The following is a 54854-nucleotide window of genomic DNA, read 5'->3' on the forward strand; positions in this document are numbered from 1 at the left end:
AAACGCCCGGTTACATTCCGAACCCGGAAGCTAAGCCTTACAGCGCCGATGGTACTGCAGGGGGGACCCTGTGGGAGAGTAGGACGCCGCCGAACTCCTTTTACAGCTCCGGCTCCTGGGCATCGCCCAGGAGCCGGAGCTTTTTTACGTTGAGGTAGGGTCAGGGAGCATCGTCGGTTCGTTTCCCACAGGAGGCCCCCGGGTGGAGGTCCAGGAGACACGCGTCCAGACGGACCGGGTCCTCACCATCCCCAACATCCTCAGCATGGCGCGGCTCGTCGGCGTACCGCTCTTCCTGTGGCTGATTCTGAGGCCCGAGTTCGGTGGACCCAAGAGCGACGGCTGGGCGCTGCTGGTGCTGGCGCTGAGCGGAATCAGCGACTACCTGGACGGCAAGCTCGCGCGGCGCTGGAACCAGATCAGCAGCCTCGGCCGGCTTCTGGATCCGGCGGCCGACCGGCTCTACATTCTCTCGACTTTGGTCGGCCTCACCTGGCGCGAGATTCTGCCACTCTGGTTGACCGCTGCACTTCTGGCGCGAGAGCTGGTTCTGCTGGTGATGGTGGGCGTCCTCAGACGGCACGGCTATCCGCCGCCCCAGGTGAACTTCCTGGGGAAGGCAGCCACCTTCAACCTGATGTACGCCTTCCCGCTACTCCTGCTCAGTGACGGAACTGGATGGATCTCGTCACTCGCTGCTATTTTCGGATGGGCGTTCGCAGGATGGGGTACAACCCTCTACTGGTGGGCAGGAGTTCTCTACGTGGTACAAGTCCGCCGCCTGGTTCGTGCGGACGTCATGGCCGATTGAACTCACCGATTGTGCGGTCGTAGCGGCTCGATGGCCCCTGGCGAAAAAGTGCGCGACAATCTGGACGGGTGAAGTCGGCTAGACCGTCGTCTCTTAGAGGAGGACGCTTCCGACATGAAGGCCGTCGTGATGGCCGGAGGCGAAGGCACACGCCTTCGCCCCATGACCTCGAGCATGCCCAAGCCGCTCCTGCCGGTGGCCAACCGGCCGATCATGGAGCACGTGCTGCGGCTGCTCAAAAGGCATGGGCTGAACGAGACCGTCGTAACCGTCCAGTTCCTGGCCTCCCTGGTCAAGAACTACTTCGGTGACGGTGAAGAGCTCGGAATGGAGCTCTCCTATGCCAACGAGGAGAAGCCACTCGGTACCGCCGGAAGCGTCAAGAACGCCGAAGAGGCGTTGAAGGACGATGCTTTCCTCGTCATCTCCGGCGATGCCCTGACCGACTTCGACCTCACCGAGCTGATCAATTTCCACAAGGAAAAGGGCGCCCTGGTCACGGTCTGCCTGACACGCGTGCCGAACCCGTTGGAGTTCGGCATCACGATCGTCGACGACGAGGGCAAGGTCGAGCGCTTCCTGGAGAAGCCGACCTGGGGCCAGGTCTTCTCGGACACCGTGAACACGGGCATCTATGTCATGGAGCCCGAGGTCTTCGACTACGTCGAAGCCGATGTGCCCGTCGACTGGTCCGGCGACGTCTTCCCTCAGCTGATGAAGGAGGGCAAGCCGATCTACGGCTATGTCGCGGAGGGCTACTGGGAGGACGTCGGCACGCACGAGAGCTACGTCAAGGCGCAGGCCGACGTGCTGGAGGGCAAGGTCGACGTCGAGATCGACGGCTTCGAGATCTCCCCCGGCGTATGGGTGGCGGAGGGCGCCGAGGTGCACCCCGACGCCGTACTGCGCGGCCCGCTCTACATCGGGGACTACGCCAAGGTCGAGGCGGGCGCCGAGATCCGCGAGCACACCGTCGTCGGCTCCAACGTCGTCGTCAAGAGCGGGGCCTTCCTGCACAAGGCCGTGGTGCACGACAACGTCTACGTGGGCCAGCACAGCAACCTGCGCGGCTGCGTGGTAGGCAAGAACACCGACATCATGCGGGCGGCGCGGATCGAGGACGGCGCGGTCATCGGAGACGAGTGCCTGATCGGTGAAGAATCGATCGTTCAGGGCAATGTGCGCGTGTACCCGTTCAAGACCATCGAGGCCGGCGCCTTCGTCAACACCTCGGTGATCTGGGAGTCCAGAGGCCAGGCGCACCTCTTCGGGGCCCGCGGCGTCTCCGGCATCCTGAACGTGGAGATCACCCCCGAACTCGCGGTGCGGCTCGCCGGCGCCTACGCCACGACCCTCAAGAAGGGGGCGACGGTCACCACGGCCCGCGACCACTCCCGTGGTGCCCGCGCGCTCAAGCGGGCGGTCATCTCCGCGCTGCAGGCCAGCGCCATCGACGTACGCGACCTGGAGAACGTGCCGCTGCCCGTGGCCCGGCAGCAGACCGCGCGGGGCAGCGCCGGCGGCATCATGATCCGGACCAGCCCCGGGGTGCCGGACTCCGTGGACATCATGTTCTTCGACGGGCAGGGCGCGGACCTGTCGCAGGCCAGCCAGCGCAAGCTCGACCGGGTGTTCGCGCGGCAGGAGTACCGGCGCGCGTTCCCCGGCGAGATCGGGGACCTGCACTTCCCGTCCAGCGTCTTCGACTCGTACACCGGATCGCTGCTGCGCAACGTCGACACGACCGGGGTCTCGGAGTCCGGGCTCAAGGTCGTCGTCGACGCCTCCAACGGCAGTGCCGGCCTCGTGCTGCCGAGTCTGCTCGGCAAGCTGGGTGTGGACTCGCTCACCATCAACCCCGGTCTCGACGAGTCGCGGCCCACGGAGACCGCCGAGGTGCGGCGTGCGGGGCTGGTGCGGCTCGGTGAGATCGTCGCGTCCTCGGGCGCGGCGTTCGGCGTGCGCTTCGACCCGGTCGGTGAGCGGCTGTCGCTGGTGGACGAGAAGGGGCGGATCGTGGAGGACGACCGCGCCCTGCTGGTCATGCTCGACCTGGTGGCGGCCGAGCGGCGCAGCGGGCGGGTGGCGCTTCCGGTGACCACGACGAGGATCGCCGAGCAGGTTGCCGCGTACCACGGTACGCAGGTGGAGTGGACGACGACCTCGCCGGACGACCTGACCCGGGTCGGCGGCGACGAGTCGACCATCTTCGGCGGCGACGGCAAGGGCGGTTTCATCGTCCCCGAGTTCAGCAGCGTCTTCGACGGCACGGCGGCCTTCGTGCGGCTGATCGGACTGGTGGCGCGGACGCAGCTCACCCTCAGCCAGATCGACGCGCGCATCCCGCGGGCGCACGTCCTCAAACGCGATCTGGCGACCCCGTGGGCCGTGAAGGGGCTCGTCATGCGGCGGGTCGTCGAAGCGGCCGGAGACCGCTTCGTGGACACCACCGACGGGGTGCGGGTGGTGGAGACCGACGGGCGCTGGGTCATGGTGCTGCCGGACCCGGCCGAGGCCGTCACCCACCTGTGGGCGGAGGGGCCCGACGACGCGTCCGCCCAGGCCCTGCTGGACGAGTGGGCGGCCGTCGTGGACAGCGCCGGCCGCTGAGAGCTACACCACGCGGGCGTGCCGGACACGTGTCCCGGAAGGGACCGGTCCGGCACGTCGGTGGGGCCATTCGGAGGTAGTGGGCGCGACGTGCGACGATGTGCGGCATGCCGCAGCAGCCCCCCGTTCGGAGTACACCCACGCGCCCTTCGCGGCCGGACGCGTCCATGTCGCTGCTCACCAACGTCATGGACCACAGCCTCGACGACGGCTACGCCGAGGCGGCCGCCCGCAAGCGGGCCGCGGGCGCGGGCGGTGTGCCGAAGCCCCTCCGGGCCAGGCTCGGACTGGCCGGGGGTCTGGTGCTCGCCGCCCTGGTGGTCACCGTCGGCGCCGCACAGGCGCGCGTGGCGGCGCCCGTCGTCGCCAAGGAGCGCCAGGAACTGATCGACCGGATCGACCGCGAGACCACGGCGGCCGACAAGCTCGAGAACTCCGTCGACGAGCTGCGCCGCGACGTCAGCGCGCGGCAGCGGGAGGCCCTCAGGCAGAGCGGCGGGGACCGGACCGAGGTGGTGGGCATCCTCTCGGGCGCCGTGGAGGTGCACGGACCGGGGGTGAAACTGGTCGTCGACGACGCCAAGGAAGCCACCACCGGGGGCGACGGCGACCCGCGCGAGACCTCCGGATTCTCCGACACCGGGCGGGTGCGCGACCGGGACATGCAGCGTGTGGTCAACGGGCTGTGGGAGTCCGGCGCCGAGGCGGTCTCCATCAACGGGCAGCGGCTGACGGCGCTGTCGGCCGTCAGGGCCGCGGGCGACGCGATACTGGTCGACAACAAGCCACTCGTGCCGCCGTATACGGTGCTCGCTGTGGGGGACGGCCAGAGGCTCAGCACCAGGTTCCAGGACAGCGCCGACGGGCTGTATCTGCATGCCCTGCAGCAGAACTACGGCATCCGGACCGCCATCTCCGTGGAGGGGGACCTCCGGCTGCCCGCCGCACCGAGTGTGATCGTGCGCACAGCACAGCCGCACACCGAGAAGACCGAGAAGACTGAGAAGGGCACATCGTGATCGCCGTACTGGGCCTCGTCGTGGGAGTCGTGGCCGGACTGCTGGTCCGGCCTGAGGTTCCGGCGGTCGTCGAGCCTTACCTGCCGATCGCCGTCGTCGCGGCGCTGGACGCCGTCTTCGGAGGCCTCCGGGCCATGCTCGACGGCATCTTCGACGACAAGGTCTTCGTGGTGTCCTTCCTGTCCAACGTCGTCGTCGCCGCGCTGATCGTGTTCCTGGGCGACAAGCTGGGCGTCGGGGCCCAGCTGTCCACCGGTGTCGTGGTCGTCCTCGGCATCCGGATCTTCTCCAACGCCGCGGCGATCCGCCGGCACGTGTTCCGGGCGTGAGACCGATGAGCGACAAGGACGAGACGCCGGCGAACAGGCTGCGCAAGGAACTGCCCGAAGAGGTCCCGGCGCCCGCCCCGCCCTCCGCTCCGCGGCCCCCCGCTGCCGCCGGGAACGCCCCGGAGAGCGCCCCCGAGGGCGAAGCCGCCCCCGAGGCCGAGCTGACGGGACGGCAGCGGCTGGCGAAGGGACTGTGGCCGCCGCGCGTGACCCGCGCCCAACTCATCGTCGCCCTGCTGCTGTTCGGCCTCGGCTTCGGTCTGGCCGTGCAGGTCGCCTCCAACAGCGACAGCGACAGCGCCCTGCGCGGCGCGCGTCAGGAAGATCTCGTCCGCATCCTCGATGAACTGGACGACCGCACACAACGTCTTGAAGACGAGAAGCAGGGACTCGAGAAGCAGCGCGACGAGCTGGAGAACAGCTCGGACCAGGCCGAGGAGGCCCGCAGGCAGACGGTCCAGAAGGAACGTCAACTGGGCGTCCTGGCGGGCACGGTGGCCGCTCAGGGCCCCGGCATCACCATGACCATCGAGGACACGAAGGGAACGGTCGAGGCCGACATGCTGCTGGACGCCATCCAGGAGCTGCGCGCGGCGGGCGCGGAGGCGATACAGGTCAACGACGTGCGCGTCGTCGCGAGCACGTACCTCACGGACTCGGGCAAGAGCGTGAGCGTCGACGGGAACAAGATCAACGCGCCCTATCGTTTCAAGGTCATCGGCAAGCCGGAGGACTTGGAGCCGGCGCTCAACATCCCTGGAGGCGTGGTGCAGACCCTCGAGAAGGAGCAGGCCACCGTTACCGTCGAGCGGTCGGACAAGATCGTCGTGGACGCCTTGCGAGCTGCGAAGCAGCCTGACTACGCTCGGTCGTCCGCCCAGTGAACCGGCGGTGCATGGGGGCCGTCCGGCAGGGGCATGAGGTTGCGGGGGGTCGGCGCACCGAAGGGGTGGCGCGTGGTGGAAACTGTCTGGTGGATACGGACGTTGTGAAGTTGTCCGGGTCGGCCGGCGTATGCAGTCAGGGTTCGTCCTGCCCCACGGGCGGGTCTGTTTCGGTCAAGGGGAATCGCCCGTGAAGTTGTTTGCGAAGTTGTTCGGCAAGAGCGCGCGAGAGGGCGGCGACAACGCGACCGCCCGCCATCGCGCACAGTCCGATGCGGAGGGCCAGCGCCCGCTGTTCCGGGACCAGGTCGCTGGTCCGGGCGGGGACATTTCCGGAGGCCAGGGCGCGGCGTCTGTTGACCCTGCGCAGTCCGGCGGCATAGGTTTCGGGCAACCGTCAACCTCAAGTACGGGTGGAGGGTTTTCCCCTATGTCGGCCCTGGTGTGTACGAGGTGCGGTAACCGCAACGCGGAGAGCAGCCGCTTCTGCTCGAACTGCGGCGCGCCGCTGCGGGCGGGCGCGGCCGCCGAGCGGCCGTCGGAGACGACGTCCACCATCTCCATCTCCGGTCTCGAGGCCTACGACGCCGAGGCCACCGGCCAGACGCCGATCCCGGCGCTGTCCCCGGAGGCGCAGGCGGCCGTGGACGCCCTGCCGCTGGGCTCGGCGCTCCTGGTCGTGCGCCGCGGGCCGAACTCGGGCAGCCGCTTCCTGCTGGACAGCGACCTGACCACGGCCGGGCGTCACCCGCAGAGCGACATCTTCCTGGACGACGTCACGGTGTCGCGTCGGCACGTGGAGTTCCGCCGCGCCGCGGACGGCTCGTTCACCGTGGCCGACGTGGGCAGCCTGAACGGCACGTACGTCAACCGCGAGCGGATCGACCAGGTCGCGCTGCACAACGGCGACGAAGTGCAGATCGGCAAGTACCGGCTGGTCTTCTACGCGAGCCAGCAGGGCTACTGACCCTCCTCCGGACTCGGTCCGGGGAGACCCCAGGGAAGGTCCATGCTTCGATCACCGAGCGGCGGTGCCGGGCACGGCGCCGCCGCCACGGACAGCGGCCTGATGAGCATCGGCACGGTGCTGAACGTGCTGCGCGAGGAGTTCCCCGAAGTCACCATCTCCAAGATCCGTTTCCTGGAGTCGGAGGGCCTCATCGAGCCCCGGCGGACCCCGTCGGGGTACCGCAAGTTCAGCGCGCAGGACGTCGAGCGCCTGGGGCACGTCCTGAGGATGCAGCGGGACCACTATCTGCCGCTCAAGGTGATCCGCGAGCACCTGGAGGCCATGGAGCGCGGCGAGGCCGTGCCGCTGCCCGCGCTCGGCAGGCAGCGGGACGGCGAGACCGTCCCGGAGGCCGCCGAGCAGCCCACGGCGGCCAGGATCGGCCGGGCGCAGCTGCTGGCGGCCGCCGGGATCGGGGAAGAGGAACTCAAGGAGTGGGAGTCCTACGGGCTCGTCGCTCCACTGCCGGACGGGGCCTACGACGCCGAGGCGGCCACCGTCGCGTCGCTCGTCGTCGAACTGGGCCGGTTCGGCATCGAGCCCCGGCACCTCAGGGCGCTGCGGGCCGCGGCCGACCGCGAGGCCGGACTCATCGACCAGGTGGTGGCCCCGCTCAAGCGCCACCGCAATCCGCAGACCAGGGCCCACGCCGAGGCCCGCACGAAAGAGCTGGCCGCGCTCACGGTCAGGCTCCACACGGCGCTCGTGCAGACCGCGCTCGGTGTGCGCCTGCCGTGAGGCGGACCCGCCGCATGCGGCAGGATCGGCCACCCGTTCCCTGCCCGACTACCCAAACGTCCCGGGCACGGCCTAGGGTTGCTGTGTGAACGAGCTCGATGTCGTAGGTGTCCGGGTCGAGATGCCCTCCAACCAACCGATCGTGCTCCTGCGTGAAGTGGGAGGCGACCGCTACCTCCCCATCTGGATCGGGCCGGGGGAGGCGACGGCGATCGCCTTCGCCCAGCAGGGCATGGCCCCCGCACGACCGCTGACCCACGACCTGTTCAAGGACGTGCTGGAGGCCGTCGGCCAGGAGCTCACCGAAGTGCGCATCACGGACCTGCGTGAGGGCGTCTTCTACGCGGAGCTGGTCTTCGCCAGCGGGGTAGAGGTGAGCGCCCGCCCGTCCGATGCCATAGCGCTGGCCCTGCGCACCGGAACGCCGATCTACGGCAGCGACGGGGTGCTCGACGACGCCGGCATCGCGATCCCCGACGAGCAGGAGGACGAGGTGGAGAAGTTCCGCGAGTTCCTCGACCAGATCTCGCCGGAGGACTTCGGCACCAGCAGCCAGTGAGGCGTGGCCGGCCCGGCGGACGCCCCGGTGCGCCACGCGGGCCGGTGCACGGCCGGTCGCGGGTCGGCCGCGGGCGATGACCGGCGGCCGGTGAGGGCGTGGTGCGGCCTGCCCGGAGCGCATTCGGCTAGCCTTTCCCCGCGGTTGGCTGCGGGAAACCACTCGTGGGGTGATTATCACTCGGCGTGCCGAGTGTGGCGGTCGTTGACGCACCCCTGGTGGCTGCCTACCGTCGAGAAGGCAGGTCAAGGACGGAGGTCGGCGTGAGAAGCAGCGGCGACGGTACGGCTGGGGGTGCCCCTGGACACGGTCCCGGGGCGAGCGGTCCGTACCCTTCCCCGAGCTCTCGGCTCCGTGCGAGCGGGGAATACCCCCATCACGGCAGCGCGGCCGACCACGTTCCGCAGCGACCGGCGGCCGTGCCGAGCAGCGGAGGGGCGACGTCCATGGCGTCCGAGGAGATCGGCTACCGCGGTCCGACGGCCTGCGTGGCCGCCGGCATCACTTACCGGCAACTGGACTACTGGGCCCGTACCGGCCTCGTCGAGCCCAGCGTGCGCCCCGCCTACGGCTCGGGGACGCAGCGGCTGTACAGCTTCCGGGACGTCGTCGTCCTGAAGATCGTCAAGCGGTTCCTGGACACCGGGGTGTCGCTGCAGAACATCCGCACCACCGTGCAGCACCTGCGGGAGCGCGGCTTCCGTGACCTGGAACGCATGACGCTGATGAGCGACGGCGCCACGGTCTACGAGTGCACCTCTCCCGACGAGGTCCACGCGTTGCTCCAAGGGGGTCAGGGCGTCTTCGGGATCGCCGTGGGCGTGGTGTGGCGGGACGTGGAGAACGCGCTGTCGCAGCTGCACGGGGAGCGCGTCGACACCGGCGAGACCCTCGTCGGGCACAATCCGGCGGACGAGCTGGCACGGCGGCGCAACCGGGCGGTGTGAGGCCGGCCCCTCGCGCCCGCGACGTTGTCAGTGGCGTAGGGCAGCATCGGACATGTGAGAACCGCGCCCACGATCCTGCATCTCGACATGGATGCCTTCTACGCCTCGGCGGAGCAGGCAGCCAAGCCGAGTCTGCGCGGGAAGGCCGTCGTCGTGGGCGGGCTCGGGCCGCGCGGGGTGGTCGCCACCGCGTCGTACGAGGCACGGGTCTTCGGGGTCCGCTCCGCCATGCCGATGGCGCAGGCCCGGCGGCTGGCGCCGAACGCGGCCTACCTCGTGCCCCGCTTCGGCCTCTACCGGGCGATCAGCGAGCAGGTGATGGGGCTGCTGCACGCGCTGTCGCCGCTGGTGGAGCCGCTGAGCCTGGACGAGGCGTTCGTGGACCTGGAGGCCGGGGACGCCGCCTGGGACGAGACGTCGGCGCGGCTGGTGGGGGAGAGGCTGCGCGCCGACATACGGGGCCTGACCGGGCTCACCGGGTCCGTGGGCCTCGCCGCCTCCAAGATGCTCGCGAAGATCGCCTCCGAGGAGGCCAAGCCCGACGGGCTGGTGGTGATCGAGCCGGGCACCGAGCGGGCCCTGCTCGAGCCTATGCCGGTGCGGATCCTGCCGGGCGTGGGACCGGCGACCGGGGACCACCTGCGGCGGGCCGGCATCACCACGGTCGGCGACATCGCCGAGGCGGGGGAGGACGAACTGGTGCGGCTGCTGGGCAAGGCCCACGGCCACGCCCTGTACGCCATGGCGCTGGCGCGCGACGACCGGCCCGTGGTGGCCGAGCGGGAGGCGAAGTCGGTGTCGGTCGAGGACACCTACGACGTCGACATCCACGACCGGATCCGGGTGGGCACGGAGGTGGGGCGGCTGGCCGACCGCTGCGTACGGCGGCTCCGCGCGGCCGGGCTGTCCGGGCGGACCATCGTGCTGAAGGTCCGGCGCTACGACTTCTCCACGCTGACCCGTTCGGAGACGCTGCGGGGGCCGACCGACGACCCCGCGGTCGTGCGGGAGGCCGCCGCGCGGTTGCTGGAGTCGGTGGACACCACGGGGGGTGTGCGGCTGCTGGGGGTGGGGGTGAGCGGCCTGGCCGACTACACGCAGGAGGACCTGTTCGCGCAGGCTGCCGGGGAGCGGGAGCGGGAGCGGGAGAGCGGGCATACGGATGAGCCCGAGGAGCTGCCGGCGGAGCGGCAGACGGCTCCGGCGGAGCGGCGGTGGCCCGCGGGGCACGACGTACGGCATGCCGAGTTCGGGCACGGGTGGGTGCAGGGGAGCGGGCTCGGACGGGTGACCGTGCGGTTCGAGACGCCCGGCTCGCAGCCCGGGCGGGTGCGGACGTTCCGGGTCGACGACCCCGACCTGGAGCCGGCCGATCCGCTGCCGCTGGTGCCACTGATATCGGAGGGACCACAGGAACAGGGGGCCGGGGAGTCGGCCTATGCCTCGTCCGAGCCCGCCAGCCTGCCGAAGTCGTGCTCGGCGTCGTCGAAGGCGGACGGCGGGGCGACGTCCAGGCCGTAGTGGTGGTAGAGCTGCAGTTCCTGCTCGGGGGAGAGGTGGCGGCCGACGCCGAAGTCGGGGGCGTCCTTGATCAGGGAGCGGTCGAAGGGGACGTGCAGGGCGCCCTCCACCAGTTCGCTGGGCTCCAGTGGGACGAAGGCGTCCCGGGAGAACAGTCCGGTGCGTATGGCGGCCCACTCCGGCATGCCGGTCGCGTCGTCGAGGTAGACCTCGTCGACGGTGCCGATCTTGGTGCCGTTGCGGTCGAACGCCTTGCGGCCGATCAGGTTGCGCGGATCGATGTCGGTCTGCACGGGCCCTCCTCCTGGTCGCGTTCGTCATCACTACGAAAGAGCACAACGCGGTGGGCGGCCACTCGAAGGCCGGGGTGTCGTGCCCGCTGGTACGCTGGCAACGGCTGCTGACCCCGTGCGGGAGAGTCCTCCGGACATCACCGGAGGCGCCGAAGGAGCAAATCCTCCCCGGAATCTCTCAGGCTCACGTACCGCACGGACGAGGTCACTCTGGAAAGCAGAGCGGGTGTCGCGACGGCCTCCGCTCTCACCGACGGTGCAAGCCGCAAGCCCTCGGGCGGCCCGGTGAAGCTCTCAGGTTGAGATGACAGAGGGGGAGGCCGTCCGGGTACCCGCGCCGTGGTGCCCCTCGAAGGTCGCGCAAGACCAGGAGGCCTCCGCAATGACCGCCCACCGCATTCCGCTCTCCGAGCTCGAGCAGGGCATCCCCTTCGAACAGCGCCACATCGGGCCCGATCAGGAAGCGCGGGCGAAGATGCTCGCCCAGGTCGGGTACGGCTCGCTGGACGAGCTCACCGCCGCCGCGGTGCCGGATGTGATCAAGAACGCCGACGCCCTCGACCTGCCGGGCGCGCGCACCGAGGCGGAGGTGCTCGCCGAGCTGCGGTCGCTCGCCGAGCGCAACCAGGTGCTCGACTCCATGATCGGGCTCGGGTACTACGGCACCTTCACCCCGCCCGTCATCCTGCGCAACGTGCTGGAGAACCCGGCCTGGTACACCGCCTACACGCCCTACCAGCCGGAGATCTCCCAGGGCCGCCTCGAGGCCCTGCTGAACTTCCAGACGATGGTCGCCGACCTCACCGGCCTGCCGACCTCCGGCGCCTCGCTGCTCGACGAGGGCACGGCGGCCGCCGAGGCCGTGGCGCTGTCCCGGCGCATGGGGAAGAACAAGAAGGGCCTCTTCCTCGTCGACGCCGACGCGCTGCCGCAGACCATCGCCGTGATCGAGACCCGCGCCGAGCCGACGGGCGTCGAGGTCGTCGTGGCCGACCTCAGCGACGGCATCCCCGCCGAGGTCGCCGCGCGCGAGATCAACGGCGTGCTCATCCAGTACCCCGGCGCCTCCGGCGCCGTACGCGACATCAAGCCGGTCATCGACCAGGCACACGAGTTGGGCGCGCTGGTCACCGTGGCCGCCGACCTGCTCGCGCTGACGCTGCTGAAGTCGCCCGGCGAACTCGGCGCGGACATCGCGGTCGGCACGACCCAGCGGTTCGGCGTGCCCATGGGCTTCGGCGGGCCGCACGCCGGCTACATGGCGGTGCACGAGAAGTTCGCCCGCAGCCTGCCCGGGCGTCTGGTGGGCGTCTCCGTCGACGCCGACGGGCACAAGGCCTACCGGCTCGCGCTGCAGACGCGTGAGCAGCACATCCGCCGGGAGAAGGCCACCAGCAACATCTGCACCGCCCAGGTGCTGCTCGCCGTGATGGCCGGCATGTACGCCGTCTACCACGGTCCCGAGGGGCTGAAGGGCATCGCCCGGCGCACCCACCGGTACGCCGCGATCCTCGCCGAGGGCCTCCGGGCCGGCGGGGTCGAGGTCGTGCACGGCGCCTACTTCGACACCCTGACCGTCCGCGTCCCGGCGAAGGCCGGCGAGGTCGTCGCCGCCGCGCGGCGAGGCGGGGTCAACCTGCACCTCGTCGACGCCGACCACGTCCTGGTCGCCTGCGACGAGACCACCACGCGGGCGCAGCTGGGCGCCGTATGGGCGGCTTTCGGCGTCGAGGGCGACGTCGGGGCGCTGGACGCGGCGGCCGGGGACGCGCTGCCGGAGGCGCTGCTGCGCACCGACGGCTACCTCAACCACCCCGTCTTCCACCAGTACCGCTCCGAGACCGCCATGCTGCGCTACCTGCGCCGCCTGGCCGACCGTGACTACGCGCTCGACCGCGGCATGATCCCGCTGGGCTCCTGCACGATGAAGCTCAACGCGACCACGGAGATGGAGCCGATCACCTGGCCCGAGTTCGGGCAGCTGCACCCCTTCGTGCCCGTGGAGCAGGCGCAGGGCTACCTCACCCTCATCCACGAGCTGGAGGAACGTCTCGCCGAGGTCACCGGCTACGACAAGGTGTCCCTCCAGCCCAACGCCGGGTCGCAGGGCGAGCTGGCCGGTCTGCTCGCCGTGCGCGGCTACCACCGCGCCAACGGCGACGAGCAGCGCACGGTCTGCCTGATCCCGTCCTCCGCGCACGGCACCAACGCCGCGAGCGCCGCGATGGCCGGCATGAAGGTCGTCGTCGTGAAGACCGCCGAGGACGGCGAGATCGACGTCGCGGACCTGCGGGCCAAGATCGAGCAGTACCGCGACGAACTGGCGGTGCTGATGATCACCTACCCGTCGACGCACGGCGTGTTCGAGGAGCACGTCGCCGACATCTGCGCCCAGGTGCACGAGGCGGGCGGGCAGGTGTACGTCGACGGCGCCAACCTCAACGCCCTGGTCGGCCTCGCCAAGCCGGGCCACTTCGGCGGTGACGTCTCCCACCTGAACCTGCACAAGACGTTCTGCATCCCGCACGGCGGCGGCGGCCCCGGCGTCGGACCGGTCGGGGTGCGCGCGCACCTGGCGCCGTACCTGCCGAACCACCCGCTGCAGCCGGAGGCCGGTCCCGAGACCGGCGTGGGCCCCGTCTCGGCGGCTCCCTGGGGGTCGGCGGGCATCCTGCCCATCTCCTGGACGTACGTCCGCCTGATGGGCGGTGAGGGGCTGAAGCGGGCCACGCAGGTGGCGGTGCTGAGCGCCAACTACGTCGCCAAGCGCCTGGAGCCGCACTACCCGGTGCTGTACACCGGCCCCGGCGGCCTGGTCGCGCACGAGTGCATCATCGACCTGCGGCCGCTGACCAAGGCGACCGGCGTGAGCGTCGACGACGTCGCCAAGCGGCTGATCGACTACGGCTTCCACGCGCCGACCATGTCGTTCCCGGTGGCCGGGACGCTGATGATCGAGCCGACCGAGTCCGAGGACCTGACCGAGCTCGACCGGTTCTGCGACGCGATGATCGCGATCCGCGCGGAGATCGAGAAGGTCGGCTCCGGCGAGTGGCCCGCCGACGACAACCCGCTGCGCAACGCGCCGCACACCGCGGCCGCGCTGACCGGCGAGTGGGAGCACGCCTACACCCGCGAGGAGGCCGTCTTCCCGGCCGGCGGCTCCGCGGCCGACAAGTACTGGCCGCCGGTGCGCCGCATCGACCAGGCCTTCGGCGACCGGAACCTGGTGTGCTCGTGCCCGCCGCCGGACGCCTACGAGGACTGACGGCGGCGTGACCGACCGCGGCCACGGCTGACCGCGGCGACGGACGCACGGTGCGAGGGCCCCGCTTCGGCGGGGCCCTCGCGCGTCACGCCGTCGCCAGCGCGACCTCGGTCGACTTGATCAGGGCCACCACGGGGGTGCCGGTCGCCAGCGCCAGGTCCTGTGCGGCGTCCTCGGTGATCGCGGAGGTCAGCTCGCCGCCCTCGACGGCGACCTCCACCGCGGCCATCGCGCGGCCGGCGGTGATGCCGGTGACCGTGCCGGGGAGCCGGTTGCGGATGGACAGCCCCTCGACCGGGCCGGTGGCGAGGGCGACCTCCGTCGACTTCACCAGCGCGTGGACGGCGGAGCCCGCCTCGAGTCCGAGTTCCTCCACGGCGTCCAGGGTGATCGCCGCGGTGAGGTCCTGTCCCCCGGCGAGGCGGACCTTGACGGTGGCCATCACCTTGCCGCGGGTGACGTCGGTGACGGTGCCGGGGAACTGGTTGCGGATGCTCAGGGTCATGGTCGCCCACCGTAGTGGGCGGGGTGCGTCAGGCCGGGTAGGCGTGCGTCTGCGTCGCCTTGACCGTCGCCCAGACCGGTGCGCCGGGGTGCAGGCCGAGTTCGGCCGCGGCCACCGTGGTGAGGTCGGCGGCCAGCGGGAGCTCGCCGGTGAGGTCCACCCGGATCTGGTCGCCGTGGGTCTCCAGGCCGGCCACCTCGCAGTGCCAGAGGTTGCGGGCGCTGGAGCCGGTGGGGCGGGCCCGGTGCAGGGTGACGGCGCCGGGCGGGAACGCCACGAAGGCCGGGCCGGACAGGACCTCGGTCGTGGTGAGGGACGGTCCGGCGTCCAGGCGGACGGTGTGGCCGTCGGCCTGCCCCCGGTAGAGGTTCAGCCCGACCAGTTGGGCGATGTAGTCCGTGCGGGGGCGACGGGCGATGTCGGACGGGGCGCCCTCCTGCACGACACGGCCGTGCTCGACGACCACCAAGCGGTCGGCCAGCACCATGGCGTCCAGCGGGTCGTGCGTGACCAGGACGGCGACGGCCTCGAAGTCGGCCAGGTGGCGGCGGAGCCGGGCGCGGACCTCCAGGCGGGTGCGGGCGTCGAGCGCGGCCAGGGGCTCGTCCAGCAGGAGCAGCCGGGGCCGGATGGCCAGGGCGCGGGCGAGGGCGACACGCTGGGCCTGGCCGCCGGACAGCCGGCGCGGCTTGACGCCGGCGTGGCCGGCGAGGCCCATGCGGTCCAGCAGCCCGGCGGCCAGGGCGCGGGCCTCCGCCTTCGTCGCGCCCTGGCAGCGGGGGCCGAAGGCCACGTTGTCGAGGGCGGTCAGGTGCGGGAAGAGCAGGTAGTCCTGGAAGACCACGCCGACCGGGCGGGCCTCGGGCGGCGTACGGTCCAGCTCTGCGCCGTCGAGGCGCAGGTGGCCGTCGGTGAGCGGGACGAGACCGGCCAGGGCGCGCAGGGCGGTGGTCTTGCCGGCGCCGTTGGGGCCGAGGAGGGCGACCACGTCGCCGGGGGCGGCGGTGAGGGTGATGTCGAGGCGGAAACCCGCGCGGTCCACGACGAGATGGGCGTCGAGGCCCGCGCCCGGGTCGTCGTCGGCAGGTTGATGCTCAGCCCTGCCCGGCGCGTCGGCCGGGGGCTGGAGCTCGGACTTGCGGGGCGCTTCGGCCGGGGGCCGGTTCCCGGCCGAAGCGGGGGCGTCCGTGGGGGGCTCGGGGGTGCCGGGGGCTGGGGAGGGCGGGTTGGTCATGACGTCGTCATCCAGCGGTCCCTCAGGCCCGCCAGGACCGCGATCGACACCGTCAGCAGCACCAGGCTGAGGGCGATCGCGGCGGCGGGGTCGTTCTGCAGGGCGAGGTAGACCGCGAGCGGCATGGTCTGGGTGCGGCCGGGGAAGTTGCCCGCGAAGGTGATCGTCGCGCCGAACTCGCCCAGGGCCCGTGCCCAGGCCAGTACGGCTCCCGCGGCGATGCCCGGGGCGACCAGCGGCAGTGTCACCCGGCGGAACGCGGTGAAGCGGGACGCGCCCAAGGTGGTGGCCGCCTCCTCGTAGCGCGGGTCGGCGGCGCGCAGGGTGCCCTCCACGCTGATGACGAGGAACGGCATCGCCACGAACGTCTCGGCGAGCACGACCCCGGCGGTCGTGAAGGGCAGGGTGACGCCGAACCAGGCGTCCAGCCACCGGCCGACCACCCCGTTGCGGCCGAGCGCGAGCAGCAGCGCGACACCGCCCACCACGGGCGGCAGGACGAGCGGCAGGGTCACCAGCGCGCGGACCAGGCCGCGTCCGGGGAAGTCGGTGCGGGCCAGCAGCCAGGCCAGCGGCACGCCGATCACCAGGCTCACCGCGGTCGCCGCCGTCGCGCACAGCAGCGACAGCCGCAGGGCCTGCCACACCGCGGCGCTGGTCAGTTGGTCCGGCAGGGTGCTCCACGGCGCCCGCACGAGCAGGGCGACCAGCGGCAGCAGCAGGAACGCCAGGCCCACGAGGGCGGGCAGCAGGAGGGGCAGCGGAACCCCGCGCCCGCTCGCCCGCCCGGTCCGGCGGCTGACGCGGGCGCCGTCGCGCCGCGGCCCGCCCTCGAGGAGGTCGGCCGCGGCGGCGGAGCCGTCGGGCGCGGTCACGGCTCGAGGAACCCGGCCCGGGTCAGCACCTTCTGGCCCGCGGCGGACTCGACCAGCTCGATGAACGCCTTGGCCGCCCGGGCGTTGGGGGCGTTCTTGAGCAGGGCGACCGGATAGTCGTTGACGGCGTCGGCCGACTCGGGGAACTCCACGCCCTCCACCTTGTCACCGGCGGCCTTCACGTCCGTCCGGTACACGACGGCGGCGTCGGCCTCCTTCAGCTCGACCTTCGTCAGGGCGGCCTTGACGTCCTGCTCGTAGGAGACCGGCGTCAGCTCCAGCCCGGCGGCGGACAGCGCCTTCTGGGCCGCGGCTCCGCAGGGCACCGTCCTGTCGCACAGCACGACCTTGAGGCCGGACTTCGTGAGGTCCTTCAGGGAGGAGATCCTGTCGGGGTTGCCCGGCAGGGTGGCGATCTCCAGCCGGTTGCGCACGAAGACAGTGGGCGTGCCGACCGCGTCCTTCCGGTCCGTCACGATCGCCATCGTCTTCGGGCTGGCGGCGGCGAAGACGTCGGCCGGGGCGCCGCCGGTGATGTTCGCGGCGAGGGTGTCGCTGCCGCCGAAGCTGAAGGTCACCTCGGTGCCGGGGTGCTCCTTCTCGAACTCCTTGCCCAGGGCGGTGAAGCTCTCCTGGAGCGAGGCCGCGGCGAAGACGGTGACCGTGCCGGACAGCTTCGGCGACGAGGACGCCGCGGACCCGGAGGCACCGGAGGAGTCCGAGCCCGAGGAGGAGCAGGCGCTCAGGAGCAGCAGGGCAGCGGCTCCCGCGCCGGCCGGCCGCAGGGTGCGGTGGGTCCGGCGGGTCCGGCGCGCGCGGTGGATCGTCACAGTGGCCACTCCTTCTGCCCGGGCATGGGGAGGACCGTCGGCCCCCTTCCCCTGCGCCGATCATACTGACGCATCTGCGAGATGTAAGTCCTCATCGGCATCGCATGAGCGATGGCATGGAGATGTATGGGGGTGCATGTGCGGTCGCGCGGATGAGCTTCACGCGCGGTCGACATGGACGTTTGTCGACTTCACTCGGGCGGTGGCCTCCATGCCGACCTCCAGCCCCAGTTCCTCGACGGCCTCGCGGGTCAGCAGGGAGACCAGCCGGTGCGGGCCGGCCTGGATCTCCACCTGGGCGGCCACGTCGCCGAGTTTGATCGCGGTGACGATGCCGGGGAAGGCGTTGCGGACCGAGGTGTACGGCGTCTCCTCCTCGCCGCCGCTGCCGGACCCGGCGAGTTCGACCGAGAACGCGGCCAGGTCCCGCCCGTCGATGAGCCGTCGTCCGCTGTCGTCGCGGTGGGTCGCCACCCGGCCGGCGTCCGCCCAGCGGCGCGCGGTGTCCGGGCTCACGCCGAGCAGTCGTGCTGCCTGGCCGATCGTGTAGGACTGCATGCGGATCACGATAGGGCGGTTCGCGGGCCGCGCGCGGACGCGGATGCCGGCCGCACGCGGGCGTGAATGCCGGCCGCACGCGGGCGTGAATGCCGGCCGCACGCGGGCGTGGGCGAGGGCAGCGTGCGGGCGCGGGGTTCGGGTGGCCGGCTCGCGCGTGGCCGGCTGCGGTCCGGCGGGTATCGCCGGCCGGACCGAGCTTCTACAGTTCCCTCCGTAAAGTTCGCCAATGAGGCCGAAACTTTCGACCTCATGGAGGGTGTGTGACGCGCATGCGGACCTTCGGCAATCCCGTCATCGGCGGCTTCCACCCCGACCCGAGCGTGTGCCGGGTCGGGGCGGACTACTACCTGGTGTGCTCCAGCTTCGAGTACTTCCCCGGCGTCCCGCTGTTCCACAGCCGCGACCTCGTCCACTGGCGGCAGATCGGCAACGTCCTCGACCGGCCGCGGCAGCTCGCCCTGCCGGACGGGACCCCGCCGTCCGCCGGGATCTACGCCCCGACCCTCCGCCACCACGACGGCCGCTTCTACATGATCACGACCAATGTCGGCAACGGCGGCACCTTCCTGGTCACCGCCGAACGGCCCGAAGGCCCCTGGTCCGACCCGGTGTGGATCGACGTGCCCGGGATCGATCCGGACCTCGCCTGGGACGACGACGGCACGTGCTGGTGCGCCGTCGCCGGAGTGGGCCTGGCGCGCATCGATCCCGGGACCGGGAAGGTGCTGGAGGAGCCGGTGAAGGTGTGGTCCGGCACGGGGATGCAGCACCCGGAGGCGCCGCACCTGTACCGCATCGGCGACTGGTGGTACCTGATGCTCGCCGAGGGCGGCACCGCGCACGGGCACAGCGTCTCCGTCGCCCGCGCCCGCTCCCCGCGCGGCCCCTACGAGCCGGCGCCGGACAACCCGGTCCTGTCGCACCGCGGCACCGATCTGCCGGTCCAGTGCACGGGCCACGCCGATCTGGTCCAGGCGCCCGACGGCAGCTGGTGGATGGTGCTGCTGGGCACGCGTCCGCGCGGGTACTTCCCGTCCTTCCACGTGCTCGGCCGGGAGACGTTCCTGGTTCCCGTGGAGTGGGCCGACGGCTGGCCGCAGGCCGGCCCGGTGCGGGAGCGGCACCCGGCTCCGGCGGCCTGGCACCCCTTCCCGCCCGAACCGGTGCGCGACGACTTCGACGCGGCGGACCTGGCGCCGTACTGGATCTCGCCGCGCAGCCGGCCGGAGGGGGCCTTCTCCCTCGGCGGGCGGCCGTCATGGCTGACCCTGAACGCCACGGGCGGCACCCTCGACCTGCCGGGCCACACCTTCGCCGGCCGCCGGCAGCAGCATCCCGACTGCCGCGTCGCGGCACGGATGGACCCGGGGACGGGCCGCGGCGGGCTCTCGGTCCGCATGGACGAGGCGCACCACTACGACCTCGAGGTCGCCGGCGGACAGGTGAGCGTCGTCGCCCGCATCGGGCCGGTCCGGCAGGAACTCGCGCGCCGTCCGGTGCCGCCGGGCCCGGTCACCCTGGGCCTGGAGTTCCGCGCCACGGTCTCCGGGCACGGCGCGGGGCCCGACACGGTCGTCCTCTCGGCCGAGGGCGGCGAACCCCTCGCCGAGCTGGACGGCCGCTACCTCTCCACCCAGGTGGCCGGCGGCTTCACCGGCCGCGTGATCGGCATGTACGCCACGGAGGGCAGCGTGGCGTTCGACTGGTTCGACTACGTCCCCCTCGCCGGCGGCTGAACCGCACGGCCGGGCGTTTCCGGAAGCCTTCGGAAACTGTCGGCCCCGCCCGTCGGCGCCTCAATGACCCCGCCTTCCGTGCGCGTCGGCCGCAGATTCACCGTGCACAAGGGGTTGCCACCGTTCAGGGGCTGTCTCTAGGGTGCGGCAACAACGCATCTTTCTGGATCATCTTCGAAACTTTCGATCCAGTGGACGGCCGTGGATGCGCCGTCCCGTACCCAAGGAGCGCATGATGGGCGACCGGGCACTGTCCCGCCGCGGCTTCCTCGCGGCCTCCGCCGCGGCCGGTCTCGGCATGACGGCACTGAGTGGTTGCGGCGGAGACTCGGACGGAGGGTCGTCGTCGGGGACGACCACCATCGAGTGGTGGAACATCTCCACCACCCAGCCGACGAAAAGCGTCTGGGCCGGCCTCGCCAAGAAGTTCGAGGCGCAGAACCCCAAGGTCAAGCTGAAGATCGTGCAGCTGGAGAACGACGCCTACAAGTCGAAGATGACGGCGCTGACCGCCTCCGGGAAGCTGCCGGACATCTTCCACACCTGGGGCGGCGGTGTGCTGCAGCAGCAGGTCGACGCCGGGCTCGTCGAGGACCTCACCGACCGGACCAAGCCATGGGTCGACGGGCTGCTGCCGGTCGCGAAGCAGCCGTACCTCCTCGACGACAAGGTGTACGGCATCCCGTTCGACATAGGCATGATCGGCTTCTGGTACAACAAGGCGCTGTTCGAGAAGGCCGGTATCAGCGAACCCCCCACCACCTGGGGCGGGTTCCTCGAGGCCGTGAGCAAGCTCAAGTCGAAGAAGATCACCCCCATCGCGCTCGCCGGCAAGGAGAAGTGGCCCGGCATGTACTACTGGGCGTACCTGGCGATGCGCACCGCCGGCGTCGACGCCCTGAGCAAGGCCGCCGACGACAAGGACTTCACCGGTGCCGGATTCGTCCAGGCGGGACAGCACCTGAAGGACCTCGTCGGACTCCAGCCGTTCCAGAAGGGGTTCCTCGGCGCCGCCTACTCCACGCCCACCGGGCAGGCCGCCACCGTCGGCAACGGCAAGGCCGCCATGGAGCTCATGGGCCAGTGGGCCCCCGTCGTGGAGGCGGACGCGGGCAAGGGCCTCGGCGCGGACCTCGGCTTCTTCCCGTTCCCGGCCGTCGAGGGCGGAAAGGGCGCCATCACCGAGGTGTTCGGCGGAGGCGGCGGGCACGCCCTGCGCAAGGGCGCCCCGCAGGCGGCCGTCGACTTCCTGAAGTTCTTCGCCTCCGAGACCACGGACCTCGAACTGGTCAAGAAGACCCACACCCTTCCGGTGGTGCCCGGAGCCGAGAAGGCGCTCTCCGACCCCAACACCAAGTCCGTACAGGCCCAGTTGAAGGCCGCCACCGGCTTCCAGCTCTACCTCGACCAGGCCTACGCGCCCGCCGTCGGCCAGGAGATCAACGACAGCGTCGCCGCGCTCATCGCCGGTTCCAAGTCGCCCGCGCAGGTCACCCAGGCGATCACCAAGACCGCGAAGGAAGAGCAGTAGCCGGCGATGACCTCCACTTTCCTTCCGGACAAGCGGACGGGGCCCGGGGTCGTCGTCCCGCCCCCGGCCGGAGCCGCGGCCCGGGGGCGGGCCCGGCGGCGGGCGCTGAACTGGTTCACCGCGGTCGGCTTCCAACTGCCCGCGCTGGTGCTGTTCGTCACGCTGGTGCTGCTGCCGATGCTCTTCGCGCTCTACGCCGCCTTCTTCCGGTGGGGCGGCTTCGGCATGCCCTCCGACTACATCGGCGGCGACAACTTCACCCGTCTGTTCGACGACCCCGTCTTCCTGGGCGACCTGTGGCGCTGCCTGGTCCTGGTCGTGCTGTCGCTCGCGATCCAGCTGCCGTTCGCGCTCGCCATGGCGGTGCTGCTCAACCAGCGGCTGCGCGGCCGGGCCGTGTACCGGATGCTGTTCTTCGCCCCGTACGTACTGTCCGAGGCCATCACCGGCGTGCTGTTCAGCATGGTCTTCGCGCCGGGCGACGGGCTCGCCGACCACGTCCTCGGCGCCGTCGGACTGGACGGTCTGGGCGGCGAGTGGTTCGCCGACCCCTCCTACGTCATGGCCACCCTGTTCCTGGTCATGACGTGGAAGTACTTCGGCTTCCACATGATGCTCTACCTGGCCGGACTCCAGTCCATCCCGGCCGAGTTGACCGAGGCGGCGCTGATCGACGGCGCCGGCCCCTGGCAGCGCTTCCGCAACGTCACCCTGCCGCTGCTCGCGCCCACCCTGCGCATCAGCGTCTTCCTCTCCGTGATCGGGGCGATCCAGCTCTTCGACCTGGTCTGGGTGATCACCCAGGGCGGGCCCGACCACCACTCCGAGACGATGGCCGTGACCATGTTCCAGTACGGCTTCAAGCGCTACCAGGTCGGCTACGCCAGCGCGGTCAGCGTGGTCATGTTCGGCATCTGCCTCGCCTTCGCCCTCGCCTACCAGCGGTTCGTGCTCCGCCGCGACCTCGAAGGGGCCACCACGACGATGAGGGGAGCCGGCAAGTGAGCCGCAAGACCGCACGCACCCTGCCCCTGCACCTGATCCTCGTCGCGGTCGGCGCGGTGATGGCCGTACCCCTGGTGTACGCCGCCCTCTCCGGCTTCAAGTCCACCGACGAGCTCTCCCGCAACCCCTTCGGACTGCCCGAACACTGGCTGACCGGCAACTACACCGGCATCCTCCGCTCCGGCGACTTCTGGCGGCTGGTCGGCAACAGCACGCTCATCGCGGTGGGCACGACCGTGCTCGTGGTCGCGGTGTCCGCGCTCGCCGCCTTCTCCTTCGCCCGGTTCGCCTTCCGGGGGCGGGAGTTGCTGTTCACCGTCTTCACGATGGGGCTGATGTTCCCCTTCGCGGTGGCCGCGCTGCCGCTGTTCCTGCTGCTGCGCTCGCTGGACCTGCTCGACAACCCGCTGGGCGTGATCCTGCCGCAGGCCGCGTTCGGGCTGCCGATGACCATCATCATCCTGCGGGCGTTCTTCCGGGAGATCCCCGGTGAGCTGGAGGAGGCGGCCACCCTCGACGGCTGCACCCCCTTCGGGTTCTTCTGGCGGGTGCTGCTGCCGATGGCGCGGCCCGCGCTCGGCACGGTCTCCGTGCTCGCGGTCGTCACCAGCTGGAACAACTTCTTCCTGCCGCTGCTGGTGTTCACCGAGAACACGTGGTGGACGCTGCCCATCGGCGTCCAGCAGTTCCAGGGCGAGTACTCCGCGGAGTACGCCCGGGTCTTCGCCTACCTCGTGCTGGCGATGGTCCCGGCCCTCGCCTTCTACTCGGTCGCCGAGCGTCAGCTCGTCGGCGGCCTCACCGCCGGCGCCACGAAGGGATGACGCGCGCCCGCGGACGTACGGCTCACCCACACCATCCGACCGTGAGGAGTCGCACCATGCGCAAGCACCGCCTGAGACTCGTCGCTGCCGTGGCCGCCGTCCTGGCCGCCGCGGGCGCCGGCACCGCGTCGCCCGCCCAGGCGCACGACAGGCCATCCACCCTCGCCGACCTGGCCGAGCGGCACGGACGCTACTTCGGCAGCGCCACCGACAACCCCGAACTCACCGACACCGCCTACACGGCGGTCCTCGGCAGCGAGTTCGACATGATCACGCCCGGCAACGGCATGAAGTGGTACGCCACCGAACCCGAGCCCGGCGTCTTCGACTGGTCCGCCGGCGACGAGATCGCGGACCTCGCCCGCCGCAACCGCCAGCGGTTGCGGGCCCACACCCTGGTCTGGCACAACCAGCTGCCGAGCTGGCTGACCGACCGCGAGTGGACGGCCGACGAGCTGAGGGCGGTCCTGAAGCGGCACATCCTCACGGAGGTGCGGCACTACCGGGGCAAGGTCTACTCCTGGGACGTCGTGAACGAGGCGTTCAACGAGGACGGCACCTACCGCGAGACCATCTGGTACAAGACCCTCGGCCCCGGCTACATCGCCGACGCGCTGCGCTGGGCCCACCAGGCCGACCCGCACGCCAAGCTCTATCTCAACGACTACAACATCGAGGCCGTCGGCCCGAAGTCCGACGCCTACTACCGGCTGGCCCAGGACCTCAGGGCCCAGGGCGTCCCGCTGCACGGCATCGGACTCCAGGCCCACCTCGCCCTCCAGTACGGCTATCCGGCCACCCTGGAGGACAACCTGCGCCGCTTCTCCCGGCTCGGCCTCGACACCGCGCTCACCGAGGTCGACGTCCGCATGCTGCTGCCGGCGGACGCGGAGAAGCTCGCCGAGCAGGCCCACTGGTACCGGGACCTGACCGCGGCCTGCCTCGCGGTGCGCCGCTGCGTGGGCATCACGGTGTGGGACTGGACCGACAAGTACTCGTGGATCCCGGCGTTCTTCCCCGGAGAGGGCGCCGCGCTGCCGTGGGACGAGGAGTTCCGGCCCAAGCCGGCGTACGCCGCGATGCGGCAGGCGCTCGGCGAAGGGTGACGGCACGGACCCGCGCCGGGGGAGGTGCCTCGCCGCTGCAGGGTGGCGGCGAGGCATTCCGGCGCGCCGCCCGAGGCCGGGCGGGTCGGCGTGGCGGGGGCTGGGCGGCTGGGTGACGTGGCCCGGTTACCGGCAGCTGGCGGGTGAAGCGGTGACCGGGGTCGACGGTGTGCGGGTGCGGTGCGGCGGTGTGCGGTTCAGGCTGCGGGCGGCGCGGGGGCGGTGCTGGAGCGGACGATGAGTTCCGTGCCCAGCTCCACCCGTGATGACTCCGGCCCCTCCGCGTGGGCCAGGCGGAGCACCGTCCGCACGGCGAGCCCGCCCATGCCGGCCAGGGGCCGGCGCACGGTGGTCAGCGGCGGGGCCGACCAGCGGACCTCCGGAAGGTCGTCGAAGCCGACCAGACTCATGTCCTCCGGCACCCGCAGGCCCCGTCGGCGCAGGGCCTCGATCGCGCCGAGCGCCATCTGCTCGCCGGCCGCGAAGACGGCGGTCGGCGGCTCGGGCAGGTCCAGGAGGGCGGTGCACCCGGTGATGCCGGACTCGGGACGGAAGTCGCCGGGGACGACGAGGGTCTCGTCCACCGTGATGCCGGCGCTCTCCAGGGCGGCGCGGTAGCCGTCGAACCGGGCGCGGGAGCACAGCAGCCGGGGCGGGCCGGCGATCAGCCCGATCCTGCGGTGGCCGAGGGCCGGCAGGTGCTCGGTGGCCGCCAGGCCGCCCGCCCGGTCGGCGGCGCCGATGGTGGGGACGTCCAGGCCGGGTGAGCCCGCCGGGTCGACGACCACCAAGGGGACGCCGAGGGCGCGCAGTTACCCGTGCAGGACCGGCTCCAGGGCCGAGGTGACGAGAATGACGCCGTCGCAGGCGCGGGCGCGCAGGTTGCGCATCCACTCGCGGGCGTCGCCGAAGCGTCCGTGGACCGCCGAGACCACGGTGCCGACCCCGGCCGCGTGCGCGGCCTCCTCCACGCCCCTGATGATCTCCACCGCCCACGGGCTGTCGAGGTCGTCGAAGACCAGGTCGAGCAGTGCGGCGCGGGTGCCCGGGGCGGCGCGCCTGCGGTAGCCGTGGCGCAGCAGCAGGTCCTCGACGAGCGCCCGGGTCCTGGGCGAGACGTCGGAGCGGCCGTGGACCACCCGGGAGACGGTCGGCACCGACACCCCGGCCTGCCGGGCGATCTCCGTGATGGTGACCTTGCCGCGGGCCTCGGTCCGTTCCCCGGCGCCGGACTCGTGCGCTGCCATCCCCACCTCCGCCGCTGCCCGCCTCGATACGTCCGGGAGCGGAGGGTGAGCGACGCCGGGCGCGCGTCAGGGCCGGTTCGCGGCGGGCGTCCGCGAGCCGGCCCCTGGGAGCTGCGGGCGGTCGGCGTACCGCCCGTTCGTGAATCAGGCGGCCGTCATCACGCGGTGCGGGGCGATGATCTGACCGTCCGGCAGGAGCTCACCGGTGTCCTCGAAGAGCAGGACGCCGTTGCACAGCAGGCTCCATCCCTGCTCCGGGTGGTGCGCCACGAGTCGGGCGGATTCCCGGTCGGCGGAGTCTGCTGAGGGGCACGGTGGCTGGTGCTGGCACATGGGTGGGATCTTTCGCTCTGTCGTGGTGTTCGAGATGGATGGTGTGTCCGTGTCGCGCCGTGAAGCCTCGTCCATGGCCGCCCCCCGTCGACAAGTCGGTCGGAACCCAGTGTTGCCCCACGGGCGTCGATCCGCAGGGATTTCGCAGCACCGCTTCTCACAGGTTCAGGACGCACCGTCCCCCGCGGGCGGTTCAGCGCGGCCGCACTGTCCCTTCGGGTGGTTTCACATGGCCGGATGGGGCTAGTCCCGACCGGTCGGAGCCGGCTGGGCGCGCGTGCGAGCACCTCGTGGCTCGAACGAGCGGAACGGGTGGCGGGGGTGGGAGTGAGGTGGCGGCGTGCCCCCGCCCCCGGAGTCCGGGAGCGGGGGCACGCGGATGGTCGGGCCGGGTGGGCTCAGGCGGTCTGGCGCAGCAGGGGCGCCGGGGTCACCCGGCGGGTCAGCGTCGGCAGCAGATCGGCGACCCGGTGCGGCTGGTGCGCCGCGATGCCGGGAGGGGCGGGCGCCAGCGGGACCAGGATGTCCGTGGCGGCGGGGTTGCCGGTGGCGCCGTCCGCGGCGCAGTCGCCGTGCAGCCACAGGGTGAGCATGTACAGGCCCGGCACGGACAGCAGGCGGGGCTGGTAGGGCTGGGTCAGCGTCTCGGCCTGCCGCAGCGCCTGTTCGGTGGAGGGGATGTAGGGACCCTCGAAGAAGTGCGAGAAGGCCCAGCCGTCGGCGGTGAGCGTGGTCTCGGCGGCGGCCACCGAGCGCTCGCCGGAGCGGATCAGGAACCGCCATCCGGCGAGCCGGGTGGTGGCGCCCGTGGCGGTGATCGCCTCCAGCACGTGGACGGGAAGCGGGAGCTCGGGAGTGACGGGTCCCTGGTGGCGCAGCAGGGACGGGGTGCGGGCCTCACGGACGGCGGTGGGGGAACCGAGCGCGGTGAGGACGGAGCGAAGTGCGGGCGTGGGAGCCGGGGGGACATGCAGCGGCATGGTGGGTCGCCTCTCATTCGGCAGGCACGGTGACGCGAGGGCGGGGGCGGACGGCGCTGTCTGCTCACGAGGCCAGGGAGGCGGGGGCCGGGGTCTGGTAACGAGGGGTGTGGGTGAGGCCTGCCGTACGTCGCCTCGACGGCGGGTTCCATGACCGCGGGTGCCAACCCTCTGCCTGTTCGCGGAGTTTATACGAGGTATGTTCAGGCGGTGTTTCGGCTAGCCCTTTGTGGTGTACCCGGCAAGGGTGCATTCGGTCGGCGATACGCGGGAATCATCCCGATTCCCGGCCGACTCCGCAGCGGTGACCTCGGAGAATGTCCGGGAGGTGGTCGGCCAATTCTCGTCGGCGTTTTTCACGAGTTCGTGAGCTGTCCGCAACTGCGTTGTGACGCATGCCCGGCGAATGTGCCGCGGGTCACTTCCTCCAGCGTAGCGGGCCACGAGCCCGCGTGGGGGCGTTATCGATCGGCTGGGCTGGGCATTATCCCACGTGACCAGGACGCCGGCGGCCGATCTTCGGCCCGCCCATTCGAGGAGGGACGCTTCGATGGGGGAGAAGGTCGTGGCAGGCGGGTTCGACCTGTCCGATCGGCAGCACTACCGGGACAAGCTCCGGCGGTGCCTGACGGGGCTCGAGCGGTTGCTGGCTCAGGAGCGCTTCGATCGGCCGAAGAACCTCATGGGTCTCGAGATCGAATTGAATCTGGTCGGCGCCGACGGCATGCCCAAAATGCTGAATGCGCAAGTACTCGAGCGCATCGCGAGCCGGGACTTCCAAACAGAACTCGCCATGTTCAACCTGGAAGTCAACATCGCCCCACACCGATTGGGCGGGCGGGTATTCGACCGGCTCGCCGAAGAACTCCGTACGTCACTGGCATATGCCGACAGAAAGGCGGGGGAGGTGGACGCCGGAATCGTGATGATCGGTATTCTGCCGACGCTCGACCGGGACGACCTGGTCTCCTCCAACCTCTCCGCGGTGGACCGCTACACCCTGCTCAACGATCAGATCGTGGCAGCCCGCGGCGAGGACTTCGCGCTCGACATCGACGGCGTGGAACACCTCAGGTGCACGTCGAAGTCCATAGCGCCGGAGGCCGCCTGCACCTCCGTGCAACTGCACCTCCAGGTCACCCCGGGCCGCTTCGCCGACGTGTGGAACGCGGCACAGGCCGTCGCCGCCGCCCAGGTCGCCATCGGCGCCAACTCCCCCTTCCTGTTCGGCCGCGAGCTGTGGCGCGAGTCCAGGCCCCCGCTGTTCCAGCAGTCCACCGACACCCGCCCGCCGGAGCTGCAGGCCCAGGGCGTACGCCCGCGCACCTGGTTCGGCGAGCGCTGGATCGGCTCCGCCCACGACCTCTTCGAGGAGAACCTGCGGTTCTTCCCGGCGCTGCTGCCGATCTGCGACGAGGAGGAGCCGCTGGAGGTCGTCGACGCGGGCGGCGTCCCCAAGCTCGCGGAACTCGTCCTGCACAACGGCACGATCTACCGCTGGAACCGCCCGGTCTACGGCATCGCCGACGGCGTCCCGCACCTGCGCGTGGAGAACCGCGTGCTGCCCGCGGGCCCCACCATCACGGACGTCATCGCCAACGCGGCCTTCTACTACGGCGTCGTCCGCGCCCTCGCCGAGGAGCCGCGTCCGGTGTGGACCCGGCTGCCCTTCGAGGCGGCCGCCGCCAACTTCGACGCCGCCTGCAAGCACGGCATCGACGCCCGCCTGGAATGGCCGCGGCGCGGCCGGTACGCCGGTACCGCCCAGGTCGACGCGGTGACCCTGGTGCGCGACGAGCTGCTGCCGCTCGCCGAGGCGGGCCTGACCGCGTGGGGCGTCGAACCCGCCGACCGCGACCTGTACCTGGGCGTGATCGAGGAGCGGTGCCGCCGGCGGGTCAACGGCGCCTCGTGGCAGGCGGCCACCTTCCACCGGGCCCTGGAGTCGGGGCTGTCGCGGGAGTCCGCGCTGGCGGCCACCACCCGGCGGTACTGCGAGCTGATGCACGTGGGGGACCCGGTGCACACCTGGCCGGTGGGCCTGCCCAAGCCCGTGCCCCTGGGCTGAGGGGCCGGGTCGTTCCCGGCCGGTGCCCTGCCTCTCGCGGCGGTCCCCTCGGCCTCCTCCTCGTCGGCGTCCGCAAACCCACGGCGATCACGAGCGGCGCCGGCGGGGGTCGCGGGCGCCCGCCTCACACTGATCGTGCATGCTGTGACGTCCCATGACGGTGGCGCTCTCCCCGGCGGTGCCGGTGGTGTGGCCATGAGGCGTGAACAGTCAATGGAGGCAGGTGTGCAGGCAGAGGCGGGCGCGGTGGCCGGTTCCTCTCCCGAGGAGCGGCCCTCGCGACGGATCTTCCGTGACGAGACGCTGCTCGTCCTGGGGCTCTCGCTGGGCGCGAGCGGTGTTTCCGCCCTGATCAGCTTTGTCGGATCGGTCACCCGGCCAGGCGGCCTGAAGGACCAGGCGGCCACGCTCAACGCCTCGGCCGCGCCGGGGCGCCCCTGGCTGGATCTGGCCTGGCAGCTGTTCGGGATCGCCACCGCTCTGGTGCCGGTCGCGCTCGTGGCGCACTTCCTGATGCGTGAGGGGCAGAGCCTGCGCACGCTCGGCTTCGACCGCACGCGGCCCTGGCCGGACCTCGGGCGCGGGGCCGCGGTCGCCGCGGTGATCGGCAGTACCGGCATCGCCTTCTACCTGGCCGCGCGCGGGCTGGGCTTCAACCTCACGGTGGTGCCGGAGGCGCTGCCCGACGTGTGGTGGAAGTACCCCGTGCTGGTCCTGTCGGCGGTGCAGAACGCCGTCCTGGAAGAGGTCATCGTCGTCGGCTATCTGCTGCGCCGGCTCGGGCGGCTGGGCTGGACGCCCGGAGCCGCGCTGATGGGCAGTGCCGTGCTGCGCGGCTCCTACCACCTCTACCAGGGCATCGGCGGCTTCGTCGGGAACATGGTGATGGGCGTGGTCTTCGTCCTGCTGTACCGGCGCTGGGGCCGGGTGGGGCCGCTGGTGGTGGCGCACTCCCTGCTCGACATCGGGGCGTTCGTCGGGTACGCGCTGCTGGCGGGAAAGGTGGGCTGGCTGCCTACGGCGTGAGCAGTGTCCCCTCGATGACCGTGACCGCGCGGCCGGTCAGCAGGGTGCGTTCGCCCCGCAGCTCGGTGCGGACGCGGCCGGGCCGGGGGGAGGCCTGCAGGCCGGTCAGGACGGAGCGGCCGAGGCGCTCGGACCAGAACGGGGCGAGGGCCGTGTGGGCGCTGCCGGTGACGGGGTCCTCGTCGATGCCGACGTTCGGGAAGAAGCAGCGCGAGACGAAGTCGTGGCCGGCGGCCGGGTCGGCGGCCGGCGCGGTGGCGATGATGCCGCGCCCGGAGTAGGCGGCCAGGGCCCTGTGGTCCGGGTCGAGGCCGCGGACCGTTCCCTCGTCGGCGAGCTCCAGCAGCAGGTCGCCCACGTTCGGGCCGGTGTCGAAGGCGGCGCGCGGTGCGGCGCCCAGCGCCTCGGCGACGCCGTCCGGGACCTCGACGGGCGTGAGCGGCGCCGTGGGGAAGTCCAGTGTGACCGAGCCGTCCGCACCGGGCGTCGTGACGAGCACGCCGCTGCGCGTGGCGAACCGCGCCGGGCCCTCGTGGGCGCCGGTGGTGCCCAGCACGTGGGCCGTCGCGAGCGTGGCGTGGCCGCACAGGGCGACCTCGGCCGCGGGAGTGAACCAGCGCAGCGCCCAGTCGGCCTCCCCGCCCCCGGGCAACCGGTGCGCGAACGCCGTCTCGGCGTGGTTCACCTCCCGGGCCACCTGCTGCATCCAGTCGTCGTCCGGGAAGGCGTCGGCGTCGAGGAGCAGGACCCCGGCGGGATTGCCGGCGAAGGGACGGTCGGTGAAGGCGTCGACGATTCGTATCCGCATGCCATGACGCTAGGGTGCGCGCCGGCCCCCGGAACACATCCAATTCCGGCTTCCTGGCCCTTGTCGGGGTACGACGCCCGGAGCGGACGGGCCGCAGGCGGTGAGGCCCGGAGCGGACAGCGGCGGGCCCCGGCCCCGACGCCGTACGGGCGTCCGGGCCGGGGCCGGGGCCGGAACCTGCGGAGTGGTCTCCGTCCGGGACGGTCAGTCCGTGCCGGACTCCATGGCGGCGCGGTCCAGCAGTTCCTCGTCCTCCGAGACCTCGCCGCGGGAGGCGATGGCCTCGGCGCCGCCCTCCGGCATGCTGCCGATCAGGCCGGTCGCGGCCGCCTGGGCGGCGCCGACGGCGGGGTGCGCGGTGCCGATCAGACCGATCCCGGCGTACTGCTCCAGCTTGGCGCGGGAGTCGGCGATGTCGAGGTTGCGCATGGTGAGCTGGCCGATCCGGTCGACCGGGCCGAACGCCGAGTCCTCGGTGCGCTCCATGGACAGCTTGTCCGGGTGGTAGCTGAACGCCGGGCCCGAGGTGTCGAGGATCGAGTAGTCCTCACCCCGCCGCAGCCGCAGCGTGACCTCACCGGTGACGGCCGCGCCGACCCAGCGCTGCAGCGACTCGCGCACCATCAGCGCCTGTGGGTCCAGCCAGCGGCCCTCGTACATCAGCCGGCCCAGACGCCGTCCCTCGGTGTGGTACTGGGCGACGGTGTCCTCGTTGTGGATCGCGTTGACCAGGCGCTCGTAGGCCGCGTGCAGCAGCGCCATGCCGGGGGCCTCGTAGATGCCGCGGCTCTTGGCCTCGATGATCCGGTTCTCGATCTGGTCCGACATGCCCAGGCCGTGCCGGCCGCCGATGGCGTTGGCCTCCATCACCAGGTCGGCGGGGGAGGCGAACTCCTTGCCGTTGATCGTCACCGGGCGGCCCTGTTCGAAGCCGATCGTCACGTCCTCGGTGGCGATCTCGACCTCGGGGTCCCAGAACCGCACGCCCATGATCGGCTCGACGGTCTCCACGCTGGTGTCCAGGTGCTCCAGCGTCTTGGCCTCGTGGGTGGCGCCCCAGATGTTGGCGTCGGTGGAGTACGCCTTCTCCGTGCTGTCCCGGTAGGGCAGGCCGTGGGCGATCAGCCACTCGGACATCTCCTTGCGGCCGCCGAGCTCGGTCACGAAGTCCGCGTCCAGCCAGGGCTTGTAGATCCGCAGGTGCGGGTTGGCCAGCAGGCCGTAGCGGTAGAACCGCTCGATGTCGTTGCCCTTGAAGGTCGACCCGTCGCCCCAGATCTGCACGTCGTCCTCGAGCATCGCGCGCACCAGGAGGGTGCCCGTGACGGCGCGGCCGAGCGGCGTGGTGTTGAAGTAGGCGCGCCCGCCCGAACGGATGTGGAACGCCCCGCAGGCGAGTGCGGCCAGGCCCTCCTCGACGAGCGCGGCGCGGCAGTCGACCAGACGCGCGACCTCGGCGCCGTAGGTCTTGGCGCGGCCCGGCACCGAGGCGATGTCGGGCTCGTCGTACTGGCCGATGTCGGCGGTGTAGGTGCACGGGACGGCGCCCTTGTCGCGCATCCACGCGACGGCGACCGAGGTGTCGAGACCGCCGGAGAAGGCGATGCCGACGCGCTCGCCGGCGGGGAGGGAGGTGAGGACCTTGGACATAGGAAGAGTATGCATGAATCCGCATGGCTATGCAAAGCCCTGTGCGGCACATGCCGTGCGAGGCGGTGCGAGGCCGTACGGCGCCGCGCGACGACCGTGCGATGTCGTGCGACGCCACGCGGCGACCGTGTGATGCCGTACGGACGGGCTGCGTGCGCGACGCGGTCGAGCGCCTACCGGGGCGTGGTCGCGATCTGGATCAGGTTGCCGCAGGTGTCGTCGAGGACGGCGGTGGTGACGGGGCCCGCCTCCATGGGCTCCTGGGTGAAGCGGACGCCGAGGCCGCGCAGGCGCCGGTACTCCGCCGTCACGTCCTCGACGGCGAACTGGGCGAGCGGGATGCCGTCCTCGACGAGCGCGTCCCGGTAGGTCCTGGCGGCCGGGTGCTCGGCGGGTTCGAGGAGGAGTTCGGTGCCGTCGGGCTCGTCGGGCGAGACCACGGTCAGCCACCGGTGCTTGCCGCCCAGCGGGACGTCGTGCTTCTTCGTGAAGCCGAGGATCTCGGTGTAGAAGTGCTCGGCCTTGTCCTGGTCGTCGACGAAGACGCTGGTCAGATGGATCCTCATGGGGTGCTCTCCTCCGGTCCGGACGTGTCGGGCGCGAGCCATCGCTCGGTGATCTGCCGCAGTGGGGCCGTGTTCAGGTCGTGGAACTTGCAGCGGCCCTCCCGCCTGGTCTCGACGAGCCCGGCGGCCTCCAGCACGGCGAGGTGCTGGGAGACCGCCTGGCGTGAGATGCCGAGCCGGTGCTTCATGCTCAGCCGGGAGCAGATCTCGAACAGGGTCTGTCCGGACTTCTCCGTGAGCTCGTCGAGGATCGTGCGGCGGGTGGCATCGGCCAGGGCTTTGAACAGGTCGTCGGCCACCACCCGAGAATAGGCAAGTGGTCACTTGCCTATCAAGCACCGACGCGCGCCCGGCGTTCCGGGCCGACGGTGGATAGGCTCCCGGCATGCACCTCCGTGTGGACGTCGTCAGGGAAGCGAGCCAGGAGATCGTCGACGCCTTAGGCCGGCTGTTGCCGCAGTTGTCGTCGACGGCGAAGCCCCTCGACCGGGAAGCGGTCGACCGGATGGTGCGCTGCGACGCCAACACCGTGCTCGTGGCCCGCACCCCCGAGGCGATCGTCGGGACTCTGACGCTGGTGCTGCTGCCCCTGCCTTCCGGACTGCGGGCCCGCATCGAAGACGTGGTCGTCGACGGTGCGGCGCGAGGCCGTGGAGTTGCCGGTCTGCTGACCGAGGAGGCCGTGCGGATCGCCCGGGAGGCGGGCGCGCGGACGGTGGATCTCACCTCCCGGCCGGATCGTGCGGCGGCGAACCGGCTCTACGAGCGCATCGGGTTCCGGAGCAGGCAGTCGACCGTCTTCCGCCTCCCGCTCGACCGGTAACGCGGAAGTCTCAGTCACCCGCATCGTGACGGGCCTTGTCGTGCGCACAGTTCCGATATATCGTTGAGTCATCGCGACAGATCAACGATGGAATGGAGTGAGTGCGATGCACAACCACGGATTCGAGCGTGGACACGGTGGACCCGGCCCCCGCGGACGGGCCGGTTTCGAGGGGCGGCGCGGTGCCTTCGGCCCCTTCGGGCCGGGTGGCGGCCCCGGACCGGGATTCGGTTTCGGTGGTCCGGGTTTCGGTCCGGGATTCGGTCCCGGCCCCAGGGGGCGCGGCGGACCACGCGGAAGGGCGCGGCGCGGCGACGTGCGCGCGTCGATCCTGGCCCTGCTGAAGGACCGTCCGATGCACGGTTACGAGATGATCCAGGAGATCGCCGAGCGCAGCGGCGGGGCGTGGAAGCCCAGCCCCGGCTCGGTGTACCCCACCCTCCAGCTGCTGGAGGACGAGGGGCTGATCGTCAGTGAGAGCGAGGGCGGCAAGAAGCTGTTCTCGCTCACCGGGGCCGGCCGCGAGGCGGCCGACGAGGGGCCCGACGCGCCCTGGGAGGAGGCCTCCCGCGGTATCGACTGGGAGGCGCTCGGCGAGATCCGGCAGGCCGGGTTCGGTCTGATGGAGGCCTTCGGCCAGGTCTGGAAGACCGGTACCAAGGAGCAGCGCGAGAAGGCGCTGACCGTCATCAACGAAGCCCGCAAGAAGCTGTACCTGATCCTCGCCGACGAGGACTGACGGCGGCTCGCCGCCGCGTGCTGGGTGCCCCGCGGATCGCTCCGCGGGGCGCCTTCTCGCGTGTACGGTCCCCGGTCCTCAGGTCAGCAGTCCGTCCAGCCTGCGCAGCGACTCGTTCAGCGCGGTCGTGGCCGAGTCCTTGAGCCTGGCCGCCATCAGCGACACCGCGGCCCCCGTGAACTCCCCGTCGATCCGGACCGTCGTGGCGTCGCCGTCGGGCGTCAGCGTGTAGCGCGTGGCGAGGTTCACGGCCATCGGGCCCTTGCCGCGGATGGCGAGCACCCGGGCCGGCTCCACCTCCTCGACGGTCCACTCCACCTCGGCCGGGAACCCCATGAGCTTCATGTTCTCCTGGAACGTCCCGCCGGCCGCGAGCTCGGCGGGGCCGCCCCCGGGGAAGCTCGTGTGGGTCGCGTTCCACTCGCCGTAGGCGGACCAGTCCGTCAGTCGTGCCCACACCTTCTCCGCGGGGGCCCCGATCCGTGCCTCCGCGCTGACCTCGGCCATGCGACCACCTCTTCGTGTCGGGCTGTGGTGTCGCGGAACGTAGCCGCAGGGGCCGCAACATTCAATACTGATGAACTGTCAGATCCCGGCGTGCGGCGGCCTGATCTCCTCCGTGAGGAGGAGATTTCGGTCCATGGAGTCCACTCCCCGTTGGACGCGGAAATGCTTCCGCCCGGCGATGACCGCAGGGGCCGGGACTGATGGGGTAGGAGACGTGCAACCCCGTATCCCCAGGCAGGCGGCGGACGAGCCGCGCCCAGGCCGTCGTGCCGACGGCGATGCCGGACCCAGTGACGAATTGGCGGCGGTGGTCTCCGGTGCCCGGCGGCGGGCCGTGCGGGACGGGGACCGGCAGATGGACACCGCCCACCTGCTGCACTCGCTCCTCGAACAGGACCCCGAGGCGCGGGGCGTCTTCGGCGACGGGGCCGGGCTCGCGCGGCTGCTCGGTTACCTCGTGCAGCGCAGCATCGGCTACGGCCTGCGCTGGCAGGACTCGGTGGAGGACTCCGGCGCGATGCCTCCGGCGCCGGAGGCGGAGGGGTACTCGCCACTGGCCGCGCGGGCGATGGAGCACGCCCGCGAGCGCGCCGCCGGACCGGCCCGCGGCATCGACCTGCTCGCGGCGATCGTGGCGGAGCCGCAGGCCCGCGCGGTGGAGGTGCTCGGCCACGCCGGGATCGCGATCGAGGCCGTGCTCGCCCGCATCGAGGAGCTGTCGGCGCGGTCGGAGTCGTCCAGTCGCTGAGACAGGTGTCATCGAGGGTGACGCTCATGTCGTCCCCTGTCATCATGTGCCCGTGCATATGTCTGAGAGCAGTCAGGGCAGCCACGGCAGGGGCGTCGGGCTGGGCCTCGCGCTGGGGTCCGCGGTGGCGTTCGGCGGGTCCGGAGTCGCGGCGAAGCCGCTGATCGAGGCGGGGCTGGACCCGCTGCACGTGGTGTGGCTGCGGGTGGCGGGCGCCGCCCTGGTCATGCTGCCGGTCGCGGTACGCCACCGCGCGCTGCCGCGCCGCCGCCCCGCGCTGCTCGCCGGGTTCGGACTGCTGGCCGTGGCCGGGGTCCAGGCCTGCTATTTCGCCGCGATCTCCCGTATCCCGGTCGGGGTCGCGCTGCTCGTCGAGTACCTCGCGCCCGCCCTGGTCCTCGGCTGGGTGCGGTTCGTGCAGCGGCGGGCGGTGACGCGGGCCGCCGCGCTCGGGGTGGTCCTCGCGGTCGGCGGTCTCGCCTGCGTGGTCGAGGTCTGGTCGGGCCTGAGCTTCGACGCCCTCGGCCTCGTCCTCGCGCTCGGCGCCGCCTGCTGCCAGGTCGGCTACTTCGTCCTGTCGGACCAGGGCAGCGACGCCGGCGACGACGCCCCGGACCCGCTCGGCGTCATCGCCTACGGCCTGCTCACCGGCGCCGCCGTCCTCACCGTCGTCGCCCGCCCCTGGGGCATGGACTGGTCGGTGCTGGCCGGCACCGCCGACATGAACGGCACCCCCGTCGCGGCCGGCCTGCTGCTGGCCTGGATCGTGCTCGTCGCCACCGTCCTCGCCTACGTCACCGGGGTGCTGTCGGTGCGCCGGCTCTCGCCGCAGGTCGCGGGGGTCGTGGCGTGCCTGGAGGCGGTCATCGCGACCGTCCTGGCCTGGGTGCTGCTCGGCGAGCACCTCTCCGCGCCGCAGATCGTCGGCGGGGCGGTCGTGCTGGTGGGCGCCTTCATCGCCCAGTCGTCGGCACCCGCCCGGGGATCCGCCGAGCCGGTGGCGAGCGGCGGTCTCGACGTCGATGTGGCGGCCCGCCGCAGCGCCGCCTAGGACACGCCCTATGCTGTCGCTCATGCATGCGAACGCGCTCGTCCTGCCCCCTCCCGCCGCCTGAGGCGGGCCCCAGGTCGGACACGCCCGGCACGGCGCCGGGCCGGTCGCTGCTGCCCGCAGAAGCAGTCCACGGTCCCGTTGACCCGGGACCTCCTCACGTACTTCTGCGGAGAACACTCGTGTCGAACGCTGATCGCGGCCTGCCCGTCGGGCGAGGCCTGCTCTACCTGATCGTCGCCGGTTTCGCCTGGGGCACCGCGGGCGCGGCCGCCTCCCTGGTCTACCGGACCGGTGACATGGGACCCGTCGCCCTCTCCTTCTGGCGGTGCGCGCTGGGGCTCGTCCTGCTGCTGGCCGCCCGCCGGCTGCGCCCGCGCACCCGGCCCGCCGTCCGTGAGCCGTTCGCCCGCAGGGCCGTGCGGGCCGGCCTCACGGGCGTCGGGCTCGCGGTGTTCCAGACCGCCTACTTCGCCGCCGTGGCCGCGACCGGCCTGGCGGTGGCCACCGTCGTCACCCTGGGCGCCGGGCCGGTGTTCATCGCGCTCGGCGCCCGGCTGACCCTGGGCGAGCGGCTCGGGCGGGGCGGCGTGGCGGCCGTCGCGGGCGCGCTGGCCGGGCTCGGCGTGCTCGTCCTCGGCAGCGGTGGCGCGACCGTACGGCCGTGGGGCGTGCTGCTGGCGCTCGCGTCCGCGGCCGGGTACTCCGTGATGACCCTGCTGACCCGCTGGTGGGGCCGCGGCGGCGGGACGGACGCCGCCGAGACGTCCGTGGGGGCGTTCGCGGTCACCAGCCTGTGCCTGCTGCCGTTCGCCCTGGCCGAGGGGCTGCTTCCGCACACCCCCGACCCCGTCCGGCTGGTCTGGCTGCTGGCCTACATCGCGGCCGTCCCCACGGCGCTCGCCTACGCGCTGTACTTCGCCGGCGCCGCCGTCGTCCGTTCGGCCACCGTATCGGTGATCATGCTGCTGGAGCCAGTGAGCGCGGCGGTCCTGGCGATCGCCCTGCTCGGCGAACGGCTCACCGCGGCGACCCTGGTGGGCACGCTGCTCATGCTCGGGTCGGTGACGGGACTGGCCGCGGCGGAGGCGAGGACGCCGGCTCTCGCCTGACGGGCGTGGACGCCGGCCCTCGCTGACCGGCGCGGCTCAGCGGGCCGCCTGCCACGTCCCCCGCCTGCGCAGCTGGTGCTCCCGGGCCGCCGCGTCCCGGGGGCCGCCGCGGGCCGCGAGCCCCGCCACGATCCGGTCCTGCACCTCCCGCGGCCGGTGACCGGCGTACTTGAACTTCGCCCGTACGCCGGTCACCTCCAGCCGCAGGCCCCGGATGCCCGCGAGCATCCTGCCGTACGGCTCCTCGCCCACCGCGGCACGGGCGGAGCCGCCCTCCGGCTGGAAGTGGCCGACCTGACGGTTGAGCAGGCCGGCCTTCTCGGCCGGATCGTCCACGATCCGGGCCGTGCAACGCAGCTGGACGGCGGTGTAGAAGCTGGTCGGGGTGCCGTGCTCGGCGGGGCCGTCCGGCGCCGCCTGCCAGGGACCGGGGACGAACACGTAGTCGTCGACCACGCTCAGCAGCACCTCCGGGTCCGCCTCCAGCGCGGGCCACAGCGGGTTGGGCCGGGCCAGGTGCGTGACGACCTCGCCGTGCTCGCCGTGTCCGGCGTCGTAGACGAAGTGCAGCGGCTGGACGTGGGGCGGCTCGCCGGGCAGGCCGTTGACGGCGAGCTGCCCGAAGTCGTGGACGGCGAGCCACTGCCGCCATTCGGCGTCGTCGTGGGGTGCGTCCCAGGGGTGTACCAGCATCACGGCACCGCCAGGTAGTCCGGGAGGCCGGTGCCGGGCGCCAGCAGGGCGTCGGCGACCGGGGTCTCGTAGCCCTTGCGCAGCGGGACGACGCCGGCCCAGTGGGGGAGGGTCAGGTCCTCCGGCTCGTCGTTCACGCCGCCCGTGCGGAGCTTGGCGGAGACCTCGTCCAGGTCGAGGCGGAGTACGGCGGTGGCGGCCAGCTCCTTCTTGTTCGCGGGCCGGGAGTCGGCCGCCCGGCCCGGTACGACGTGGTCGACGAGCGCGTCCAGGGCGGCCCGCTTCTCCTGCGGGTCCGTCACGTCGTGGGCGACGCCGTGCACCACCACGGAGCGGTAGTTGACCGAGTGGTGGAAGGCGGAGCGGGCCAGGATCAACGCGTCCACGTGCGTGACCGTCAGGCACACCGGCAGCCCCGCGTCCGCCTGTCCCGTCATCCGCAGTGGGCGCGAGCCCGTCGAGCCGTGCACGTAGAGCCGCTCGCCGACCCGGCCGTACAGGGTGGGCAGCACCACGGGCGCGCCGTCGCGCACGAAGCCGAGGTGGCAGACGTAGCCCTCGTCGAGTATCGCGTGCACCAGCTCCCTGTCGTACGACGCGCGCTCCGCGGAGCGGGTGGGGACGGTGCGGTCGGTCGGTGTGTAGGCGTCGGGCGGCGTCGGGTGCTGGGTGCCCTGCATGGCGGTCTCCGTCGGTCCTCGGGTGATCCGGTTGCGGTCGATATTGCACTAGTGCATAATCTGCTTTGTGCTAGGAGAATATCGGATCGAAGGGCGGCGTGCGGCGGACATCGCGGCCAGCGTCGAACGCGCGGTGGGCTCCGGCGCGCTGGAACCGGGTCAACTGCTGCCGCCCATGCGGGAGTTGGCAGTGCGGCTGGGGGTGAACCCGAACACCGTCGCGGCCGCCTACCGCACCCTGCGGGAACGCGGGGTCATCGAGACGTCGGGGCGCCGGGGCAGCCGGGTCCGGTCCAAGCCGGCCACCACCGGACGCGATCACATCCGGGTGGACGTGCCCGAAGGGGTGCGGGACGTGGCGAACGGCAACCCGGATCCGGCGCTGCTGCCGTCCCTGGCGGAGGCGTTCGCGGCCGCGGCGCGGCAGGGCGACCGGGAGCCGGTGTTGTACGGCGACGCCCTGGTGGAGCCGGAGCTGGCACGCCTGGCGCGAGCCGGACTGGACGCCGACGGGGTGCCGGACGGACCCCTCGCCGTCGTCTCCGGCTCGCTCGACGCCGTCGAGCGCGTGCTCGCGGCGCACCTCAAGCCCGGGGACACCGTCGCCGTGGAGGATCCGGGATGGGGCAGCCTCCTCGACCTCGTCCCGGCGCTCGGCCTACGCACGGCGCCCGTCGGCGTCGACGACGAGGGACCGCTGCCGGACGACGTACGGCGGGTCCTGGAGTCGGGGGCGCGCGCCCTGATCGTCACCGACCGCGCGCAGAACCCGACCGGCGCCGCGGTGAGCGCCACCCGCGCGCGTGCCCTGCGCGCGGTGCTGCGGGACCGTCCCGACGTCCTGCTGATCGAGGACGACCACGGCCACGGCATCGTTGACCTGCCCCTGCACCCGCTGGCCGGCGCCACCCGCGCCTGGGCCTTCGTGCGCTCGGTCGCCAAGGCGTACGGCCCCGACCTGCGGCTCGCCGTGCTCACCGGTGACACCGTCACCGTCGACCGGGTCACCGGCCGGCACCGGCTCGGGCCCGGCTGGGTCAGCCGCCTGGTCCAGCGCGCCGTCGTGCGGCTGTGGACCGACGGCTCGCCGGACCGGCACGCCGTCGCCGCGGCGTACCGCGGGCGGCGCGACCTGCTGATCGGCGCCCTCGCGGAGCGCGGCGTGCGGGCCCACGGGCGCAGCGGTCTGAACGTCTGGGTCCCGGTACCGGACGAGACCGGTGCCGTCGCCCGCCTGCTGCACGCCGGCTGGGCGGTGGCCCCGGGAGCCCGCTTCCGGATGGACGCGCCACCCGGCATCCGGATCACCGTCTCGACCCTGGCGGAGGGCGAGACCGCGGACCTGGCGGCCGCGATCGCCGCCGCGGTGCGCCCGGCCGCGGGACGCGGGTACGTGTGAGCGGCCCCGCTCCCGGCGGACGGTCAGGACCTGGCCGCCGGCTCCGCCTGCTCCGCCGGCCGGAGAGCGGACCGGGCCGGCGTCGCGTCGGCCTTGCGGGGCCCCGGTCGCGGCCCGGCCTGGGTCAGCGCCGCCCCGGCCAGGACGATCAGGGCGCCGACCGGGGTCGACCAGCTCAGCGACTCGCCGAGGACCGCCACTCCGGCGGCCGTGGCGATGACCGGGATGAAGTAGGTGACCATCTGGGCCGTCGTCGGCCCGACCTCGGAGACCAGGCCGTACTGGATGAGGACGGCCACGCCCGTGCCGAGCGCCCCGAGGGCGGCGACCGCGAGCAGTGGAACGGGGGAGAGTGCGGCCGGGAACGATGTGAACAGCGGTGTGACGACGGCCAGTTGCAGTGTCGCGAGCAGCAACTGGGCGCCGGTCAGGGACAGGTTGGAGTGACCGGCGCCGGCCAGGGTGCGGCGGACGTAGATCCAGCCGACGGGGTAGCTCAGCGAGGCCAGCAGCGCCATCGCCGTGCCCGTCGCGTCCAGCCCGTGGAAGCCCTGCCAGGCGCCGAGGACCGTCAGGACGCCGAGGAACCCGATGCCCAGTCCGGCGACCCGCAGCCGGGTCGGCCGGTCCTCGGAGAGAGCGACCAGGGACAGGGCCATGCCCCACAGCGGCGAGGTGGCGTTGCAGATGCCGGCCAGCGTCGACGGGATGGTCAGCTCCGAGTACGCGAACAGGGAGAACGGCAGCGCGTTGAGCAGGAACGCGGCCACCGTCAGATGCCCCCAGGTCCGCGCGCCCCGCGGCAGCCGCTCCCGCTTCGCCGCCATCGCCGCCGCCAGCACCGCCGTCCCGAACACCAGCCGCCCGAGCGTCACCTGGAAGGGCGCGTACGCCGCCGTGCCGACCTTGATGAGCAGGAAGCTGAAGCCCCAGATCAGGGAGAGGGCGCCGAAGCGCAGACGCCAGTCGAGGGCGCGGCGGCGGCCGGCCGGCCCGGCGGCGGTGACGGTGCTGACGGTGGTCATGACCGCCACCCTGCCGCCCGCCGACGTATTAGCACAATCGAGATTTCCCGCCAGGTGTCTCGTAGCATCGCTTACATGTTGAACCTGGAGCGCCTGCGCACCCTCGACGCCCTCGCCCGGCACGGCTCGGTCAGCGGCGCGGCCGAGGGGCTGCACGTGACGACGTCGGCCGTCTCGCAGCAGATGGCCAAGCTGGAGCGGGAGGTGGGCCAGCAGCTCCTGGCCAGGAACGGCCGGGGCGTCCGGCTCACGGACGCCGGCCGGCTGCTCGCCGAGCACGCGGCGCGCATCCTGTCGCAGGTCGCGCTCGCCCAGTCCGACCTGGAGGCGCAGCGCGGGCAGGTGGTCGGCGAACTGCGGCTGGCCGCGTTCCCCACCGCCCTGCGGGGGCTGTTCCCGGTCGCGCTCGCCGCGCTGCGGAACGACCACCCGGCGCTGCGGGTGCGCTCGCGGGAACTGGCGCCGGAGGAAGGCGTGCGGGCGGTGCTCCGGGGCGACGCCGACCTCGCCGTCGTCCTCGACTGGTACAACAAGCCGCTGCCCATGCCCGACGGACTCGCCAAGGCCCCGATCCTCGACGACCCCGTGGAGGTCGCCATGACCGAGGACCACCCGCTCGCCGGCCGGGACGAGGTCGACCTGGACGACTTCGCGGACGACGAGTGGGTCGCCTGGCCCGAGGGCGAGTTCTGTCACGAGTGGCTGCTCTACACGCTGCGCACCAAGGGCATCGAACCCCGTATCGCCCACTGCGCCGAGGAACACCACACCCAGCTCGCGCTGGTCGCCGCCGGGCTGGGCGTCTGCGTCGCGCCCCGGCTCGGCCGGGACCCGATGCCGGCCGGTGTGCGCGCCGTGCCCGTGCGGCACCGCGTCCACCGGTACGTCTACGCCGTCTGGCGGGCGGACGCCGACCGCCGCCCGTCGATCCGCGCGGCGGTCCGGGCGCTGCAGGACGCGGCGCCGAAGGCGCGGTGAACCACCAGGGCCCGGGCGGGCGGCGGCCTGAGCTACCGCGACCCCAGCTTGCGGAAGTCCCAGGACACGGTCTTCGCGGGCGTCAGCCGCACCCAGGCGTGCCGGCCGTCGTGCGGCATCTCCTCCATGCCGAAGTTCTTCCGGGCGAACAGCGTCTCCGGCACGTCGAGTTCGGCGCACAGCTCACCCGTGCGCGGGCTCTCGCCCACGAACTCAACGGACCCGGACAGCTCCACGCCCCGCAGCTCGTCGTACTCCTCGCCGGTGTCGACCACGATCGCGACGCGGGGATCGCGGCGCAGATCGCTCCAGCGCTTGCTGCGCACCACCGAGTACAGCCACATCGAGGTGCCGTCCCAGGCGAACCACAGGGTGCTCACGTGCGGAGCGCCGTCCGCCGAGACGGTGGCGACCCGGCAGGTGCGCTGGGTGGTGAGGAACTCGTCCAGCTCGCCGGACGTCATCATGATCTTCCGGCCCCGGCGCTGCGTGACGGTCATGCGGCCACCTCTTCTCTCACGTCGTGCCGGAGGAACCCGCTGATCCTCTGACATCACGTCAGAAAAGGATGAGCCGTCTTCCCTCTGTGCGCAATGCCGACCAGTCTCGCCCGCTCCCAGCCGACGGTGACCAAGGGGACCCGTGCCGTCCTACGAACAGATCGGCGAACTCCTCGATCCGGCGACCACCGTGCTGCTCACCGTGGAGTGCCAGCAGGGCGTCGTCGGCCCCGACAGCGCCCTGCCCGAACTCGCCCGGGAGGCACGCGCCTCCGGCGCCCTCGCCAACGTCGCCCGGCTGGTGGCCGCCGCGCACGCCGCCGGCGTCCAGGTCGTCCACGCGATCGCCGAACGCCGTCCCGACGGCCGGGGCGCGAACCGCAACGCCCGCCTCTTCCGCGCCGCCGAAAAGCTCCCCGTGCAGCAGCTGACCGGCACCACCGCGGTCCGCGTCGCCGCCCCGATCGAGGTCACCGAGGAGGACTTCGTCGTACGGCGGCTGCACGGTCTGTCCCCGATCCAGGGCACCGGCGTCGACGCCCTGCTGCGCAACCTCGGCTGCCGCACCCTGGTCGTCACCGGAGTCTCGGCCAACGTGGCGGTCCCCAACGCCGTCTTCGACGCCGTCAACCTCGGCTACACCGCCGTCGTGCCCCGCGACGCCATCGCGGGGGTGCCCTCCGACTACACCCCCGCGATGATCCGCCACACCCTCGCCCTGGTCGCCACGATCGTCACCACGGACGAGGTGCTGGGCCGCTTCCGCGGGCCCCGGCGCCGCCGCCGGATCACCCCAGCGTGATCGAGTCCCCGCTGACGGTGATCTGCTCGGCGGGCAGCGCCTGGGTCGCCGGCCCCTTCTTCACACTGCCGTCGGCGACGGAGAACTCGCTCTTGTGACACGGGCACACGATGACGCCGTCGGCGATGCTGCTCACCGCGCAGCCCTGGTGCGTGCACTTGGCCGAGAACGCCTTGAAGGTGCCGGCCGCGGGCTGGGTGACCACCACCCCCTGGTCCTTGAAGATCTTCCCGCCGCCCTCGGGGATGTCCGCGGTCTTCGCCAGGACGGTCCCGCCGGAGCCGGACGCGGAGCCCGACGCCGAGCCGCCGCCCGCGTCGCCGCCGGTGGTGCTCGCACCGGCCTGGGTGTCGGACGAGCCCGAGGAGTTCGAGGAACTCGACGCGTCGTCGTCCGACCCGCACGCGGTCAGCGCGACGGCGAGTCCCGCCGCGCCCACCGCCGCCACGACGGTACGCCGGGCGGGTCCCGGAACGGGATGGAGCGGTTCGCTGGTCATGCTGACGTTCCCTTCACGCGACTTCGTGATCCGCACAGGGGTACGGCCCGAGGGCGGGGGTTGTTCACCCGGCGCCGAGATCGGGACCGTCGCCTCGCCGTCGGCCAGTAACCTGGGGCGATGCTCAAGGAAGTCAGCGCGACCCGTTACATCACGCCGTTGCGTGAGGGCGGTTCGCTGCCGGGGCTCGTCGAGGCGGACGACTTCGGGACGTACGTCATGAAGTTCACCGGCGCCGGGCAGGGCCGCAAGACGCTGGTCGCCGAGGTCGTCTGCGGCGAACTCGCCCGCAGGCTGGGCCTGCGCACGCCCCGCCTGGTGACGATCTCCCTCGACCCGGTGCTGGGGCTCGGCGAGCCCGACCAGCAGGTGCAGGACCTGCTGCGCTCCAGCGGCGGCACCAACCTCGGCATGGACTTCCTCTCCGGCGCCCTGGGGTTCGACCCGCTCGCCTTCGCCGTGAGCGCCGAGGAGGCCGGGCGGATCGTCTGGTTCGACGCGCTGGTGAACAACGTCGACCGCTCCTGGCGCAACCCCAACCTGCTGATGTGGCACGGCGAGCTGTGGCTCATCGACCACGGCGCCACCATGATCTGGCACCACAACTGGCCCGCCGCCGACGCCCCCGCGGCCCGCCCCTACGACGCCCGCGACCACGCGCTTGCCCGCTTCCGCCCGGATGTCGCGGGCGCCGCCGCCGACCTGGCCCCCCGCGTCACCGAGGACCTGCTGGCCGAGGTCACCGCGGAGATCCCGGACGCCTGGCTGGCCGACGAGCCCGGCTTCGCCGACCCCGACGAGCTCAGACGGGCCTACGCGCGGCCCCTGCTCGCCCGGGCCGCGGTCGTCCACGAGCGCGTGACCGGCATCGAGGAGGGCAAGTGAGCGAGCGGCACATCCACATGGCCGGTCACGTGACCGAGCGCCACATCACCCGGGCCGGGCAGGGCGGCGACCGTGACGTCTTCGAGTACGCCCTGCTGCGCGTCGTCCCCCGCGTCGAGCGCGGCGAGTGCATCAACGCCGGGGTGCTCGTGTACTGCCGGGCCCGCTCCTACGTCGGCGCCCGCACCCATCTGGACGAAGCGAGGCTGCTCGCGCTCGACCCGGCCGCCGACGTGGCCGGCGTCCGGGCGGCCCTGCGGGCGGTGGAGCGCGTGTGCGGCGGCGGGGACGCGGCGGGGCAGGCCGCGGGCGACGACGCCGGACGGCGCTTCCGCTGGCTGATCGCGCCGCGTTCCACGGTCGTCCAGCCCGGACCGGTGCACACTGGGCTCACCGCCGATCCGGCGGCGGAGGCGGAGCGGTTGCTCGAGCTGCTGGTGAGGTAATGGATCACACCCGCCTCGTGTGGCGTTGACACCGAGTGCCAGGGCTTCTAGCGTCACGTCTGCCGAAGGTACTAAGCGGTCGCTCACCAAGCGGGCGTACTTTCTCAAGGGCGAGGAGAAGCAGCAATGTCCACCACTGAGCAGCGGGTCGCCGTGGTCACCGGCGGAGCGCGCGGCATCGGGGCCGCCACCGCCGTACGACTGGCCGCCGAGGGTCGCGCGGTCGCCGTGATCGACCTCGACGAGGCCGCCTGCAAGGACACCGTGGAGAAGATCACCGCGGCGGGCGGCAGGGCGATCGCCGTCGGCTGCGACGTCTCCGACGAGGCGCAGGTCGAGGCGGCCGTCGCACGCATCGCCGAGGAACTCGGCGCGCCGACGATCCTCGTCAACAACGCCGGTGTGCTGCGCGACAACCTGCTGTTCAAGATGAGCGTCTCGGACTGGGACACCGTCATGAACGTGCACCTGCGCGGCGCCTTCCTGATGTCCCGGGCGTGCCAGAAGCACATGGTCGACGCGCAGTTCGGACGCATCGTCAACCTGTCGTCGTCCTCCGCGCTCGGCAACCGCGGCCAGGTCAACTACTCCGCCGCCAAGGCCGGTCTGCAGGGCTTCACCAAGACCCTGGCCAAGGAGCTCGGCAAGTTCGGCATCACCGCCAACGCGGTCGCCCCCGGCTTCATCGCCACCGAGATGACCAAGGCCACCGCCGACCGCGTCGGCATGGGCTTCGAGGACTTCAAGGCCGCGGCCGCCACGCAGATCCCGGTGGCCCGGGTCGGCGAGCCGGACGACATCGCCAACGCCATCGCCTTCTTCACGGGCGAGGCGGCCGGCTTCGTCTCCGGCCAGGTGCTGTACGTGGCCGGCGGACCGCTCGACTAGGGACGAGGGAACATGACTGCAGAACTCTCCGGCAAGGCCGCCCTCGTCACGGGCGCCAGCCGCGGCATCGGCTACGGCATCGCCGAGGCGCTCGTCGCGCGCGGCGACCGCGTGTGCATCACCGGACGCAACGAGGAGGCCCTGAAGGAGGCCGTCGACAAGCTCGGCGCCGACCGGGTCATCGGCGTCGCGGGCAAGGCGCACGACCTCGACCACCAGGCCGAGGCCGTCGCGCGCGCCATGGAGGCCTTCGGCCGCGTCGACTACCTGGTCAACAACGCCGGCACCAACCCGGTCTTCGGCCCGATCGCCGACCTCGACCTCGGCGTCGCGCGTAAGGTGTTCGAGACCAACGTCATCTCGGCGCTCGGCTTCGCGCAGAAGACCTGGCACGCCTGGCAGAAGGACAACGGCGGCGCCATCGTCAACATCGCCTCCGTCGCCGGTCTCGCGCCCTCGCCGTTCATCGGCGCGTACGGCGTCAGCAAGGCCGCGATGATCAACCTGACGCAGCAGCTGGCGCACGAGTTCGCGCCGAAGGTGCGGGTCAACGCGATCGCCCCGGCCGTCGTGAAGACCAAGTTCGCGGAGGCCCTGTACGAGGGCCGGGAGGCGGAGGCGGCCGCCGCCTACCCGCTCGGCCGGCTCGGCGTGCCCTCCGACATCGGCGGCGCGGCCGCGTTCCTCACCTCGGAGCAGTCCGACTGGATCACCGGTCAGACGCTCGTCGTCGACGGCGGCATCTTCCTGAACGCCGGCGTCGCCTGACGCGAGGCACCCGCGACGGGCGCCGCCGTACGGACGCGTCGCCCGTCGCGGGTGCGCGGCAGGATCACAGATCCCTGACAACGTCGTCAGAAGCGTGCTGATCATGCGGGCCGCGGACGGGCAGGTTCAGCCGGCGTGGGGCTGCGGTATGGTCTGCCAACCCTTGGTACGGCAGATCGAGGAGCGTGCGCGTGTTCAACCGGAACCGATGCCTGCGGAAGGCGGCGGCCATCGCGTCCATGTCGTCCCTGGTGGCCGGGTGTGGCGTCCTCTCGTCGGGCTCCTCCGACGACAAGGGCCCCATCGTCGTCGGGACGACGAGTGCCCCCAGCACCCTGGACCCCGCCGCCTCCTGGGACAGTTCCTGGGAACTGTTCCGCAACATTTACCAAACGCTCCTCAACTACCCCACGGGCGCGACCACCCCGCAGCCCGACGCGGCCGAGCACTGCCGCTTCACGGACCGCTCGAACACGACGTACAGCTGCGAACTGCGTGACGGGCTGAAGTTCTCCGACGGGCACACGCTGGACGCCAAGGCGGTCAAGTACTCGATCGACCGGATCAGGACCATCAAGGTCAACGGCGGTCCCGAGGGCCTGCTGGGCAGCCTCGACCGCGTCCAGGCGCTGGGCGACAGGGAAGTCGTCTTCCACCTCAACAAGCCGGACGCGACCTTCCCGTTCGTGCTCGCCACGCCCGCCATGTCCATCGTCGACCCGGAGGAGTACCCCGCCGACTCCCTGCGCAAGGACGGCAAGGTCTTCGGCTCGGGACCGTACACGCTGCAGTCCTACGAGGACGGCAAGAAGGCCGTACTCGCCAGGAACGGCAGCTACAAGGGCTACGCCGACCGGAAGAACAGCGCGGTGACCATCCGCTACTTCCAGGACTCCGCCGAGATGGTCCGGGAGCTCAGGGCCGGCAAGCTCGACGTCGCCTTCCGCGGCCTCAACGCCGACGACATAGTCAACCTGCAAAGACACAACAACGACGGCGCGCTCCAGCTCATCGACGGCGCGGGCACCGAGATCAACTACCTGGTGTTCAACCCGAAGGACTCCTGGGCCGGCAAGCTCGCCGTCCGCCAGGCCGTCGCCCAGGTCATCGACCGCGGCGCGATCGCCCACAAGGTCTACCGGGACACCGTCGAGCCGCTGTACTCCATGGTCCCCAAGGGCCTGACCGGGCACACCACCGGATTCTTCGACGACTACGGCAGCCCCAGCCCCGCGAAGGCCCGCAAGATCCTCACCGAGGCGGGCATCACCCAGCGCGTCCCGCTCACCCTCTGGTACACCACCGACCGCTACGGCTCCTCCACCAAGCTGGAGTTCGAGGAGATCAAGCGGCAGCTGGACGACTCCGGCCTGTTCACGGTCACCCTCAAGAGCCGGCCCTGGAAGACGTACGTGACCGGCTACCAGAACGGCGAGTACCCGGTGTTCGGGCGCGGCTGGTTCCCCGACTTCCCCGACCCCGACAACTTCATCGCGCCCTTCGTCGGCGCCCAGAACGCGCTCGGCACGCCCTACCCGGCGCCCGAGATCACCGGCAAGCTGCTCCCGCAGTCCCGCAGCGAGAGCAACCGGGCCGAGGTGGTCAAGGAGTTCGAGGAGGCCCAGCAGATCCTGGTGAACGACGCCCGGCTGCTGCCCATCTGGCAGGGCCGCCAGTACGTGGCCGCCAGCGACGACATCTCCGGCGCGGAGCGGGCACTCGACCCGTCGACGATCATGATGATGTGGGCGCTGTACCGCAAGACCAGCTGGTAGCGGCCGGCCTGCGGTCGGCGGGCCGATTGTCAGTGGCCGCCTGTAGGTTCTGAGACCTGGAAACGACCGCACACCGTAAGGAAGTTGACGTGACCGACATCGCCATGCTGCCCGAGTCCTGGCGCGGCGTCCTGGGTGACGAACTGCAGCAGCCCTACTTCAAGGAGCTGACGGAGTTCGTCGAGGAGGAGCGGGCGAAGGGTCCCGTCTACCCTCCGCGGGAGGAGGTCTTCGCCGCCCTCGACGCCACGCCGTACGACGCGGTGAAGGTCCTCGTCCTGGGCCAGGACCCCTACCACGGCGAGGGCCAGGGGCACGGGCTGTGCTTCTCGGTGCGTCCCGGCGTGAAGATCCCGCCGTCGCTGCGCAACATCTACAAGGAGATGCACGAGGAGCTGGGCACGCCGATCCCGGACAACGGCTACCTGATGCCGTGGGCCGAGCAGGGCGTGCTGCTGCTCAACGCGGTGCTCACGGTCCGCGGCGGTGAGGCCAACTCGCACAAGGGCCGGGGCTGGGAGAAGTTCACCGACGCGGTCATCCGCGCGGTGGCCGGCCGGCCCGACCCGGCGGTCTTCGTGCTGTGGGGCAACTACGCGCAGAAGAAGCTCCCGCTGATCGACGAGAGCCGGCACATCGTGGTCAAGGGCGCCCACCCCTCGCCGCTGTCGGCGAAGAAGTTCTTCGGCTCCCGCCCGTTCACGCAGATCAACGAGGCGGTCGCGCGGCAGGGCCACGCCCCGATCGACTGGACGATCCCCGACCTGGGCTGACCGCCGCCGGGCCGGTCCCGGGCGGGACCGGCCCGCACCCGTGGGACGGTGCTGCCCCGTGCCCGGCCGGGCACGGGGCAGGGCGTGCCGCGCCGCCGATTCCGGGGCGATCCGCCGCGCAGGCACTAGGGTCCTCCTGGGCCCTGGCGTCGAGGGACCGGCCACGAGCGCGCGGAGGACACGGTGGCGGAGCGACAGGAGCAGGCGGTGCCGGACGCCGTGATGACGCGGATCGGGCAGGCCGCCATGCTGCACCACGCGGGCGACCGCGAGGAGGCCCGCCACCGTTATCTGCGCCTGTGGGCGGAGATCGGCGAGGACGGCGACCCGCTGCACCGCTGCACGCTCGCGCACTACATGGCCGACGCCCAGGACGACCCCGCGGACGAACTGGCCTGGGACCTGCGGGCGCTGACGGCCGCGGAGGAACTCAACCACGAGCGCCTCGCCGAGCACGCGGACGCGCCCGCGGTGCGGGCCCTCTACCCCTCCCTGCACCTCAACCTCGCGGCCGACTACGTCAGGCTCGGACGCGGCGGGCCGGCCCGCACCCATCTGCGCCTGGCCCGCGGGGCCGCCGAGGCGCTGGCGGACGACGGCTACGCAGAGGGCGTCCGGGCGGCGATCAGGCGGCTGGAACTGCGGCTGGAAGAGGGCGGCGCCGCTCAGTGGCCGTAGGTCCGCTCGCAGATCGCGGTCTGCGGGCTGTCCGCACGCCAGCCGCCGTACCTGCGGCCCAGGGCGCACACGTCCGCGCCCTTCACCGGGGCGGGGACGGGCGCGGCCGGGGGCTCGACGCGGGGACGTGCGGGGTGCGCCGGCCGAGGGTCGGCACGGGGAGCCGGTCGCCGCTGTGACGGCTGCCGGGCCGGCGCCGGGGCCGTCGGCGCCGACCGCTCCGGCGCCGGCCGGGTCCGCTCCGGTGTCCGGGCCGGCCGGGACGGGGAGGTCGTCGTCAGCGCCTCCCGGGCCGGCGCCTGCACGGTCCGCGGTTCCGGGCGGGGCGCCGCGGGCGGTCCGGACGCGGATGGTCCGGACGCGGGCGGGCGCTGGACCGTCACACAGCCGGCGAGAGCCGAGACGGCCACGGTGACCAGGAGCGTTGCGGTGGTCGTCGTTCGATGCACCCGCGCCACGATGTCGAAGTCCGCGCGCCCGCGGACGCCGGACCGGAACAGGATGCCCCGCACGGGTGATCTCCGCCCCCGTACGGAGGGTCCGCACCGGCCGCGGGTGACGTCAGTCGCCGGTCGCGCCGTCGAGGCGCTCGCGGATCAGGTCGGCGTGCCCGTTGTGCCGCGCGTACTCCTCGATCATGTGGGTGTAGATCCAGCGCAGGTTGTACTGCTCGCCGGTGCGCCGGTGCCGGCCCTTGGACACCTCGTCCAGGCCGAAGCCGGCCGCGTGGCGCCGGGCCGCCTCGATCTCGCCCTGCCAGACGGCGTACGCCTCCTGCCAGGTGTCCGCGTCCGTCACGTGGAAGTCGCCGTCCGGGTCGTCGTCGCCGTAGTACAGCGGCCCGGCGACGTCGTCCGGCTCGTCGGCCAGGACCCTGCGGAACCAGGACCGCTCCACCTCGGCCATGTGCCGGACGAGCCCCAGCAGGGACAGCGCGGACGGTTCCACCGCGGCGGTTCTGAGCCGGGCGTCGCTCAGGCCCTCGCACTTCCACGCGAGGGTCTTCCGGTGGTAGTCCAGCCAGCCCTCCAGCATGGTGCGTTCGTCGGCGGTGGTCGCGGGTTCCCTGCGCTCGGTCGTCATGACCGGCATCCTCGCCGAACGCAGCCGACGTCACCAGGAGTTTTCGCCGCCGCGGAGGCGCGTGCGGACTCCGCCGGACCCGCCGGCCCGCGGCCCCCGTATGCTTCCGGGCAGGCACCGTCGGCAACTGCGGGAGGTAGGACCGTGAAGGTCGGCTGCATCGGACTCGGTGACATCGCGCAGAAGGCCTACCTGCCCGTGCTCGGCGTGCTATCCGGCGTGGAACTGCACGTGCAGACCCGTACGACCGCCACGCTCGACCGGGTCGGCGACAGCCTGCACCTGCCGCCCGGGCAGCGCCACCGCGACCTCGACAGCCTGCTCGCCCAGGGCCTCGACGCCGCCTTCGTGCACGCGCCGACCGCCGCCCACCCCGAGATAGTCACCCGGTTGCTGCGGGCCGGCGTAGCGACGTACGTCGACAAGCCGCTCGCCTACGAACTGGCCGAGTCCGAGCGGCTGGTGGAGCTGGCCGAGGAGCGGAACGCCGGCCTCGCCGTCGGCTTCAACCGGCGTCACGCCCCGGCGTACGCGCAGTGCGCCGAGCACCCCCGCGATCTGATCCTCATGCAGAAGAACCGGGTCGGGCTGCCGGAGGAGCCGCGCTCGATGATCCTCGACGACTTCATCCACGTCGTGGACACGCTGCGCTTCCTGGTGCCCGGGCCCGTCGACGACATCGCCGTGCGCGCCCGCGTCGAGGACGGGCTGCTGCACCACGTCGTGCTGACGCTGGCCGGGGACGGCTTCACCGCGCTCGGCGTGATGAACCGGCTCAGCGGCTCGGCCGAGGAGATCCTCGAGGTGTCCGGGCAGGACACCAAGCGGCAGGTGCTCAACCTCGCCGAGGTGATCGACCACAAGGGCCAGCCCACCGTGCGGCGGCGCGGCGACTGGGTGCCGGTGGCCCGGCAGCGCGGCATCGAGCAGGCCGTGCTCGCCTTCCTCGACGCGGTGCGTGCGGGCAAGGTGCTCAGCGCCCGTGATGCGCTGGAGACTCACGCACTGTGCGAGCGGGTGGTACGCGCGGTGCGGGAGCGGAGCGCCTGAGCCGGATCCCGCGCAGGCCCTCGGCGGCGCACCAGGCGGCCAGCACCAGGATCGCGCCGCGCACCGCCCAGTCGCCGTGGCGGGCGTACGGGGTGACGCCGTGCGCCAGCGGCACGTCGTACACGTGTGTGGTGTGGGCGTCGGTGCCCAGCCACGGGCCGATGCGCTGCCCGCTCGGCCCGTAGACGGCGGAGACGCCGGTCAGGGTGGCGTGCACCATCGGGCGGCCGGTCTCCGCGGCGCGCAGCGCGGCCAGCGAGGCGTGCTGCTCGGGGGCCCAGCTGTGCTGGAACGTCGATGTCGCCGACTGGGCGACGAGCACCTCGGCGCCGTCCCGGGCGAGGTGGCGGCTCATGTCGGGGAACGCGGACTCGAAGCAGACCATCGGACCGACGCGCAGCCCGTGTCCGACGTTCATCACGACCTGCTCGGTGCCGCGCCTGCGGTCCTCGCCCGCCGCCTTGCCCACCGAGGTCGCCCAGCCGAGCAGGGAACGGGCGGGGATGTACTCGCCGAAGGGCACCAGCCGCATCTTGTCGTAGCGCCGGCCGGTGAGGCCGTCCGGGCCGACGAGCACCGAGCTCTTGTAGATGCCGGGCTTGTCGGAACGGCGGGCGTCCACGTTGACCAGGATGTCGGCACCGGTCTCGCGGGCCAGCGCGGTGATCCTGCGCGTCAGGTCGGGCCGGGCGGCGAGGTCGTAACCGACGCTGCTCTCGCCCCACACGATCAGGTCGACGTCCTGTCCGGCGAGCCGGCGGGTGAGCTGTTCCTCGCGGGCGAAGCGCCGGTCGGCGCCGTCGACGACGCCGGGCTGGACGACGGCGATCCGGACCCGGCCGTCGGTGTGGGGGCGCGGCGACCACACCCAGGCCGCGGAGGCCGCCACCGCGGTCGCGAGGAGCCCGGCCACCGCGGGCACCCGCGACGCGCGGACCGACACGAGCACGGCGACCGCGACGTTCACGGCCACCACCAGGTAGCTGAGCAGCCACACCCCGCCGACCGACGCCAGCCGCAGCGCCGGCGCCACCTGCCACTGACTCGAACCGAGCATGCCCCACGGCCCGCCCAGTCCCTGCCAGGAGCGGACCAGCTCGACCATCAGCCAGCCCGCCGGCAGCACCAGCAGGGCGGCCGACGCCCGGGCCGGACCGGGCGCCCCGCCCAGGAGCCGGTGCACCAGCCAGCCCCAGGGCGCCCACAGGGCCCCCAGCAGCAGGGCGATCAGGAAGATGAAGACGTGCAGGCTCGGCAGCAGCCAGTGGTGCACGGCCACCAGGAAGCCGAACCCGCCCCACCAGCCGTCCCAGGCCGCGCGCCGCCCGGTCGGGGCGGACCGGACGAGCACGATCCACGGGACCAGGGCCACGTAGGCGAACCACCACAGCGAGGGGGCGGGGAACGCGAACAGCGGCAGGGCGCCGGCCAGCGCGGCGATCACCGAACGGCGCCACGGGGAGGTCCGCCAGGGAGAGGTCTGCCATCGACCGAAGATCTTCATATGGCGCCTCTCTACCCAGTGGTGACTCCAGTGTGCGGGCATCCGGTGATCTGTGACAGGGGACATCCGGCTCAGTCGGCGGTCCCGGGAGCGGCGGGCCGTGCGGGCAGGCGGCGCCACTTCTCCCGCACGACCACCTCGGTCAGCCGCCAGCCGTCGGAGGTGCGCAGCAGCGCGAAGTCGTACCGGCCGCCGCACACCAGGTCGGGCGCGGAGGAACCCTCGCCGTCCGCCGTGAACCGCATCGGGTTGACGTAGTCGGCCCGCACCCGGGCCGTGTCGCCGGCGTCCTGCTCCAGGACCCCGAAGCGCACCCGGCGGTTGACGATCAGATGCTGCCGCATCGGGAAGAGCCGCATGCTCTCCGCGAGCCATTCGGCGACCTTCCCCGCGTCCCCCTCCACACCGCCGGCCGAGCGGTAGTCCGCCCGCCCGCCGGGCGCGAACAGCTTCCGGTACGCCGCCCAGTCACCGTCGTCCACGGCCCCCGCGTAGTCGGTGACCAGCTCGTCCACGGCCACCCGGTCCAGTACGGCTGCGAGTTCCACACGCTGCGTCATCGCCTCAGTGTTGAG

The 54854-nt window shown here is 72.1% G+C and carries 55 protein-coding genes, 1 rRNA gene, 1 pseudogene and 1 riboswitch; of the genes and pseudogenes, 35 read left to right on the top strand and 22 right to left on the bottom strand.

Annotated elements, in window-relative coordinates; all coding sequences use genetic code 11:
• The 11 genes from rrf to ACH4ZX_RS36265 form a co-directional block, all read left to right on the top strand.
• Positions 1 to 95 (top strand): 5S ribosomal RNA (gene rrf, locus ACH4ZX_RS36215); the annotation flags it as partial.
• A gap of 107 nt (positions 96 to 202) precedes the next feature.
• Entirely contained in the window at positions 203 to 811 is a 609-nt protein-coding gene (locus ACH4ZX_RS36220; protein WP_398282479.1) for a CDP-alcohol phosphatidyltransferase family protein, read from the top strand.
• A gap of 114 nt (positions 812 to 925) precedes the next feature.
• The gene (locus ACH4ZX_RS36225) at positions 926 to 3421 is read left to right on the top strand and encodes a sugar phosphate nucleotidyltransferase (protein ID WP_398282481.1); all 2496 of its coding nucleotides are present in this window, start codon (positions 926 to 928) and stop codon (positions 3419 to 3421) included.
• Positions 3422 to 3528: 107 nt separating this feature from the next.
• The gene (locus tag ACH4ZX_RS36230; RefSeq protein WP_398282483.1) at positions 3529 to 4440 is read left to right on the top strand and encodes a DUF881 domain-containing protein; all 912 of its coding nucleotides are present in this window, start codon (positions 3529 to 3531) and stop codon (positions 4438 to 4440) included.
• The gene (locus ACH4ZX_RS36235) at positions 4437 to 4769 is read left to right on the top strand and encodes a small basic family protein (RefSeq protein WP_003988855.1); all 333 of its coding nucleotides are present in this window, start codon (positions 4437 to 4439) and stop codon (positions 4767 to 4769) included. The genes ACH4ZX_RS36230 and ACH4ZX_RS36235 overlap by 4 nt, the downstream gene beginning before the upstream one ends.
• A gap of 5 nt (positions 4770 to 4774) precedes the next feature.
• Positions 4775 to 5653, top strand: a complete 879-nt coding sequence (locus tag ACH4ZX_RS36240; protein WP_398282485.1) for a DUF881 domain-containing protein — start codon at positions 4775 to 4777, stop codon at positions 5651 to 5653.
• A gap of 130 nt (positions 5654 to 5783) precedes the next feature.
• Positions 5784 to 6620, top strand: coding sequence for an FHA domain-containing protein (locus ACH4ZX_RS36245; protein ID WP_360754638.1), 837 nt, complete (start codon positions 5784 to 5786; stop codon positions 6618 to 6620).
• Between the two features lie 42 nt (positions 6621 to 6662).
• Complete coding sequence (locus tag ACH4ZX_RS36250; RefSeq protein WP_398282487.1) at positions 6663 to 7400, top strand: MerR family transcriptional regulator; 738 nt, start codon at positions 6663 to 6665, stop codon at positions 7398 to 7400.
• An 85-nt stretch (positions 7401 to 7485) separates the two neighbouring features.
• Positions 7486 to 7959 (top strand): bifunctional nuclease family protein, encoded by a 474-nt coding sequence (locus ACH4ZX_RS36255; RefSeq protein WP_004002801.1) that lies wholly within the window; start codon positions 7486 to 7488, stop codon positions 7957 to 7959.
• 263 nt (positions 7960 to 8222) lie between these two features.
• The gene (locus tag ACH4ZX_RS36260) at positions 8223 to 8906 is read left to right on the top strand and encodes a MerR family transcriptional regulator (RefSeq protein ID WP_398282489.1); all 684 of its coding nucleotides are present in this window, start codon (positions 8223 to 8225) and stop codon (positions 8904 to 8906) included.
• 54 nt (positions 8907 to 8960) lie between these two features.
• Positions 8961 to 10427, top strand: a complete 1467-nt coding sequence (locus tag ACH4ZX_RS36265; RefSeq protein WP_398282491.1) for a DNA polymerase IV — start codon at positions 8961 to 8963, stop codon at positions 10425 to 10427.
• Here ACH4ZX_RS36265 and ACH4ZX_RS36270 read toward each other — a convergent pair.
• Positions 10343 to 10720, bottom strand: a complete 378-nt coding sequence (locus tag ACH4ZX_RS36270; RefSeq protein WP_398282493.1) for a PRC-barrel domain-containing protein — start codon at positions 10718 to 10720, stop codon at positions 10343 to 10345. The two genes, ACH4ZX_RS36265 and ACH4ZX_RS36270, sit on opposite strands and share 85 nt — an antisense overlap.
• A 108-nt stretch (positions 10721 to 10828) precedes the next feature.
• Positions 10829 to 10924: riboswitch (glycine riboswitch) on the top strand.
• A 178-nt stretch (positions 10925 to 11102) separates the two neighbouring features.
• Here ACH4ZX_RS36270 and gcvP point away from each other — a divergent pair.
• Positions 11103 to 13988 (top strand): aminomethyl-transferring glycine dehydrogenase, encoded by a 2886-nt coding sequence (gene gcvP / locus ACH4ZX_RS36275; protein ID WP_398282495.1) that lies wholly within the window; start codon positions 11103 to 11105, stop codon positions 13986 to 13988.
• A gap of 85 nt (positions 13989 to 14073) precedes the next feature.
• Here the strand turns inward: gcvP and ACH4ZX_RS36280 are convergent, their stop codons facing one another.
• The 5 genes from ACH4ZX_RS36280 to ACH4ZX_RS36300 form a co-directional block, all read right to left on the bottom strand.
• Entirely contained in the window at positions 14074 to 14493 is a 420-nt protein-coding gene (locus ACH4ZX_RS36280) for a TOBE domain-containing protein (RefSeq protein WP_360754620.1), read from the bottom strand.
• 28 nt (positions 14494 to 14521) lie between these two features.
• A complete protein-coding gene (locus ACH4ZX_RS36285) occupies positions 14522 to 15727 on the bottom strand; it encodes an ABC transporter ATP-binding protein (protein ID WP_398282497.1) in 1206 nt (401 codons plus the stop codon).
• Positions 15724 to 16602 carry a molybdate ABC transporter permease subunit gene (modB, locus tag ACH4ZX_RS36290; protein WP_398282499.1) on the bottom strand — a complete coding sequence of 293 codons (879 nt, stop codon included), beginning with the start codon at positions 16600 to 16602 and terminating at the stop codon, positions 15724 to 15726. The genes ACH4ZX_RS36285 and modB overlap by 4 nt, the downstream gene beginning before the upstream one ends.
• Positions 16599 to 17432 carry a molybdate ABC transporter substrate-binding protein gene (modA, locus tag ACH4ZX_RS36295; protein ID WP_398282501.1) on the bottom strand — a complete coding sequence of 278 codons (834 nt, stop codon included), beginning with the start codon at positions 17430 to 17432 and terminating at the stop codon, positions 16599 to 16601. The genes modB and modA overlap by 4 nt, the downstream gene beginning before the upstream one ends.
• Before the next feature lie 159 nt (positions 17433 to 17591).
• A complete protein-coding gene (locus tag ACH4ZX_RS36300) occupies positions 17592 to 17990 on the bottom strand; it encodes a helix-turn-helix transcriptional regulator (protein WP_324787332.1) in 399 nt (132 codons plus the stop codon).
• A 272-nt stretch (positions 17991 to 18262) separates the two neighbouring features.
• On the opposite strand from ACH4ZX_RS36300, the gene ACH4ZX_RS36305 reads away from it, so the two are divergent.
• The 5 genes from ACH4ZX_RS36305 to ACH4ZX_RS36325 all read left to right on the top strand — a co-directional run bounded on the left by ACH4ZX_RS36305 (position 18263) and on the right by ACH4ZX_RS36325 (position 24195).
• Positions 18263 to 19729 carry a glycoside hydrolase family 43 protein gene (locus ACH4ZX_RS36305; protein WP_398282583.1) on the top strand — a complete coding sequence of 489 codons (1467 nt, stop codon included), beginning with the start codon at positions 18263 to 18265 and terminating at the stop codon, positions 19727 to 19729.
• Between the two features lie 235 nt (positions 19730 to 19964).
• Complete coding sequence (locus ACH4ZX_RS36310; RefSeq protein WP_398282585.1) at positions 19965 to 21260, top strand: extracellular solute-binding protein; 1296 nt, start codon at positions 19965 to 19967, stop codon at positions 21258 to 21260.
• A gap of 6 nt (positions 21261 to 21266) precedes the next feature.
• The gene (locus ACH4ZX_RS36315; RefSeq protein ID WP_360754609.1) at positions 21267 to 22265 is read left to right on the top strand and encodes a sugar ABC transporter permease; all 999 of its coding nucleotides are present in this window, start codon (positions 21267 to 21269) and stop codon (positions 22263 to 22265) included.
• Between the two features lie 59 nt (positions 22266 to 22324).
• Positions 22325 to 23089, top strand: coding sequence for a carbohydrate ABC transporter permease (locus tag ACH4ZX_RS36320; RefSeq protein ID WP_398282587.1), 765 nt, complete (start codon positions 22325 to 22327; stop codon positions 23087 to 23089).
• Positions 23090 to 23145: 56 nt separating this feature from the next.
• The gene (locus ACH4ZX_RS36325) at positions 23146 to 24195 is read left to right on the top strand and encodes an endo-1,4-beta-xylanase (RefSeq protein ID WP_398282504.1); all 1050 of its coding nucleotides are present in this window, start codon (positions 23146 to 23148) and stop codon (positions 24193 to 24195) included.
• Positions 24196 to 24392: 197 nt separating this feature from the next.
• Here ACH4ZX_RS36325 and ACH4ZX_RS36330 read toward each other — a convergent pair.
• The 3 genes and pseudogenes from ACH4ZX_RS36330 to ACH4ZX_RS36340 form a co-directional block, all read right to left on the bottom strand.
• Positions 24393 to 25442: pseudogene (locus ACH4ZX_RS36330) on the bottom strand (LacI family DNA-binding transcriptional regulator).
• Positions 25443 to 25586: 144 nt separating this feature from the next.
• Positions 25587 to 25775, bottom strand: a complete 189-nt coding sequence (locus ACH4ZX_RS36335) for a DUF5999 family protein (RefSeq protein ID WP_324784809.1) — start codon at positions 25773 to 25775, stop codon at positions 25587 to 25589.
• A gap of 398 nt (positions 25776 to 26173) precedes the next feature.
• On the bottom strand, positions 26174 to 26755 hold the full coding sequence (locus ACH4ZX_RS36340) for a hypothetical protein (RefSeq protein WP_398282506.1): 582 nt from the start codon (positions 26753 to 26755) through the stop codon (positions 26174 to 26176).
• Positions 26756 to 27305: 550 nt separating this feature from the next.
• On the opposite strand from ACH4ZX_RS36340, the gene ACH4ZX_RS36345 reads away from it, so the two are divergent.
• Both ACH4ZX_RS36345 and ACH4ZX_RS36350 read left to right on the top strand, forming a co-directional pair.
• Complete coding sequence (locus ACH4ZX_RS36345) at positions 27306 to 28823, top strand: glutamate--cysteine ligase (protein ID WP_398282508.1); 1518 nt, start codon at positions 27306 to 27308, stop codon at positions 28821 to 28823.
• Between the two features lie 213 nt (positions 28824 to 29036).
• The gene (locus ACH4ZX_RS36350) at positions 29037 to 29849 is read left to right on the top strand and encodes a type II CAAX endopeptidase family protein (RefSeq protein ID WP_360754600.1); all 813 of its coding nucleotides are present in this window, start codon (positions 29037 to 29039) and stop codon (positions 29847 to 29849) included.
• Here ACH4ZX_RS36350 and ACH4ZX_RS36355 read toward each other — a convergent pair.
• The 4 genes from ACH4ZX_RS36355 to ACH4ZX_RS36370 all read right to left on the bottom strand — a co-directional run bounded on the left by ACH4ZX_RS36355 (position 29839) and on the right by ACH4ZX_RS36370 (position 33172).
• Positions 29839 to 30657 (bottom strand): PhzF family phenazine biosynthesis protein, encoded by an 819-nt coding sequence (locus tag ACH4ZX_RS36355; protein ID WP_398282510.1) that lies wholly within the window; start codon positions 30655 to 30657, stop codon positions 29839 to 29841. The genes ACH4ZX_RS36350 and ACH4ZX_RS36355 overlap by 11 nt on opposite strands.
• Positions 30658 to 30861: 204 nt before the next feature.
• Positions 30862 to 32307, bottom strand: a complete 1446-nt coding sequence (gene argG / locus ACH4ZX_RS36360) for an argininosuccinate synthase (RefSeq protein WP_398282512.1) — start codon at positions 32305 to 32307, stop codon at positions 30862 to 30864.
• Positions 32308 to 32480: 173 nt separating this feature from the next.
• On the bottom strand, positions 32481 to 32873 hold the full coding sequence (locus ACH4ZX_RS36365) for a VOC family protein (RefSeq protein ID WP_398282514.1): 393 nt from the start codon (positions 32871 to 32873) through the stop codon (positions 32481 to 32483).
• Positions 32870 to 33172 carry an ArsR/SmtB family transcription factor gene (locus ACH4ZX_RS36370; RefSeq protein ID WP_398282516.1) on the bottom strand — a complete coding sequence of 101 codons (303 nt, stop codon included), beginning with the start codon at positions 33170 to 33172 and terminating at the stop codon, positions 32870 to 32872. Before ACH4ZX_RS36370 ends, ACH4ZX_RS36365 begins: the two co-directional genes overlap by 4 nt.
• An 86-nt stretch (positions 33173 to 33258) precedes the next feature.
• Here ACH4ZX_RS36370 and ACH4ZX_RS36375 point away from each other — a divergent pair, with 86 nt between their 5' ends.
• Together ACH4ZX_RS36375 and ACH4ZX_RS36380 are read left to right on the top strand one after the other, a co-directional pair.
• A complete protein-coding gene (locus tag ACH4ZX_RS36375; RefSeq protein ID WP_398282518.1) occupies positions 33259 to 33696 on the top strand; it encodes a GNAT family N-acetyltransferase in 438 nt (145 codons plus the stop codon).
• 106 nt (positions 33697 to 33802) lie between these two features.
• A complete protein-coding gene (locus ACH4ZX_RS36380; protein WP_398282520.1) occupies positions 33803 to 34435 on the top strand; it encodes a PadR family transcriptional regulator in 633 nt (210 codons plus the stop codon).
• A 78-nt stretch (positions 34436 to 34513) separates the two neighbouring features.
• Here the strand turns inward: ACH4ZX_RS36380 and ACH4ZX_RS36385 are convergent, their stop codons facing one another.
• Positions 34514 to 34942 (bottom strand): SRPBCC family protein, encoded by a 429-nt coding sequence (locus ACH4ZX_RS36385; protein WP_398282522.1) that lies wholly within the window; start codon positions 34940 to 34942, stop codon positions 34514 to 34516.
• A 214-nt stretch (positions 34943 to 35156) separates the two neighbouring features.
• On the opposite strand from ACH4ZX_RS36385, the gene ACH4ZX_RS36390 reads away from it, so the two are divergent.
• From ACH4ZX_RS36390 to ACH4ZX_RS36400, 3 genes are all read left to right on the top strand, one after another.
• A complete protein-coding gene (locus ACH4ZX_RS36390; protein WP_398282524.1) occupies positions 35157 to 35690 on the top strand; it encodes a Clp protease N-terminal domain-containing protein in 534 nt (177 codons plus the stop codon).
• A gap of 46 nt (positions 35691 to 35736) precedes the next feature.
• Positions 35737 to 36741 carry an EamA family transporter gene (locus tag ACH4ZX_RS36395; protein ID WP_398282526.1) on the top strand — a complete coding sequence of 335 codons (1005 nt, stop codon included), beginning with the start codon at positions 35737 to 35739 and terminating at the stop codon, positions 36739 to 36741.
• Positions 36742 to 36923: 182 nt separating this feature from the next.
• Positions 36924 to 37853: a DMT family transporter gene (locus ACH4ZX_RS36400; protein ID WP_398282528.1), complete on the top strand. Its 930-nt coding sequence runs from the start codon at positions 36924 to 36926 to the stop codon at positions 37851 to 37853.
• A 36-nt stretch (positions 37854 to 37889) separates the two neighbouring features.
• Here ACH4ZX_RS36400 and ACH4ZX_RS36405 read toward each other — a convergent pair whose 3' ends face one another.
• Both ACH4ZX_RS36405 and ACH4ZX_RS36410 read right to left on the bottom strand, forming a co-directional pair.
• Positions 37890 to 38546, bottom strand: coding sequence for an FMN-binding negative transcriptional regulator (locus ACH4ZX_RS36405; RefSeq protein ID WP_398282530.1), 657 nt, complete (start codon positions 38544 to 38546; stop codon positions 37890 to 37892).
• Entirely contained in the window at positions 38546 to 39226 is a 681-nt protein-coding gene (locus ACH4ZX_RS36410; RefSeq protein ID WP_398282532.1) for a pyridoxamine 5'-phosphate oxidase family protein, read from the bottom strand. The genes ACH4ZX_RS36405 and ACH4ZX_RS36410 overlap by 1 nt, the downstream gene beginning before the upstream one ends.
• 67 nt (positions 39227 to 39293) lie before the next feature.
• Between ACH4ZX_RS36410 and ACH4ZX_RS36415 the strand changes: the two genes are divergently transcribed.
• The gene (locus ACH4ZX_RS36415) at positions 39294 to 40625 is read left to right on the top strand and encodes an aminotransferase class I/II-fold pyridoxal phosphate-dependent enzyme (protein ID WP_398282534.1); all 1332 of its coding nucleotides are present in this window, start codon (positions 39294 to 39296) and stop codon (positions 40623 to 40625) included.
• Between the two features lie 23 nt (positions 40626 to 40648).
• Here ACH4ZX_RS36415 and ACH4ZX_RS36420 read toward each other — a convergent pair whose 3' ends face one another.
• Entirely contained in the window at positions 40649 to 41650 is a 1002-nt protein-coding gene (locus ACH4ZX_RS36420; RefSeq protein ID WP_398282536.1) for a DMT family transporter, read from the bottom strand.
• 75 nt (positions 41651 to 41725) lie between these two features.
• Here ACH4ZX_RS36420 and ACH4ZX_RS36425 point away from each other — a divergent pair, with 75 nt between their 5' ends.
• The gene (locus ACH4ZX_RS36425) at positions 41726 to 42628 is read left to right on the top strand and encodes a LysR family transcriptional regulator (protein WP_398282538.1); all 903 of its coding nucleotides are present in this window, start codon (positions 41726 to 41728) and stop codon (positions 42626 to 42628) included.
• 32 nt (positions 42629 to 42660) lie between these two features.
• Here ACH4ZX_RS36425 and ACH4ZX_RS36430 read toward each other — a convergent pair whose 3' ends face one another.
• Entirely contained in the window at positions 42661 to 43128 is a 468-nt protein-coding gene (locus tag ACH4ZX_RS36430) for a pyridoxamine 5'-phosphate oxidase family protein (RefSeq protein WP_398282540.1), read from the bottom strand.
• A 142-nt stretch (positions 43129 to 43270) separates the two neighbouring features.
• Here ACH4ZX_RS36430 and ACH4ZX_RS36435 point away from each other — a divergent pair, with 142 nt between their 5' ends.
• Complete coding sequence (locus ACH4ZX_RS36435; RefSeq protein ID WP_398282542.1) at positions 43271 to 43930, top strand: cysteine hydrolase family protein; 660 nt, start codon at positions 43271 to 43273, stop codon at positions 43928 to 43930.
• Here ACH4ZX_RS36435 and ACH4ZX_RS36440 read toward each other — a convergent pair.
• Entirely contained in the window at positions 43917 to 44429 is a 513-nt protein-coding gene (locus tag ACH4ZX_RS36440; RefSeq protein WP_398282544.1) for a Rieske (2Fe-2S) protein, read from the bottom strand. The genes ACH4ZX_RS36435 and ACH4ZX_RS36440 overlap by 14 nt on opposite strands.
• Positions 44430 to 44549: 120 nt before the next feature.
• Between ACH4ZX_RS36440 and ACH4ZX_RS36445 the strand changes: the two genes are divergently transcribed.
• The 7 genes from ACH4ZX_RS36445 (at position 44550) to ACH4ZX_RS36475 (ending at position 50642) form a co-directional block, all read left to right on the top strand.
• The gene (locus ACH4ZX_RS36445) at positions 44550 to 45314 is read left to right on the top strand and encodes a HipA family kinase (RefSeq protein WP_398282546.1); all 765 of its coding nucleotides are present in this window, start codon (positions 44550 to 44552) and stop codon (positions 45312 to 45314) included.
• Positions 45311 to 45760, top strand: coding sequence for a DUF3037 domain-containing protein (locus ACH4ZX_RS36450; RefSeq protein ID WP_398282548.1), 450 nt, complete (start codon positions 45311 to 45313; stop codon positions 45758 to 45760). The genes ACH4ZX_RS36445 and ACH4ZX_RS36450 overlap by 4 nt, the downstream gene beginning before the upstream one ends.
• Before the next feature lie 126 nt (positions 45761 to 45886).
• A complete protein-coding gene (gene fabG / locus ACH4ZX_RS36455) occupies positions 45887 to 46648 on the top strand; it encodes a 3-oxoacyl-ACP reductase FabG (protein ID WP_351898256.1) in 762 nt (253 codons plus the stop codon).
• Positions 46649 to 46660: 12 nt separating this feature from the next.
• Positions 46661 to 47416 (top strand): SDR family oxidoreductase, encoded by a 756-nt coding sequence (locus ACH4ZX_RS36460; RefSeq protein ID WP_398282551.1) that lies wholly within the window; start codon positions 46661 to 46663, stop codon positions 47414 to 47416.
• A 191-nt stretch (positions 47417 to 47607) separates the two neighbouring features.
• Positions 47608 to 49191 (top strand): ABC transporter substrate-binding protein, encoded by a 1584-nt coding sequence (locus ACH4ZX_RS36465; protein WP_398282553.1) that lies wholly within the window; start codon positions 47608 to 47610, stop codon positions 49189 to 49191.
• Between the two features lie 89 nt (positions 49192 to 49280).
• Positions 49281 to 49964, top strand: a complete 684-nt coding sequence (gene ung / locus ACH4ZX_RS36470; RefSeq protein WP_360754535.1) for a uracil-DNA glycosylase — start codon at positions 49281 to 49283, stop codon at positions 49962 to 49964.
• 183 nt (positions 49965 to 50147) lie between these two features.
• Positions 50148 to 50642 (top strand): hypothetical protein, encoded by a 495-nt coding sequence (locus ACH4ZX_RS36475; RefSeq protein ID WP_398282555.1) that lies wholly within the window; start codon positions 50148 to 50150, stop codon positions 50640 to 50642.
• A gap of 561 nt (positions 50643 to 51203) precedes the next feature.
• Here the strand turns inward: ACH4ZX_RS36475 and ACH4ZX_RS36480 are convergent.
• Positions 51204 to 51725: a DinB family protein gene (locus ACH4ZX_RS36480; RefSeq protein ID WP_398282557.1), complete on the bottom strand. Its 522-nt coding sequence runs from the start codon at positions 51723 to 51725 to the stop codon at positions 51204 to 51206.
• Between the two features lie 144 nt (positions 51726 to 51869).
• On the opposite strand from ACH4ZX_RS36480, the gene ACH4ZX_RS36485 reads away from it, so the two are divergent.
• A complete protein-coding gene (locus ACH4ZX_RS36485) occupies positions 51870 to 52775 on the top strand; it encodes a Gfo/Idh/MocA family protein (protein WP_398282559.1) in 906 nt (301 codons plus the stop codon).
• On the opposite strand, the gene lnt is transcribed toward ACH4ZX_RS36485, so the two are convergent.
• A complete protein-coding gene (gene lnt, locus ACH4ZX_RS36490; protein WP_398282561.1) occupies positions 52699 to 54279 on the bottom strand; it encodes an apolipoprotein N-acyltransferase in 1581 nt (526 codons plus the stop codon). The two genes, ACH4ZX_RS36485 and lnt, sit on opposite strands and share 77 nt — an antisense overlap.
• Positions 54280 to 54350: 71 nt before the next feature.
• Positions 54351 to 54839: a nuclear transport factor 2 family protein gene (locus ACH4ZX_RS36495; protein WP_398282563.1), complete on the bottom strand. Its 489-nt coding sequence runs from the start codon at positions 54837 to 54839 to the stop codon at positions 54351 to 54353.
• Positions 54840 to 54854: the final 15 nt, after the last annotated feature.

Origin of the sequence: Streptomyces sp. NPDC020490 (assembly GCF_044335305.1) — a bacterium.
Taxonomy (GTDB): domain Bacteria; phylum Actinomycetota; class Actinomycetes; order Streptomycetales; family Streptomycetaceae; genus Streptomyces.

What these genes read in the sequence shown, in the direction of transcription:
- ACH4ZX_RS36420 (WP_398282536.1), bottom strand. Translation starts at nt 41,650, where the DNA reads ATGACCACCGTCAGCACCGTCACCGCCGCCGGGCCGGCCGGCCGCCGC.
- ACH4ZX_RS36335 (WP_324784809.1), bottom strand. Translation starts at nt 25,775, where the DNA reads ATGTGCCAGCACCAGCCACCGTGCCCCTCAGCAGACTCCGCCGACCGG.
- ACH4ZX_RS36310 (WP_398282585.1), top strand. Translation starts at nt 19,965, where the DNA reads ATGGGCGACCGGGCACTGTCCCGCCGCGGCTTCCTCGCGGCCTCCGCC.
- ACH4ZX_RS36345 (WP_398282508.1), top strand. Translation starts at nt 27,306, where the DNA reads ATGGGGGAGAAGGTCGTGGCAGGCGGGTTCGACCTGTCCGATCGGCAG.
- ACH4ZX_RS36230 (WP_398282483.1), top strand. Translation starts at nt 3,529, where the DNA reads ATGCCGCAGCAGCCCCCCGTTCGGAGTACACCCACGCGCCCTTCGCGG.
- argG (WP_398282512.1), bottom strand. Translation starts at nt 32,307, where the DNA reads ATGTCCAAGGTCCTCACCTCCCTCCCCGCCGGCGAGCGCGTCGGCATC.
- ACH4ZX_RS36365 (WP_398282514.1), bottom strand. Translation starts at nt 32,873, where the DNA reads ATGAGGATCCATCTGACCAGCGTCTTCGTCGACGACCAGGACAAGGCC.
- ACH4ZX_RS36440 (WP_398282544.1), bottom strand. Translation starts at nt 44,429, where the DNA reads ATGACCAGCGAACCGCTCCATCCCGTTCCGGGACCCGCCCGGCGTACC.
- ACH4ZX_RS36385 (WP_398282522.1), bottom strand. Translation starts at nt 34,942, where the DNA reads ATGGCCGAGGTCAGCGCGGAGGCACGGATCGGGGCCCCCGCGGAGAAG.
- ACH4ZX_RS36305 (WP_398282583.1), top strand. Translation starts at nt 18,263, where the DNA reads ATGCGGACCTTCGGCAATCCCGTCATCGGCGGCTTCCACCCCGACCCG.
- ACH4ZX_RS36280 (WP_360754620.1), bottom strand. Translation starts at nt 14,493, where the DNA reads ATGACCCTGAGCATCCGCAACCAGTTCCCCGGCACCGTCACCGACGTC.
- ACH4ZX_RS36410 (WP_398282532.1), bottom strand. Translation starts at nt 39,226, where the DNA reads ATGCAGGGCACCCAGCACCCGACGCCGCCCGACGCCTACACACCGACC.
- ACH4ZX_RS36325 (WP_398282504.1), top strand. Translation starts at nt 23,146, where the DNA reads ATGCGCAAGCACCGCCTGAGACTCGTCGCTGCCGTGGCCGCCGTCCTG.
- ACH4ZX_RS36495 (WP_398282563.1), bottom strand. Translation starts at nt 54,839, where the DNA reads ATGACGCAGCGTGTGGAACTCGCAGCCGTACTGGACCGGGTGGCCGTG.
- ACH4ZX_RS36245 (WP_360754638.1), top strand. Translation starts at nt 5,784, where the DNA reads ATGCAGTCAGGGTTCGTCCTGCCCCACGGGCGGGTCTGTTTCGGTCAA.
- ACH4ZX_RS36355 (WP_398282510.1), bottom strand. Translation starts at nt 30,657, where the DNA reads ATGCGGATACGAATCGTCGACGCCTTCACCGACCGTCCCTTCGCCGGC.
- fabG (WP_351898256.1), top strand. Translation starts at nt 45,887, where the DNA reads ATGTCCACCACTGAGCAGCGGGTCGCCGTGGTCACCGGCGGAGCGCGC.
- ACH4ZX_RS36285 (WP_398282497.1), bottom strand. Translation starts at nt 15,727, where the DNA reads ATGACCAACCCGCCCTCCCCAGCCCCCGGCACCCCCGAGCCCCCCACG.
- ACH4ZX_RS36460 (WP_398282551.1), top strand. Translation starts at nt 46,661, where the DNA reads ATGACTGCAGAACTCTCCGGCAAGGCCGCCCTCGTCACGGGCGCCAGC.
- ACH4ZX_RS36445 (WP_398282546.1), top strand. Translation starts at nt 44,550, where the DNA reads ATGCTCAAGGAAGTCAGCGCGACCCGTTACATCACGCCGTTGCGTGAG.
- gcvP (WP_398282495.1), top strand. Translation starts at nt 11,103, where the DNA reads ATGACCGCCCACCGCATTCCGCTCTCCGAGCTCGAGCAGGGCATCCCC.
- ACH4ZX_RS36340 (WP_398282506.1), bottom strand. Translation starts at nt 26,755, where the DNA reads ATGCCGCTGCATGTCCCCCCGGCTCCCACGCCCGCACTTCGCTCCGTC.
- ACH4ZX_RS36425 (WP_398282538.1), top strand. Translation starts at nt 41,726, where the DNA reads ATGTTGAACCTGGAGCGCCTGCGCACCCTCGACGCCCTCGCCCGGCAC.
- lnt (WP_398282561.1), bottom strand. Translation starts at nt 54,279, where the DNA reads ATGAAGATCTTCGGTCGATGGCAGACCTCTCCCTGGCGGACCTCCCCG.
- ACH4ZX_RS36300 (WP_324787332.1), bottom strand. Translation starts at nt 17,990, where the DNA reads ATGCAGTCCTACACGATCGGCCAGGCAGCACGACTGCTCGGCGTGAGC.
- ACH4ZX_RS36380 (WP_398282520.1), top strand. Translation starts at nt 33,803, where the DNA reads ATGCACAACCACGGATTCGAGCGTGGACACGGTGGACCCGGCCCCCGC.
- ACH4ZX_RS36430 (WP_398282540.1), bottom strand. Translation starts at nt 43,128, where the DNA reads ATGACCGTCACGCAGCGCCGGGGCCGGAAGATCATGATGACGTCCGGC.
- ACH4ZX_RS36240 (WP_398282485.1), top strand. Translation starts at nt 4,775, where the DNA reads ATGAGCGACAAGGACGAGACGCCGGCGAACAGGCTGCGCAAGGAACTG.
- ACH4ZX_RS36250 (WP_398282487.1), top strand. Translation starts at nt 6,663, where the DNA reads ATGCTTCGATCACCGAGCGGCGGTGCCGGGCACGGCGCCGCCGCCACG.
- ACH4ZX_RS36320 (WP_398282587.1), top strand. Translation starts at nt 22,325, where the DNA reads ATGGCCGTACCCCTGGTGTACGCCGCCCTCTCCGGCTTCAAGTCCACC.
- ACH4ZX_RS36480 (WP_398282557.1), bottom strand. Translation starts at nt 51,725, where the DNA reads ATGACGACCGAGCGCAGGGAACCCGCGACCACCGCCGACGAACGCACC.
- ACH4ZX_RS36405 (WP_398282530.1), bottom strand. Translation starts at nt 38,546, where the DNA reads ATGCTGGTACACCCCTGGGACGCACCCCACGACGACGCCGAATGGCGG.
- ACH4ZX_RS36375 (WP_398282518.1), top strand. Translation starts at nt 33,259, where the DNA reads ATGCACCTCCGTGTGGACGTCGTCAGGGAAGCGAGCCAGGAGATCGTC.
- ACH4ZX_RS36350 (WP_360754600.1), top strand. Translation starts at nt 29,037, where the DNA reads ATGGAGGCAGGTGTGCAGGCAGAGGCGGGCGCGGTGGCCGGTTCCTCT.
- ACH4ZX_RS36225 (WP_398282481.1), top strand. Translation starts at nt 926, where the DNA reads ATGAAGGCCGTCGTGATGGCCGGAGGCGAAGGCACACGCCTTCGCCCC.
- ACH4ZX_RS36315 (WP_360754609.1), top strand. Translation starts at nt 21,267, where the DNA reads ATGACCTCCACTTTCCTTCCGGACAAGCGGACGGGGCCCGGGGTCGTC.